Below are 56651 nucleotides of genomic sequence, written 5' to 3'. Positions count from 1 at the left end.
GCCCCTGCAGAGCGTGCAGAGCGTGGACTTGACCGAGAACTTCATCGGCCGGCGCTTCGGCACTGCCGGCATCCGCATCGGGGTCGCCGGCGGCAGCGGCTTTTCCGCCCACGTCATTCCGTCGCTCCCGCGCGAAAAAGCGAGTCAGGTGCGCAACGCTTTGCTATCTCGCTTCGCATGAGCGTGGCGTTAGGGGTGGAGAGTTCGATCAGCGGTCAGCCGTGGCGCTGGCGGCGGTCGCAGGATGGCGAGCTGACGGGCGACGCCCTGCTCGACGAGCTGCTGCTCGCCCGCGGGGTTGAGCGGGACGACCTCGCCCGCCACCGCGCCCCAACCATCCGCGACTTCCTGCCCGACCCGTCGGCATTTCGCGACATGGACAAGGCCGCCGCGCGGGTCGCGGACGCAGTGGAGCGCGGCGAGACGATCGCGATCTTCGGCGACTACGACGTGGACGGCGCGACCAGCTCGGCGCTGCTGGTGCTGCTGCTGCGCCGGCTGGGCGTGCAACCGATCACCTACATCCCTGACCGGCTGATGGAAGGCTACGGCCCGTCGGGCGCGGCGCTGGTTGGGCTGAAGGAACGCGGGGCCGACCTAGTGGTCACGGTGGACTGCGGCGCGCAGGCGTTCGAAGCGCTTGAGGCGGCGCATCGCGTAGGCCTCGACGTAGTCGTCATCGACCATCACCAATGCGCCTCCGCCCTCCCCTTGTGCCACGCGCTGGTCAATCCCAACCGGCTGGACGAGGATGCGCTTGGGGCCGCCCACGGCCATGTCGCGGCGGTCGGCATGGCCTTCCTGCTCGGCGTCGCCCTGTTGCGCGAGCTCCGCCGCCGCGGCCGCTTCGGGGGCGGCACGCCCGAACCCAAGCTCATCGACCTGCTCGACCTAGTGGCGCTCGGCACGGTGGCCGACGTGGCCAAGCTCCACTCGCTCAATCGCGCCTTCGTCACCCAAGGGCTGAAGGTCATGGCCGGCCGCCAGAACCTCGGCCTGGCCGCGCTCGCAGAGGCCGCCCGGCTGGTCAAGGCGCCTAGCTGCCGCGACCTCGGCTTCGCGCTTGGGCCGCGGATCAACGCCGGCGGGCGCGTCGGGCAGGCCGACCTCGGCGTCCGTCTGCTGACCACTGACTGCCCGGAGGAGGCCCGCGCGCTCGCCGCCGAGCTCGACCGGCTCAACGAAGAGCGCCGCGCCATCGAGATGCTGGTGCTGGAGCATGCCGGGGAGCAGGCGGAACAACAGGCAGATGCACCCCTGATCTTGGTCTCCGCCCCCGGCTGGCACCCCGGCGTGATCGGCATCGTCGCCAGCCGCCTCAAGGAGCGGTTCGGTCGCCCGGCCATCGTAGTGGCCGAGGTGGAGGACGGTACCGGCAAGGGCTCGGGTCGCTCGATCTCCGGCGTCGACCTCGGCGCTGCGGTGCTCGCGGCCAAGGACAGCGGCCTGCTCCTCGCCGGCGGCGGCCACGCCATGGCCGCGGGCCTCACGGCGCCCCAGCACGGCGTGGAGCCGCTCCGCGCCTTCCTCCACCAGCGCCTGGCCGCGGACGTGGAGCGCGCCCGCGCCGGCCGCGCCCTGCTGATAGACACGCTGTGCGCGCCGCGCGGAGTGGCCGCGGGCCTGTGCGATGCGCTCGACTCCGCCGGTCCCTACGGCGCCGGCTGGCCCAGTCCGCGCGTGGCGTCCGGCCCTGCGCGGCTCATCAAGACCGGCGTGGTCGGCAACGGCCATGTCCGCGGCCTCGCCTGCGGCGAAGACGGCGCCAGCTTTAAGTGGATCGCCTTTCGCGCCGCCGACACGGCGCTGGGCCAGGCGCTGCTGTCGTCCGCGTCCGACCATCGCTGGTGGCTAGCGGGCACGATCAAGCGCGACGAATGGAACGGCGGCACCGCAGCCGAGATGCACCTCGACGACGCCGCCCTCGCTTGACCCCCGCCCTGCCCTCGCTTAAGCGCACCGGCGCCCACCCAGGGCCCCTTCGTCTAGCGGTTAGGACGCGGCCCTTTCACGGCTGAAACACGGGTTCGATTCCCGTAGGGGTCACCATCAGCGGCAGAGAGCGGCGCCCCGCGGGGTGGAACGGGTCAAGCGTGTCCCGGCGGATCACATCGGGCTGAAGGGGGACGTTCGCGCGGTCCGACAGGCCGACGAACTTGCGTGTTGGCAAGGAACTTCCGCATAGGGCAGTTTTGCTTCAGAAGGTTTACGCGGGCGCCCAAGGCTGCGCCTGCGAGGAGCATGGTTCGGAATGCACGACGTCGAGGGCGCAGGTGGGCCGCTTGGCTCAGCCGGGTTGGCCGTCACTGCCGCGCCCGCGCCGGTTTCTCCCGTCCGCTTGGGAGAAGCGCACTTCCGCGACATCGTTGAGAGTGCGAGTGACCTCGCGATCTTCACCACCGATGTCGCCGGCCAGGTCACCAGCTGGAGCTCGGGCGCAGAGCGATTGCTCGGCTGGAGCGAAACGGAGGCGCTCGGCAGGCACGCCTGCATGATCTTCACGCCGGAGCATTTGGCGCATCATGCGTGCGAAGAGGAGATGAGGACGGCCGCGGCGAGCGGTCGGAGCGAAGACGAGCGCTGGCATCGGCGCAAGGACGGATCGGAGTTCTGGGCCTGCGGACTGATGATGCGCTTTGAGGACGATGCCACCGGCGAGCACATCGGTTTTCTCAAGGTCTTGCGCGACGGAACGGCCCAGCACGAAGCGGAGGAGCGGAAGCACGAAAGCGAGCAATTGGCGCATGCCTTGTTCGAGAGCAGCGCCGATTGCGTCAAGCTCATCGACCTCGAGGGGCGCCTGCACGCGATGAACGGTCCAGGCATGTGCCTGATGGAGATCGATGACTTTACCCCCTTTGCAGGGCAGGAATGGGCGTCGCTTTGGCCCGAGGAGTTGCGGCCGGAGGTGCGACGGGCTGCGGAAGAGGCCAAGGCTGGCGGAACCGGTCGCTTCTGTGGTTATTGCCCGACCGCCAAGGGTACTTCGAAGTGGTGGGACGTTCAAGTTTCACCCGTTGCCGGGGCGGACGGCAGCCCAAGCATGCTGCTGTCGGTTTCGCGCGACGTGACCAAGCGCGAGGAAGGGCAGCAGGCGCTCGGCGAAAGCGAAGCGCGCTTCCGCAACATGGCTGACCATGCGCCGGTGATGATGTGGGTCACCGATCCCTCCGGCGCCTGCACCTACCTGAACAAGCGCTGGTATGAGTTCACCGGCCAAAGCGAGGTCGAGGCCGAGGGGTTCGGCTGGCTCGATGCTACTCACCCGGACGACAGGGCGGAAGCTGAGCGCGCTTTCCTCCAGGCGAATGCGAGCCAAGCCCCTTTTCGGTTCGAGTATCGGTTACGGCACGCCGAAGACGGCTATCGTTGGGCAATCGATGCGGCATCTCCCCGATTTGACGACGATGGTTCGTTCCTTGGTTACATCGGCTCGGTCATCGATATCGACGAGCGTCGGCGGGCGGAACTCGCGGTGCAGGAAAGCAATGCGCTTCTTGCCGCCGTGATGGAGGCGGTTCCGGGTGTGGTCTACGCGAAGGATGACCAGGGGCGAATGCTGGCGGCCAATCGGGGCACGTCCGAACTGGTCGGCAAACCGCCCGGAGAAATCCTCGGCCGCACGGACGCCGAGTTCCTGGACGACCCCGCGCAAGCGGACGCGGTCATGGCGAACGACCAGCGTATCATGGCCGAGAACCGCGCAGAGGTGCTGGAAGAGCAGGTCAGCCTTCCGGACGGCACGCACGCCACCTGGCTGTCCACCAAGGCGCCCTTCCGCGATCCGTCAGGCAAGGTCGTGGGCCTGGTCGGCTCCTCGCTCGACATCACCGAGCGAAAGCAAGCCGAGCAACAGCTGCGCGAAAGCGAAGCGCGCCTCCGCGCCCTTACCGACAACCTGCCATCGGGAATGGTCTACCAGATCCGGACGGGGCCCGATGGGACCGGACGGCGCTTTCTTTACGTTTCGCAAAGCCACGAGAAGCTGACCGGGATAGCCGCGGAGGCGGTGCTCGCCGACCCCACCATTGCTTACACGCTGATCCTGCCGGAGTATCGGCCGGCCATGATCGAAGCGGAGAGGGAGGCGATCCGCGACTGCAAGCCGTTCGACATCCAGGCCCGGTTTCGGCGAGCCGATGGCGAAGTTCGCTGGTGCCGCATCATTTCGGCCCCTCGCACGCAGTCCGACGGATCGCTGATCTGGGACGGCATCCAGATCGACATTACGGATCAGAAGAAGGCGGAGGAACTGCTTCGCGAATTGAACGAGACTCTGGAGGCCGATGTGGCGGAGCGCACTGCCGAGCGCGACCGGGTCTGGGGCACTTCGCGCGACCTGCTCGTCGTTATCGACCGAGCGGGAGCCTTCCATGCCGTCAACCCGGCCTGGACCAAGATCCTCGGGTGGAGCGAGGACGAACTCCTCGGCCGGCCGGTCTTCGACTTCGTTCACCCGGACGATGTCGCACTCACCATTGAGGCCCTCGCCAACGCGAATGCCGGCCAGTCGCCCAGCGTCGAACACCGCTATCGCCGCAAGGACGGGTCTTATCGCTCGATTTCCTGGGTCGCTGCTCCGGAAGGCGAGTATATCTACGCGAACGGCCGTGACGTCACCAGCGAGAGAGAGCGGACGGCCGAACTGGAGCGCACGCAGGAACAGCTGCGGCAGTCGCAGAAGATGGAGGCGGTCGGTCAGCTCACCGGCGGCATCGCGCACGACTTCAACAACCTGCTGACTGGCGTGATCGGCTCGCTCGACATGATGCAGCGGCGGATCGCCAAGGGCGAGACCGACAAGATCGAGCGCTACGCGACCACCGCCATGACCGCGGCCAACCGCGCCGCCGCGCTCACCCATCGCCTGCTGGCCTTTGCCAGGCGGCAGCCGCTCGATCCCAAGCCGGTCAATGCCAACCGGCTGGTGACCGGCATGGAGGAGCTGCTGCGCCGGACGATTGGCGAGACGGTCTCGCTGGAGATCGTCACGGCCGGCGGCCTATGGCAGACGCTGTGCGACCCTAACCAGCTCGAAAGCGCGATCCTCAACCTTGCGATCAACGCCCGCGACGCCCTGCCGGCAGGGGGCAAGCTGACCATCGAAACCTGCAACGCGCGGCTCGACGGTGCTTATGCCGCGCGGCAGCGGGACGTCAGGCCCGGTCAGTATGTCTGCATCTGCGTGACCGACACCGGTACCGGCATGACGCCGGAGGTGATCGCCAAGGCGTTCGACCCGTTCTTCACGACCAAGCCGATCGGGCAAGGCACCGGCCTCGGGCTGTCCATGATCTATGGCTTCACCCGCCAGTCGGAAGGCTACGCCCGCATCTACTCGGAAGTGGGACAGGGCACGACCATCAAGCTCTACCTGCCTCGCTACTACGGCGAGTCCGAAGAACTCGACTCCGATCGCGCCGAGCTGACCGAAGCGCATCGCTCGGACGACGGAGAGGTCGTCCTCGTCGTCGAGGATGAGGTCGCCGTGCGCGACCTGGTGATCGATGTGCTCCAGGACCTTGGCTACAAGGCCATCGAAGCTGCCGACGGACCGGCAGGCCTCAAGATCTTGCAGTCCGATCTCAAGCTCGATCTGCTGATCTCGGACGTTGGCCTGCCCGGTCTCAACGGCCGCCAGCTCGCCGACGCTGCGCGCAAGCACCGGCCGGATCTGAAGGTGCTATTCATGACCGGCTATGCCGAAAACGCCACCATCGCCAGCGGCTTTCTCGATCCTGGCATGCAGATGATCACCAAGCCCTTCGCCATCGAGGCGCTCGCCACCCGCATCCGGGACATGATCGAACAGGCCTAATGCTGCCGCTTCGAAGCGCAGGGCTTTGCTAAGTCGCGCGGCTGCCTCGCTGCACCGGGCGGGCTTTAGCTGATCGCGGCCGTGCGTGTGGGCTCGTGCAGCCATGCGGGATAGGGCGTCAGCTCACCGAGCCGCGGCTGCCCGAACAGAAAGCCCTGGACGTAGCGGACGCCGAACAAGCGCAGCACCGCCAGCTCCTCCGCTGTTTCCACCCCTTCCGCCACGATCTCCGTGCCGAGCCGCCGCATCAGCAGAACCAGCGCTTCCATTACTGCCCGCTTGCGCCCGTCCGCGTCGATGCCGCGGATTAGCTCCATGTCGAGTTTGACCATGTCGGTCTGCAGCGCCGCCAGCAGTCCCAGGCCCGCATAGCCTGCGCCGAAATCGTCCACCGCTGTTTTAAAGCCGAGCTGGCGGTAAGCGGCGACGATCGCCTGCACATGGGCCGTTTGCAGCCGCTCGTTCTCCGTGAACTCGAAGATCAGCCGGTCGGTCGAGAACCCGACTTCTTTTGCCGTGCGCAGGGTCAGCTGGATACACGCCATGGGCGAGTAAACGGCGTTCGGCATGAAGTTGATCGACAGCTGCGCGCCGGTGGCGACAATTCCCGCTGAGACGGCCTCGCGGATCGCAGTCACCCGGCAGGCCTGGTCGAACGCATACAGCTGCTCGGGGCCGACCTTGTCGAGGACAAAGGCGGCGCCCTCGCCCCTTCGCCGCGGATCAGCGCCTCGTATGCAAACACGCGCTCGTCGCGCAGATCCAGGATCGGGTGAAACGCGGCGCGGGTTGCCAGGGGAAAGCCCTGGCCGTCCCGGCAGCCGCCGCAGCCGCCGCGTTGGTTGAAGGGTCGGGCAGTCGTCATCAGTCCAGGTTAACAGCACCCGATTAACGAATATGCAAGGCGACGACCGCGCCGCGCGCTACCATTTACTTTCGCCGCCGGGCGGGGAATGGCGTTCGCCGGAACAGCTAAGGACCAGCAATCCATGATCGAAGCCGAATGGTGGGATTACGACAGCGCAGATGAGTGGGCCGACGCCGTTGTCGGCGACATCGGCTTTATCGTCGAAAGCGCGACGGATGCCCGCAACGCGGCCTTGCTTGCCATGCCCGCCGCTCCGGAGTGTGCGCCGGTCCTCCAGCGACTCGCCAAGGCCAAGCTGCCATGGAAAAAGGTTGCAGTCGTCCCGACCGACGACCGGCTGGTGCCCGTCAGTGATGAGCGCTCGGCGGTTCGGGCGCTGGCCGCAGCGCTGATCCCGGCGGGTGCCCGGGTGCTGCCGGTCGCGACGGAAAATCCGGACGTGGCGCTGGCAGGCAACGCCGCCGACGCACGGCTGCAGGACCTGCCCTGGCCGCCCGACCTCGTCTGGCTGACGGTCGACGCAGAGGGCAACACCGCCGGGCTTACGGCCGGGCCCGACCTCCAGGGCGCGCTGGATGCGCCCAAAGCGCGGCGGGCAGTCGGCCTGCGTGCGGACAGCGGCGACGCGCGCGTCTCGCTGACCAGAGCCGCCATCCTGTCCGCCCGCACCATCCTCATCACCTTGGTCGGCGACGACGCGCGGCAGACGCTCGAGGGGGCGATCGCCGACGGGCATTCGAGCAAGCTGCCGATCGGCAAGGTGCTGGCCGAGGCCGAGCAGCCGATCGACATCCACTGGTACGCCTGAATTAGATCAGGCGCTCCGCGTGCCAGCGGAGGTGGTCGGCCATGAAGGTCGAGATGTAATGGTAGCTGTGGTCGTAGCCGGCCTGCCGCCGCAGCTGCAGCGAAATGCCGGCGCTGGCACAGGCGCGCTCCAGCAGCTCGGGCCGCAGCTCGCGCTCCAGGAACGGATCCGCGTCGCCCACATCGACCAGCAGGTCGGGCACCCGCGCGCCATCCTCGATCAGCGCGACCGCGTCATGCGCCCGCCAGCGGCTGCGGTTCGGCCCGAGGTAGCCGTCGAACGCCTTTTCTCCCCACGGTACCTGCGCCGGAGCGACAATCGGGGCGAAGGCCGACACGCTGTGGAAGCGGTCGGGGTGACGCAGCGCGACGGTCAGTGCACCATGGCCGCCCATCGAGTGTCCCGTTATTCCCTGGCGACCAACGTCGACCGGGAACTCCGCCGCCACCAGCGCCGGCAGCTCATCGGTGACATAGCTCCACATGCGGTAGTTGGCCGCCCAGGGTTCTTCCGTTGCGTCGACATAGAAGCCGGCGCCCTGGCCGAAGTCCCAACCCTCCGCGTCCGGCACCTCCGGCCCTCGCGGGCTGGTGTCGGGCGCGACGAAGATCAGCCCGTGCTCGGCGCAGGCGGCGCGGTACTCGCCCTTGTCTGTCACATTGGCGTGGGTGCAGGTCAGGCCCGACAGGTACCAGACCATCGGCAGCTCCGCTCCGCCTTCAGCCTGCGGCGGCAGGAAGATGGAGAAGACCATGTCGGTGCCAGTCGCGGCCGAAGCGTGCTTGACCACCATCTGCCGGCCGCCGTGGCTCCGAGCTTCGCTGACCACCTCCATCGTCATTGCGTCGGCCGGTGCAGCGCGCATAGCTTGTTGCCGTCCGGATCGCGCAGGTAGGCGAGGTACAGCGCGCCAAACGCGTTCTGCCTAACGCCGGGCGGGTCCTCGATCGCCTGCCCGCCAGCCTCGGTTCCGCGCTTCTGCCAGGCGTCGACCTCCTCCGGCGTATCGTAGGTGAAGCCGATGGTCGAACCGTTCGCGTAAGTCGCCGGCTCCCCGTCGATCGGCATGCTTACCATGAACACCGAGCCCCGGCGCCCGTAGCTGAGGCGCCCCTTGTCGTCCTGCCGACCCGGCTTTTCGAACAAGGCGTCGTAGAAGCGCTTGGAGCGCTCGAGATCGTTCGACCCGACCATCACGTGACTGAACATGCCCGTCCCTCCTAGTAGACCACTACCGACCGGATGCTCTCGCCCGCGTGCATCAGGTCGAAGCCGCGGTTGATCTCGTCGAGCTTCAGTACGTGCGTGATCATCGGGTCGATGGCGATCTTGCCGTCCATGTACCAGTCGACGATCTTGGGCACGTCCGTTCGCCCCCGCGCTCCGCCAAACGCGGTGCCCTTCCATACCCGCCCGGTGACCAGCTGAAACGGCCGGGTGGCGATCTCCTTGCCGGCCTCGGCCACGCCGATGATGATCGACTCGCCCCAGCCGCGGTGGCAGCATTCGAGTGCGGTCCGCATCACTTCGGTGTTGCCGGTGCAATCGAAGCTGTAGTCCGCCCCGCCGTCGGTCAGCTCCACCACCTTGGCCACGATCTCCTCGCGGCTCAGCCCACGGGTGTTGAGGAAGTCGGTCATGCCGAACTGCCGGCCCCACTCCTCCCGGTCGGGGTTGATGTCGATCCCGACGATCTTGGCCGCGCCGGCCAGCCGCGCACCCTGAATCACATTAAGCCCGATTCCGCCGAGCCCGAACACCACCACATTCTCGCCGACCTGGACCTTGGCCGTATTGACCACCGCGCCGACGCCAGTGGTCACGCCGCAACCGATGTAGCAGCTCGACTGGAACGGCGCGTCCTCCCGGATCTTGGCGACCGCGATCTCCGGCAGCACCGTGAAGTTCGAAAAGGTCGAGCAGCCCATGTAGTGAAAGATCGGCTGCCCCTTGTGGCTGAACCGGGTCGTGCCATCGGGCATCAGCCCCTTGCCCTGGGTCGCGCGGATCGCGGTGCACAGATTGGTCTTGCCCGATAGGCACGACTTACACTGGCGGCACTCGGGCGTGTACAACGGGATCACGTGGTCGCCCGGCGTCACCGATGTGACCCCCGCGCCTACCTCCCGCACCACGCCCGCCCCTTCATGGCCGAGGACGGAGGGGAACAGCCCCTCGCTGTCCAGGCCGTCAAGCGTGTAGGCGTCAGTGTGGCAGATGCCGGTCGCCATGATCTCCACCAGCACCTCGCCCGCCCGGGGGCCATCGAGGTCCAGCTCGACGATCTCCAGCGGCCGCTTGGCCTCGAACGCGACGGCGGATCTGGTTTTCATGCGGGCTTCCTTATTCGAATTCGACGATGACCTGATCGACCGCCAGACTCTCGCCCGCGCCGACCGGCGTTGCCTTGACGGTGGCGCTCTTCTCGGCGCGGAGGATGTTCTCCATCTTCATCGCCTCGACCACCGCGACCGGCTGACCGGCCTCGACCTTGTCGCCCGCCTTGACGTCGAGCCGGGTGAGCAGCCCCGGCATCGGCGCAAGGAGGTATCTGGACAGGTCGGGCGGCACCTTGTCGATCATGTGCCGCGCGAGTTCGGCCACCAGCGGGGTCAGCACCGTCACCCGGTGAGTCGCGCCGCGCGCCATCATCTTCCACGAGCGGCCGTCCTTGGCGACCAGCACCGTGCGCTGGCGCGAGCCGATGCGCGCGCGGACGAGGCGCTGGCCGGGCTGATAGTCGGCCTCCAGCACCTGCGGTGCGCCGCCGTCCACCACTACCTTGTCCAGCTCGAAGTGCACGCGATGCTCGGCCCCGCCGTCGAGCCGGACGATGTGGTCCTCGGCGACCGGCACCGGCCCGTTCAGCTGCCCGTCGATCAAGGACGCGCGCCGCTCATGCGTGGCGGCGATCAGCGCGGCGATGGCGCTGAGGTCGGCGGTCAGCTGCTCGTCGGTCGGCGCGCCGGTGAAGCCCTCCGGATACTCCTCCGCGATGAACCCGGTGGTGATCTCCCCCGAGCGGAACCGCGGATGCTGCATCAGCGCGGACAGGAAATCGACATTGTGACCGATGCCTTGGATGTCAAACGCGTCCAGCGCCTCGACTTGCGCCTCGATCGCCGCCTCGCGCGTCGGCCCCCAGGTGATCAGCTTGGCGATCATCGGGTCGTAGAACATCGACACCTCGCCGCCTTCGAACACGCCGTCATCGACGCGGACAACATGGTCGTCGGAGCGGGTGGACGCGCTGGGCTGATAGCGAACGAGCCGCCCCGTGCTCGGCAGGAACCCGCGGTACGGGTCCTCCGCATACACCCGGTTCTCGATCGACCAGCCGTTGAGCTTCACATCCTCCTGCCCGAACGCCAGCCGCTCCCCCGCCGCCACCCGGATCATCTGCTCGACCAGGTCCAGCCCCGTGACCTCCTCGGTCACCGGATGCTCCACCTGCAGCCGGGTGTTCATCTCCAGGAAGTAGAAGCTCTCCCCCGTCGGGTCCGCGCCCGAGACGATCAGCTCCACCGTGCCCGCCGAATAATAGCCCACCGCCCGCGCCAGCGCGACCGCCTGCTCACCCATGGCGCGGCGCATCTCGGGGGTGACGAAGGGCGAGGGCGCTTCCTCCACCACCTTCTGGTGGCGGCGCTGGATCGAGCATTCGCGCTCGTTCAGGTAGACGATGTTGCCGTGTTGGTCGCCGAGCAGCTGGACCTCGATGTGACGCGGCGACTCGATGAATTTCTCGATGAACACGCGGTCGTCGCCGAAGCTGGCGAGGCCTTCGCGCTTGGTCGCCTCGAAGCCTTCCCGCACGTCCTGCTCCGACCAGGCCAGCCGCATGCCCTTGCCCCCGCCGCCGGCCGAGGCCTTCATCATCACCGGAAAGCCGATGTCGGCCGCGATCTGGACCGCCTCGTCGGTGGTGGCGATGTCGCCGAGGTACCCCGGTACGACGTTCACGCCCGCTTGCCTCGCCAGCTTCTTGGATTCGATCTTGTCGCCCATCGCCGCGATGGCGTTCGGCGGCGGGCCGATGAAAGCGACGCCGGCGTCCGCCAGCGCGCGCGCGAAGCTCTCCCGCTCCGACAGGAAGCCATAGCCCGGATGCACCGCCTCCGCCCCGGTCATCTTAACCGCGTCGAGGATCAGCTCGGCGTTGAGATAGGACTGCGCAGCCGGCGCGGGCCCGAGCCGCACGCTCTCGTCAGCCATGCGCACATGCGGCGCGCGGGCGTCGGCGTCGGAATAGACCGCGACCGTCTTGATGCCCATGCGCTTGGCCGTGCGGATCACCCGGCACGCAATTTCCCCGCGGTTGGCGATGAGGATTTTGAGGAACATACCTAGTTTGTATCCGCAGGCCGAAGTTTAAGGACGATCAATTTGCTGAGGCGAGCAGCAGCTTGGAACGCTGTAACTAACAACATTGATGCGGGAACAGCTATTAGAGCAGTGTAGATCAGCTGGTAAAACATCAGATAACCGTCGAACATCCACATCGCTATGCCGGCGCACAGAAGTAGCATGCTCGCAGAAGCGAAAGCTCCCAGGAAGAACTCTCGTTTTTGCAATGCATAATATGCGGTGAGACCTACCGCGGCAGGAGACACGATCCAAACGAACAGGTGATAGAGCGGCTCGATCACTCCGCCGCCTCATCCATCGGCGGCTTGTTGTGCCCGAGCAGGCGCAGCACCTCGTCCGCCGCGTCGGCGAGGTTGGTGCCCGGCCCGAAGATCGCCTGCACCCCCGCGGCCCTGAGCGCGGCATAGTCCTGCGCCGGGATGACGCCGCCGGCGACGACCTTGATGTCGGCGCGATCGAGCTCGCGGAGGTGCTCGATCAGCTCGGGGATCAGCGTCTTGTGCCCGGCCGCGAGGGAGGAGGCGCCGACCACGTCGACTTCGCTGGTCACGGCCAGTTCGGCCACCTCGCGCGGGGTCTGGAACAGGGGGCCGGCGATGATCTCGAAACCGAGGTCGCCGAACGCGCTCGATACCAGGTTGGCGCCGCGGTCGTGGCCGTCCTGGCCCATCTTGGCAACCAGCATGCGGGGCTTGCGGCCGAGGCGGGTGGTGACCGCCTGCGTGCCCTCCACCGCGCCCCGCCAGCGCACGTCGGAGCGCTGGCCGTAGATGCCGCTGACCGGCTCAGGCTTGGTGGCGTAGCGGCCGAAGGCAAGCTCGAGCGCGTCGGAGATCTCGCCCAGGGAGCAGCGCACGCGAGCTGCTTGCACGGCCAACGCCAACAGGTTCTCGCCGCTGCGCGCACCCGACTCAAGCGCGTCGAGGGCGTCCCGCACCGCGCCCGCGTCACGGCTCCCCCGCATCGCCGCCAGCCGCTCGATCTGCCCGGCGCGCACTCGGGCATTGTCCACCTCCAAAATGTCGAGCTCGGCCTCCTCCGGCAACCGGTAGCGGTTCACCCCAACGATCACCGTCTCCCCGGTGTCGACCTTGGCCTGGCGCTCGGCCGCGGCTTCCTCGATGCGCTTCTTGGGCAGGCCCTCCGCGACCGCCTTGGTCATGCCGCCGTGCGCCTCGACCTCCTCGATCAAGGCCCAGGCCCGCTCCTCCAGCTCGCGGGTCAGCGCTTCGACGTACCAGCTGCCACCGAGCGGATCGGCCACCGCGGTCACCCCGCTCTCCTCCGCCAGGATCAGCTGCGTATTGCGGGCGATGCGGGCCGAGAAGTCGGTCGGCAGCGCGATCGCCTCGTCGAAGCTGTTGGTGTGCAGCGACTGGGTCCCTCCCAGCACCGCCGCTAGCGCCTCCACCGTGGTGCGCACGATGTTGTTGTACGGGTCCTGCTCGGTGAGGCTCACGCCGCTGGTCTGGCAGTGGGTACGGAGCAGCTTGGACTTTTCGGACTGGGCGCCGAGGTCGGTCATGATCCGCCCCCATAGCGTCCGCGCCGCGCGCAGCTTCGCCACCTCCATGAACAGGTTCATGCCGATGCCGAAGAAGAAGGACAGGCGCGGCGCAAAGGCGTCGATCGCCAAGCCCTGCGCGGCCGCGGCCCGCACATACTCCATGCCGTCGGCCAGCGTGTAGGCCAGTTCCTGCACCGCCGTCGCGCCGGCCTCGTGCATGTGGTAGCCCGAGATGGAGATGCTGTTGAACTTCGGCATCTCGCGGCTCGTGTAGGCGATGATGTCCGACACGATCCGCATCGAGGGTTCGGGCGGGTAGATGTAGGTGTTGCGGACCGCGAACTCTTTCAGGATATCGTTCTGGATGGTGCCGCTGAGTGCCGTAAGCGGCACCCCCTGCTCCTCGCCCGCGACGATGTAGAAGGCCAGCACCGGTAGCACCGCGCCGTTCATGGTCATGCTGACGCTCATCTCGCCGAGCGGGATGCCGTCGAACAGCAACTTCATGTCCACGACGCTGTCGATCGCCACGCCGGCCTTGCCGACGTCGCCCGCGACCCGCGGATGGTCGCTGTCGTAGCCGCGGTGGGTAGCGAGGTCGAAGGCGACGGAAAGTCCCTTCTGCCCCGCGGCGAGGTTGCGGCGGTAGAAGGCGTTACTCTCCTCCGCGGTGGAGAAGCCGGCGTACTGGCGGATGGTCCACGGCCGGCCGGCGTACATGGTCGCGTAGGGCCCGCGGGTGTAGGGAGGAATGCCGGGAAAGCCGCTATCGATCCCGGCTGAGTCCTCGGGTCCGTAGACGGTTTTGAGGGTGATGCCTTCGGGCATGGTGCGCGACAGGTCGGCACCGCGCGCCTCTTTCGCGGCGAGGGCTTTCCAGGCTTCGTGATCGCTCGACATAGGGGAGGGCACTAGACCCAAGTCGTTGCCGCGAAAACCCTAGCGCGCGCGCAATCCCAATCCGAGGATCAGGTCGGCGGCGATCACGAACATGGCGACGAACGCCAGCACGTTGATCCCCAGCAGCGTCAAAAACCGCGCATCCCCCGCCTCGGCCCGGGTCAGCCGGGAGCGGTACAGCGGCACCTCGCCGGTCCGCAGCGCCCGCCCGATGCGCAGGACCAGGAGCACGGCCAGCACCGCGCAACCCACGCCGATGATCAGCTCCGCACCGCGATCGCTCATCAGTGCGCCTGTTTCGGGCTTTCCATGATCTCCGTCAGCATCCCGCCCGTGTCCTTCGGGTGGAGGAAGAAGATCGGCGTTCCATGCGCCCCGATCCGCGTCGGTCCGAGGACGCGCGTGCCCTGTCCCTCATAGAAGGTCCGAGCCTCTTCGATGTCCGGCACTTCAAAGCACAGATGGTGCTGCCCGCCGTCCGGGTTCTTCTCGAGGAACCTGGCGATCGGCGAGTCCGGCCCAAGCGGTTCGATCAGTTCGATCTGCGAGTTCGGCGCATCGACGAAGCAGACGCGCACGCCCTGTGCTGAGAGGTCAAACGGGGGCGAGGCCGGCTCCGCGCCGAAGAGGGTGCGGTAGAGTTCCAGGCTTCGTTCAATCGAAGGCGTCGCAACGCCGACGTGGTTCAAGCGTCCGAATCTCATCACAAACCGTCATGCTGAACTTGTTTCAGCATCCATCCCTCCGCATGCACTTGGGCCCATGAAGCAGCCGTGCGTCTACGTCCTTGCCAGCCAGCCCTACGGTACCCTTTATATCGGTGTCACGTCCGATCTCATCGCTCGGACCTACCAGCACAGGGCTGGGGAGGTGAAAGGCTTCACCTCTAAGTACGGCGTCGTGCGCTTGACCCGTTTCGAGCTGTTCGACACCATGCACGATGCGATTGCGCGCGAGAAACAGCTGAAGCGCTGGCACCGGCAATGGAAGATCAACCTGATCGAAAGTGAGAACCCGCACTGGGTGGACCTGGCGCCTGGCTTAGGGCTGCCGTCTGCTCCATTGGTCAGCTGAACGCGTTCCAGCGTCCATCCTTTCACAAGGCCACCTGTACGAGCCAAAGGATGGATGCTGAAGCAAGTTCAGCATGACGGATGCGGCCTACAGCGGAATATTGTCGTGCTTCTTCCACGGGTTCTCGAGCTGCTTGCCCCGCAGCTTGCGTAGTCCCAGCGCGACCCTCCGCCGGGTCGAGTGCGGCATGATGACCTCGTCGATGAAGCCCATGCTCGCCGCCACGAAGGGGTTGGCGAAGCGCTCCTCATATTCCCGCGTGCGCTCGGCGATCTCTTCGGGCGTGCGGCCGCGGAAGATGATCTCGACCGCGCCCTTCGCGCCCATCACCGCGATCTCCGCCGTTGGCCAGGCGTAGTTGAGGTCGCCGCGCAGGTGCTTGGACGCCATGACGTCGTAAGCGCCGCCGTAGGCCTTGCGGGTGATCACCGTGATCTTGGGCACCGTCGCCTCGGCATAGGCGAACAGCAGCTTGGCGCCGTGCTTGATGATGCCGTTATGCTCCTGCCCCACGCCCGGCAGGAAGCCCGGCACGTCGACAAAGGTCAGGATCGGGATCTCGAATGCGTCGCAGAAGCGGACAAAGCGCGCCGCCTTCTTGGACGAGTTAATGTCGAGCACCCCGGCGAGCACCATCGGCTGGTTGGCGACCACGCCGACCGTGCGCCCTTCGATGCGGCAGAAGCCGGTGATGATGTTGGCCGCATGGTTCGGCTGAAGCTCGAAGAAATCGCCTTCGTCCGCGACCTTTCGGATCAGCTCATGCATGTCGTAGGGCTGGTTGGCGCTCGGTGGGATCAGCGTGTCGAGGCTCTCGTCCGCGCGCTCGGCCGGATCGGACGATGGCCGCTCCGGTACGCTCTCGCGATTGCTGAGCGGCAGGAAGTCGAAGAACTCGCGCGCCGCCAGCAGCGCGTCGATGTCGTTCTCGAACGCCACGTCCGCCACGCCCGACCGGCTCGTGTGCGTCACCGCGCCGCCCAATTCCTCCTGGGTCACCACTTCGTTGGTGACGGTCTTCACGACCTCCGGCCCGGTCACGAACATGTAGCTGCTGTCCTTCACCATGAAGATGAAGTCGGTCATCGCCGGCGAGTAGACCGCGCCGCCCGCGCACGGGCCCATGATCAGGCTGATCTGCGGAATGACCCCGCTCGCCAGCACGTTGCGCTGGAACACCTCGGCATAGCCCGCAAGCGATGCCACCCCCTCCTGGATTCGCGCGCCGCCGCTATCGTTCAGCCCGATCACCGGCGCCCCGACCTTCATCGCCGCGTCCATCACCTTGCAGATCTTCTGCGCGTGCCGCTCCGATAGGGAGCCGCCGAAGACGGTGAAGTCCTGCGCGAACACGAATACCAACCGGCCGTTGATCGTGCCCGATCCAGTGACCACGCCGTCGCCGGGAAATTTCTGCGCCTCCATCCCGAACTCGGTCGCGTTGTGCTCGACGAAGGTGTCGACTTCCTCGAAGCTGTCCTCGTCCAGCAGCACCGCGAGCCGTTCGCGCGCGGTCAGCCGCCCCTTGGCGTGCTGCGCGTCGATCCGCTTCTGCCCGCCTCCCAGCCGCGCCGCCTCGCGCCGCCGCTCCAGTTCCGCAATGGTGGTCGTCATAGGGCAAGCTGTTGGGCGGTTCGCCCGTTCTCGTCAATTCCGCAGCTCCGCCCTTGCGAAGCCAAGGGTTAGAGTCACCGCCGAAGCGCCGCCGCCGCCGGACCTTATTTCGAGCCGGAACAAACACTTACAATCGACGGAACGAAGCTCTGAACCGCCCAGCCGAAAGCTTCGCTAACCCATGTCAGAAAGCTGAACGCGACATTTATGTAGCTCGCTTGCTGTTCGCTCGATCCTTTTGGTCGATCGGCTAGGGAGAGATGCAGTGGCAACTAGTGCGAAACGAGGTTTCGCGGCGATGGACCCCCATCGGCAGCGTGAGATCGCCAGCAAGGGCGGCAAGGCCAGCGGCGGCAACTTCGCTCACGATCGCGAGCGGGCGGCGGCCGCCGGACGCGAGGGCGGCAAGGCCAGCCGGGTCCGGCTGGACGCGTGAGTCAACGGCAAGGGAGCGCTCGGATGGGCGCTCCCCTGCCGCAGTCTGTCGCACTGCAGCAAGAATGTTGCGGTGCAAACCGCCAGCTGAGGGAACCCGAACCGGTCCATTGTGGTTCAACCATCATAACAGCCACAACTGCGCGAGGTGACTTGAAGATGTTCGAGAGTGTCGGCGTTCGCGGTGAGGGTAGTGTGCCTGTGCCGGCATCCCCGAACAACAAAACGGTTCTTATCTGTTTCTCGCATCTCCGGTGGGAGTTCGTGTTCCAGCGGCCCCAGCACTTGATGAGCCGCTTTGCGAAATCCATGCCGGTAGTGGTGTGGGAAGAGCCGGTGGTCGCCGCCGCGGGCGAAGGTCCTTCGCTGCAGGTGCGGTCTGGCAAGGGCGCGCCCAATCTGACGATCGTGACTCCGCAGCTGCCCGAAGGGTTGGACCCGGCGGCCCAGCAAACGGTGCTCAGGGGCCTGCTCGACGGGTTCGTCGCGACCATCTCAGGCAAGCTCATCCGCTGGTATTACACGCCGATGATGCTGCCGTTCTCGCGGCACCTGGATGCGGTCGCCACCATCTACGACTGCATGGACGAGCTGAGCGCCTTCCGCTTCGCGCCGCAGGAGCTGCTCAATTTGGAGAAGGAGCTGCTGGAGGCGTCCGACCTGGTCTTCACCGGCGGCTACTCGCTGTACGAGGCCAAGAAGCAGCGCCACGGCGACGTGCACCCCTTCCCCTCCTCGGTCGACCGCAAGCACTTCGGCGCGGCCCGCAGCGGCATCGCCGACCCGGCGGACCAAGCCGCCATCGCCCGGCCGCGCTTCGGCTTCTACGGGGTGATCGACGAGCGCATCGACCTCGACCTGGTCGCCGCGGTGGCCGACGCCCGGCCCGACTGGCAGCTGGTGATGGTCGGTCCGGTGGTGAAGATCAGCGAGGACGACCTGCCCCGCCGGGACAACATCCATTATCTTGGAGGCAAGGGCTACGAGGAGCTGCCGACTTACCTGGCCAATTGGGACGTGGCGCTGATGCCGTTCGCCATCAACGAGGCGACCCGCTTCATCTCGCCGACCAAGACCCCTGAGTATCTCGCTGCCGGCAAACCTGTGGTATCCACGCCGATCAAGGACGTGAAACGCCACTACGAGAAGCTCTCGGGCGTGCGCATCGCCGCCACTCCCGACCAGTTCGTCCAGGCGTGCGAGCGCGCCCTCGCGCTTACGAGGGAAGACGATGGCTGGCTGGCGGAGGTCGACCTCCTGCTGGCGGACATGAGCTGGGATACAACGCAGGCACGTATGGCAAAGCTGATCGACAACGTCATGGAATCCGCCCGCAAGATCGAACGCCCGGCGTTCGGCGCCTCCGCGGCCAAGGCCAAGAAGTATGATTACCTGATCGTCGGCTGCGGTTTCGCCGGCTCGGTCCTGGCCGAACGGCTGGCGACCCAGCATGGCGCGCGGATCCTGATGATCGACAAGCGCGAGCACATCGGGGGCAACGCTTACGACGAGCTCAACGCGGACGGCATCCTGTACCACAAATACGGGCCGCACATCTTCCATGCCAACTCGGACGAGATCGTCGGCTATCTGTCGCAGTTCACCAGGTGGCGGCCGTACGAGCACCGCGTGCTCGCCAACGTCCGCGACCAGCTGGTGCCGATCCCGATCAACCGCACCACGCTCAACAAGCTGTTCGACGCGAACCTCAAGACCGACGAGGAGGCCGCGGCGTTCCTCGCCTCGCGCGCCGAACCGGTGGCGGACATCCGGACCTCGGAAGATGTGGTGATCAACGCGGTCGGGCGCGAACTCTACGAGTTGTTCTTCCAGGGCTATACCCGCAAGCAGTGGGGCCTGGACCCGAGCGAGCTCGACAAGCAGGTGACGAGCCGCATCCCGACCCGCACCAACACCGACGACCGCTATTTCACCGACACCCACCAGATCATGCCGCTGGAGGGCTACACCCGGATGTTCGAGCGGATGCTCGATCACCCGCTGATCGACCGGTCGCTCGGCACCGACTTCCGCGACGTGCGGGACGAGGTGGACGCCGCGCACATCATCTACACCGGGCCGATCGACGAATATTTCGACTGGCGCTTCGGCAAGCTGCCCTACCGCTCGCTGCGCTTCGTCCATTCGACGATCGAGAAGGAACGGTTTCAGGACGTCGCGGTGGTCAACTACCCGGACACGGAAACGCCTTATACCCGCATCAGCGAGTACAAGCACATGACCGGGCAGGAGCACCCCCGCACCACCATCACGCTGGAGTATCCCAGTGCGGAGGGCGATCCCTATTATCCGATCCCTCGTCCGGAGAACCAGACGCTGTTCAAACAGTACGAGGCGCTGGCGGATGCAACCGCGGGCGTGACCTTTGTCGGGCGGCTGGCGACCTACCGCTACTACAACATGGACCAGATCGTCGGACAGGCGCTCGCCACCTTCCGCCGCCTGGACCAGGCGCGCACCAAAACCGGCGCGTCCAGCAGGGAGCTGCGCCTGGCGATCTGACGTCCAGCCGCAGTCGGGACAGGGATGACCGAACCGACAGAACATCAAACCCCGCTCCAGCTTTGGGGCGGGGTCGAGTGCACCGTTGTCCGGATTGGCGACGAGTTCCGCGACGAGGTGGTCCTGACCGGCCATGCGCATCGGCTGGCGGACCTCGACGCCATCGCGGAGCTTGGGATCAAGACCGTCCGCTACCCGATCGTATGGGAGCGGGTGGCTCCCGACCACCCTGACGAACTCAACTGGGCGTGGCACGACGAACGGCTCCGGCGTCTGCGCGACCTCGGCATCCGCATCATCGGCGGACTGGTCCACCATGGCTCCGGGCCGCGCTATACGAGTCTGCTCGATCCGGAGTTCCCAGCCAAGCTTGCCCGCTACGCGCGCGCGGCGGCGGAGCGTTATCCGTTCGTGGAGATGTGGACGCCGGTCAACGAGCCGCTGACCACCGCCCGCTTCTCCTGCCTCTACGGCCACTGGTACCCGCACACGCGCGACTGGGGCAAGTTCATCCAGGCGCTGGCCCATGAATGCCGCGGCACCCTGACCGCCATGCGCGCGATCCGCGAGGTCAATCCGGCTGCCCTGCTGGTCGCAACGGAGGACCTCGGTCGGACCTTCTCCACCCGCAAGCTCGCGCATCAGGCCGCGCACGAGAACGAACGGCGGTGGCTCAGCCTCGATCTGCTCGCCGGCCGGGTCGGTGCGGGGCACCCGTTCCGCGCCACCTTGGAACGGCACTCGACCGCCGACTTGCTGGACGACCTCGCCTCCGGCGACGCCACGCCCGACATCATCGGCATCAACCATTACCTGACCAGCGAACGCTATCTGGACGAGCGGGTCGAACGTTATCCGCAGGTCGATCCGGGCTCCAATGGGCGGGAAACTTATGCCGACGTGGAAGCGATCCGCATCCCGCACCTCGCCGCCAAGGTCGGCCCGGCCGAGCGCCTGCGCGAAGCCTGGGAGCGCTACAACATACCTTTGGCGGTCACGGAGGTACACCACGGCTGCACCCGCGAGGAGCAGGTCCGCTGGTTCAAGCAGGTATGGAACGCCGCCCGGCAGGTCCGCGAGGAAGGTGTCGACATCCGCGCCGTGACCCTGTGGTCGCTGTTCGGCGCGGTGGACTGGCGCTCGCTGCTGACCCGCGAGGAGAACCACTACGACGTCGGCGCTTTCGATACCCGCGGCGGCAAGCCCCGGCCCACGCTGATCGCCAAAACCGCGGCCGCGCTCGGCGCGGGCGAGGAGTGCGCGCACCCGATCGATCTCGGGCGGGGCTGGTGGCGTCGCCCGGAGCGTTTCTATATCGGTGCTCGCATGTCCACCGACCGGATGCTTGGCGGCAGGCCGCTGCTGGTTACCGGCGCCACCGGAACGCTGGGCCAGGCATTCGGCCGGCTCTGCCACCATCGCGGCCTGGCCCGCGTCCTGACCGATCGGCGCGCGATGGACATCACCGACGCCGCTTCCATCGACCGGGCGCTGGACGAATATCAGCCCTGGGCGGTGGTCAACACGGCCGGCTTCGTCCGTGTGCCGGAGGCCGAGCACCAGCCGGACGATTGCTTCAGGATCAACACCACCGGCCCTGAACTGCTCGCCGCCGCCTGCGCCAGGCGTGGCATCCCGTTGGTGACCTTCAGCTCCGACCTGGTGTTCGACGGGCAGCTTGGCCGAGCTTATATCGAGGCGGACCCGACCTCCCCCGCCTGCGTCTACGGCCAGAGCAAGGCCGACGCCGAGGATCGCGTCCTGGCCATCAACCCCACTGCCTTGATCGTCCGGACCAGCTCTTTCTTCGGGCCCTGGGACCGCTACAACTTTCTGTGGGGTACGCTCGACCGGTTGGTGAAGGGGGAAGAGGTGCACGCCAGCGACAATGCGGTGGTCAGCCCCACCTATGTCCCCGACCTCGTTCATGCGACGCTCGACCTGCTGCTCGATGGCGAGAGCGGCCTATGGCACCTCGCCAACCAAGGCAGCATCAGCTGGCACGGTCTGGCCCGGCAAATCGCTGACCGCGGTGGTCAGAACCTTACCCTGGTGCGCGACATCGGCGGCGACAAGGCGGACACCACCCTGGCCAGCAGCCGCGGTCACCTTCTACGACCGCTCGACCATGCGCTCGATGATTTCATGCTGCACGCGGAGGACTTGCCAGGACGGTAGCGCCCGCCACCGTTCGCCAGCGGGAAGCCGGCTCTGCCCAATCTCGCCCGACTTGCTCGATCGTCCGAGCGGCCGCCCACCGCTGGACCCTTTCCCGTCCCTCATGCTTTGTGTTGAGCCGAGCGGAGGAAGCATGACCCCAAGCCATTGGCCCAAGCGGCTTTACCTCGTCCGGCATGGCCAGTCGCAGGGCAATGTCGCGCGCGATCATGCGGACGCGCACGGGCTGGCGACCATCGGCATAGATATCCGCGACGTCGACGTGCCCTTGTCCGAGTTCGGCCACCAGCAGGCGGAAGCGGCGGGGCGCTGGTTTGCGGCGCTGCCCGACGGGCAGAAGCCCGAAGTGATCCTGTCCTCGCCCTACCTCCGCGCGCGCCAGACTGCCCGGCACATCTGCGAAGCGGGCGGGCTGGCCGGCGGCAAGGCCCGCACCATCATCGACGAGCGGCTGCGCGAGCGCGAGTTCGGCATCTTCGACGGCCTGACCACGCTCGGCATCCGCGAACGCTACCCGGAGGAAGCCGGGCACCGCACGCGGCTCGGCAAGTTCTACCACCGCCCGCCCGGCGGCGAGAGCTGGGCCGACGTGATCCTGCGGCTGCGCTCGGCGATGAATTCGATCAACCTCCATTATGCCGACCGCCGCGTGCTGATCGTCTGCCACCAGGTCGTGGTGCTATGCATGCGCTACATTCTGGAGGAGCTCGACGAGGCGCAGATCCTCGGCATCGACAAGCAGTCCGAGGTCCTCAACTGCGGCATCTGCGCGTTTGACTTCCAGCCGCTGGAGCTCGAATGCGCTCCCCGACTGACGCTGTGGAACCACGCCGCTCCGCTCCACGAGGACCAGGCGCCGGTTACGTCCGAACCCGACGCGGTCGTGGGCACCCGATGAGCGCGCCCGCCGAGCTCACGCCGGCATTGTTGAAGAAGTATCCGCTTCCACCGATCGGCGCGGGCGACAAGAACGCGCGCGGCTCCATCCTGATCATCGCGGGCAGTCGCGACGTTGGCGGCGCGGCCTTGCTGACCGCGATGGCGGCCATGCGCGCCGGCGCCGGCCGGCTGCAGATCGCGACGGTGGACAGCGTCGCCCCGCACCTGGCCATGGCCATGCCCGAAGCGATGGTGGTCGGCCTCGCCCAAGGCCGCGACGGCGGTTTCGCCCCATCCACCGTCAAGCCGCTGGCTGAACGCGCCGCCATGGCTGACGCGGTAGTCGCGGGCCCAGGGATGCAGGGCAACGGGCACACGGCCAAGCTCGCCGCCGCGCTGGTCGGCAACGGGAACCCCCTGGCGCTCGACGCCGCCCTGCTCCGCGCCCTGCCGCAGCGACGGGAGGAAGTGCAGCGCTCCGCCTGCCCCGCCATCCTCCTGCCCCACGCCGGCGAACTCGCTTCCCTGCTGGAGTGCGACGAGGAAGAGGTGGAGGCCGACCCGCTCGCCGCCGGCTGCACTTGCGCCGAGCGCTATGATGCGGTCACCCTGGTCAAGGGCGTCAACAGCCACATCGTTGCGCCGGACGGGACCGCGTTCCTGTACAAGGGCGGCGGTCCCGGACTCGGCGTCTCCGGCAGCGGCGACACGCTGGCCGGGATCGTTGGCGGCCTCCTCTCCCGCCGCGCCGACCCGCTCACCGCGCTGCTGTGGGGCGTGTGGTGCCATGGCGAGGCCGGGCGGCGCCTGGGCGAGAAGGTCGGGACCCTGGGCTATCTGGCCCGAGAGATTCCGGGCGAGGTGCCGGGATTGCTGGAGAGCGTCACCCCGGCGTAGGCCGGGGTCCCGGGCGGCTCGCGCGACCCCTAGGATCCCACCTCCGCCAGGATGACGGCTCAAGCCCCCGCGTAGTCCTCCAGCTCGTCGCCGACCAGCCGTGCGACATGGATCACGTTGGTCGATCCGCTGGTCCCGAACGGGATTCCGGCCAGGATGATCAGCCGCTGGTCCGCCCCGGCGAGCTTGTGCCGCAGCGCCATCCGCTTGGCCTTGCCGACCATCTCCTCGAAGCTCGACACGTCGCGCGTGTTGACCGCGTGCACGCCCCATACCAGTCCCATCCGCCGGGCGACCTTCTGGCTGGCGGTCATCACCAGCAGCGGTACCGGCCCCCGTTCGCGGGCGATACGCCGCGCCGTGCCGCCGGTGGAAGTGTAGCAGACCATGGCCGCGACCTGCACCGTCGTGGCGATGTTGCCCGCGCTTTCCGCCAGCGCATCGGCGGTGGTCGGCTCGGCCGGGGTCGCGGTGAAATGTACCCGGGCGGCGTAGTTGGGGTCGGCCTCTACCGTGCGGCCGATCCGGTCCATCATCTGCACCGCTTCGCACGGATAGTCGCCCGCCGCGCTTTCGGCCGACAGCATCACCGCGTCCGCGCCGTCATAGATGGCGTTGGCGACGTCGCTTACCTCGGCCCGGGTCGGGGTGGGCGAGCTGATCATCGATTCCAGCATCTGCGTTGCCACCACCACCGGCTGGCCGAGCTCGCGGCAGCGGGCAACGATGCGCTTCTGCAGGGGCGGCACGGCTTCGGCCGGCAGCTCCACGCCCAGGTCGCCGCGCGCCACCATCACCGCATCCGAATGCTGCATGATCGCTTCCAACCGCTCGATCGCCGCCGGCTTTTCGATCTTGACCATCAGCGCTGCACGGCCGTCCACCAGCCGCCGCGCCTCTTCGACGTCCTCCGCGCGCTGCACAAAGGACAGCGCGATATAATCCGCCTCCTGCTCCAGCGCGAACTGCAGGTCGGAACGGTCCTTCTCCGTCATCGCCGGGATCGGTACCAGCACGTCGGGCACGTTGACGCCCTTGTTGTCGCTGATCTTGCCGCCGACCTCCACGATGGTGTCGATCCGCTCCGGTGCCACCGCTGCGACCCGCAGCCGCACCTTGCCGTCGTCGATCAGCAACCGGTCGCCCTCACCCACCGCTCCGAACAGCTCGGGATGGGGCAGCTCGACCCGGCTGGCGTCCCCCGGCTCGCTCGACCGGTCGAGCACCAGCCGGCTGCCCGTGTCCACGCTCGCCGAGCCGCCCTGGAGCTTGCCGATGCGCAGCTTCGGCCCCTGCAGGTCGAACAGGATGGTGGTCGGCCGCTTGTGCTCGACGCCGAGCGCCCGGATGATCCGCACGAGCTCGGCTTTGGCGGCCTGGTCGCCATGGCTCATGTTGATCCGGAACGCATCGGCGCCCGACTTCATCAGCTTCAGGATCATCTCGGGCGAGGAGCTCGCCGGCCCAAGCGTCGCCAGGATCCTGACCTTACGCCCGCGTGGGCCAACCGAAACCGCCACTCACATCTCCCTTGTTGCGCCCACGCCATAGCCGCTGGTTTCGGCTGTTCAACCGCTTGAGCGGCCGGCAAGGCTCGCCTAACGGGCTCCCGGCAAAAGAATCTGGTGAGCGGGGACCATAATGGCAGAGGGCAACGTCGCGGCGGATCAGCTGCGGCTGTTCATCGAGCGGATCGAGCGGCTCGAGGAAGAGAAGAAGGGCATCGCGGACGACGTCAAGGACGTCTATGCCGAAGCCAAAGCAAACGGCTACGACACCAAGACGATGCGGGCGGTCGTGCGGCTGCGAAAAATGGAGAAGCACGCCCGCGACGAAGCCGACGCGCTGCTCGAAACTTACCGCAACGCGCTCGGGCTGCACTAAGGAGAAGCACGGCAATGGCCGGCCATTCCAAATTCAAGAACATCATGCATCGCAAGGGCGCGCAGGACAAAAAGCGCTCGGCGATGTTCTCCAAGCTGTCGCGCGAGATCACTGTTGCGGCCAAGATGGGCCTGCCCGACCCCGACATGAACGCGCGCCTGCGGGCCGCGGTGCTGGCGGCCAAGGCGCAGTCCATGCCCAAGGACAACATCCAGCGCTCGATCGACAAGGCCTCGTCGGGCGACGCGGAGAACTATGAGGAGATCCGCTACGAGGGCTTCGGCCCAGGCGGAGTATCGCTGATCGTCGAAGCGCTGTCCGACAACCGCAATCGCACCGCGACCAACGTCCGCACCGCCTTTAGCAAGAACGGCGGCAACCTCGGCGCTTCCGGCTCGGTCAGCCACGGCTTCGAGCGCCTGGGCCTGATCGAGTTCCCGGCAACCGCGGGCGACGCCGACAAGGTCTTCGAAGCGGCGATCGAGGCGGGGGCCGACGACGTCGAGAGCGACCAGGACGGCCACCGCATCTGGACCGGAATCGACAGCTTGCACGAAGTCACCAAGGCACTGGAGGCGTCGCTGGGAGAACCCGAAGCCGTCAAGCTCGCCTGGCGCCCGCAGACCCCCGTCGCGGTCGACGAGGAGCAGGCCGGCCAGCTGGTTAAGCTGATCGACACGCTGGAAGAGGATGACGACGTCCAAACCGTGTGGGGCAATTACGAGATTAGCGACGAGGTGATGGAGCGCTTGGGCTGATCATCCTCGGCCTCGATCCGTCGCTCACCTCGACCGGCTGGGGCATGATCCGGGCCGAGGGCAACCGCCTGGCGCATCTCGCCAACGGTCAGATCAGGACCGCTTCGGCCGACCCGCTGGCGCAACGCCTCGCCGGACTGGCGGACGCGCTCGATGCCTTGCTCGCCGAGCACCGTCCCGCGGCCGCGGCGGCGGAAGAGGTGTTCGTCAACCAGAATCCCGCCTCCACCCTGAAGCTTGCGCACGCCCGCGGCGTCGCCCTGCTCTGCGCCGCGCGCGCCGGCCTTGCGGTCGGCGAGTACGCTCCGACCCTGGTCAAGAAAGCGGTGGTCGGCACCGGGCGCGCATCCAAGGAGCAGGTCCACGCGATGATCTCCCGCCTGCTCCCCGGTGCGAAAATCGCCGGTCCCGATGCGGCCGACGCGCTGGCGGTCGCCATCACCCACGCCCACCATCTGGCGAGTGCCCGGCGCATCCCCTGACACCGTCATGCTGAACTCGTTTCAGCATCCATCCTCCTGCAGAGAGCTGCCGCTCGGGTGGATGCAGGCATCCTGAAACAAGTTGGGGATGACGACGCTTGAAAGTCTTGCTCTAACCGGCCGCGATGATCGCCCGTCTCGCCGGAACCCTCGCCGAAACCGCCGCCGACACCGCCGTGGTCGACGTGAACGGCGTCGGCTACCTCGTGCTGGCGTCCGCCAAGACCCTCGACTCGCTCGGCCCGGTCGGTGGTTCGGTCACCCTGCTGACCGAGCTCCAGGTCCGCGAGGACAGCATGACCCTGTTCGCCTTCGGCTCGGCCGGCGAGCGCGAGGCCTTTCGCCAGCTCACCAACGTCCAGGGCGTCGGCGGCCGGCTGGCGCTCGCCATCCTCTCCATCCTCTCGCCCGAAGAGCTCGCCCGCGCCGTGTCGGCCGGCGACAAGGCGATGGTCGGCCGCGCGAACGGCGTCGGCCCCAAGCTCGCGGCACGCATCACCATGGAGCTGCAGGGCAAGCTCGGCGCCCCCGCCCTCGCCGCCGCAGCCGGCACCGCAGCCCCGCGGGGAGGCGCCGCCCAGGACGCCCTTTCCGCCCTCGCCAACCTCGGCTTCAAGCCCGCCGAAGCCACCGCCGCCGTCGCCGCGGCCAACGACGAACTCGGCCCCGGCGCCACCCTCGACGCGCTGGTGCGGCTTGCGCTGAGGAAGGCGGCGAAGTGAGCCCGTCCCGCTTTTTCCGCCTTCTGCTGGCCGTTGGAGCGCTCACCGGCTGTGCAACCACCAGCGAGTATGCCCGGATTGACCGCTGCCTCGCAGGCGGCCGAGCGTGGGATTATGCGGGTGCACGCTGCACAGCGTCCCCGCCCCCGCAAGTGGACGCGTTGCGGATGGACAAGTCGGAGCGGCGCTTGTCCGCCTACCGGGGCGGCAAGTTGGTCCGCGCCTTCCGCGTCGCGCTTGGCCGCGGCGGGCTCCTGCCCAAGGAGCGGCAGGGCGATGGGCGAGTGCCGGAGGGCCGCTACCTGATCACCACCCGCAACCCGAACAGCGCCTATCACCTGTCGCTTCGCATCGGCTATCCGACGCCCGAGCAGGCCGAGGCCGCCGTGCGCCTCGGCATCGCTCCCGGCGGTGAGATCATGATCCATGGCCTGCCCAACGGGCGCGGCGCGCTCGGCAGCCGCCATACGCTCGCCGACTGGACGGAAGGCTGCATCGCCGTCACCGATTCCGAGATCGAGTGGCTCTACCGCGCTGTCCCGGATGGAACGCCCATTGAGATCACGGCATGACTGCCGAGCGCACCGCCTCCTGCCGCTGCGGCCAGCTTCGCGCCACGGTCACCGGCGATCCGGTGCGCGTGTCGGTCTGCCACTGCCTCGACTGCCAGAAGCGGAGCAGTTCCGTATTCGCGGCTCAGGTGCGCTTTCCTGCCGAAGCGGTAACGACCGATGGCAAGGCAAGCGCCTATGCGCACAGCGGCGGCGGCGGGAATGTCGCCCGCTTCCATTTCTGCCCCTCGTGCGGCGACACCCTGTTCTTCACGAACGACAATGCGCCCGAGACGATTGCCATCCCGATGGGCGCGTTCGACGACCCCTACTTCGTCAGGCCAAACTACTCAGTTTGGGAGCAGCGCAAGCATCCGTGGGTCGAGATCAGCGACGCCATCGAGCACTTCGACTAGGTCGCGGCAAACCTCTGTCCTACACGGCTTTACCTGTGCAACATGCGCGTGTGATCCAGTCCGCGCCTCGTTATCGACTGTCCATGACCTTGCCTCCGACGTCGCTCACCAAGATCACGAAGGTCACATTCACTGTCACTGCCGCAGAGGGAAAAACATCGCGTCCACGGTCAACCGGGGTCAAGCTGGAGCGCGCGCGATGAACGCCGACCCCGCCCGCATCACTGCGCCCGAGCGCCAGCTGGACGACGCCGACGCGGCGCTCCGCCCGAAGAGCCTCGACGAGTTCGTTGGGCAGAAAGGCGCGCGCGAGAACCTGCGGGTGTTCATCTCCGCCGCCAAGGCGCGCGGTGAGGCGCTCGACCATGTGCTGTTTTTCGGCCCGCCCGGCCTCGGCAAGACCACGCTGGCGCAGATCGTCGCGCGCGAGATGGGGGTCGGCTTCCGCGCCACGTCCGGACCGGTGATCGCCAAGTCGGGCGACCTCGCCGCACTGCTCACCAACCTGGAGGATGGCGACGTCCTGTTCATTGACGAGATCCACCGCCTCAACCCCGCGGTCGAGGAAGTGCTCTACCCGGCCATGGAGGACCGCGCGCTCGACCTGATGATCGGCGAAGGCCCGTCCGCCCGCTCGGTCCGGATCGATCTGCCGCGCTTCACTCTGGTGGGCGCGACCACCCGGCAGGGCCTGCTCACGACGCCGCTGCGCGACCGCTTCGGCATTCCCGTCCGGCTAAACTTCTACACGGTGGACGAGCTGGAGCAGGTGGTACGCCGCGCGGCCCGCCTCCTCGGTGCGGACCTGGCCCAAGGCGGCGCGCACGAGATCGCCCGCCGCAGCCGCGGCACGCCCCGCATCGCCGGCCGCCTGCTCCGCCGGGTGCGCGACTTCGCCCATGCCGCCGGCGCCGACCTGATCGACGCCGCCACCGCCGACCGCGCGCTCACCCGGCTGGAGATCGACGGCCTGGGGCTCGACGCGATGGACCGGCGCTACCTCCTGATGATCGCCGACCTCTATGGCGGCGGCCCGGTCGGGGTGGAAACGCTCGCCGCGGGCCTGAGCGAACCGCGCGACACCATTGAGGACGTGATCGAGCCCTACCTCATTCAATTGGGCCTGATCGCCCGCACCGCGCGGGGCCGCTGCCTCAACGGTCGGGGCTGGACCCACCTAGGATTGAACCCGCCCGCTGGTTCGCAGACCGGCCTGTTCGACGGCAATGGAGTGAAATGATGAGCCTGCCCTTGAGCCTGTTGCTTGCCGCTCAAGCCGCCCCGGCCGCCGCAGCCGCACCTGATTACCGAACGGCCGCCAGCTGGCTTTGCCTACCCGGCCGCCAGGACGTCTGCTCTACCCCGCTCGCGACCACGGCGCTGAACGCCAACGGCTACGGCTCGACCGGCCGCAGCACCGTCGCCGCCAATCCGCCGCTCGACTGCTTCTACGTTTACCCAACCGTATCGCGCGACCGCGGGCTCAACAGCGACCTTCAGGTGAATGAGGAGCGCGGTACCGCGCAGTCCCAATTCGCCCGCTTCGCCGCCGCCTGTCGACCGTTCGCCCCGGTCTACCGCCAGATGACCACGACCGCGATCGCTGCAGTCGCGGCGGGTACGGACATCCGCCCGGCCTTCGGCACTGCCTACGGCGACGTGCGCGCCGCCTTCCGCAACTATCTGGCGACCCGCAATGCCGGCCGACCCTTCGTGTTGGTCGGCCACAGCCAGGGCAGCTGGATGCTGCAGGAACTCATCAAGCAGGAGATCGAGGGCAAGCCAATCGCCCGCCAGATGCGGCTGGCGATCATCCCCGGCTTCAACGTGCTGGTGCCGCAGGGCCGGCTGGTCGGCGGCACCTTCAAGTCGACGCCCCTGTGCAGCCGCCCCGGTGAGACCGGCTGCATCGTCAGCTACGTCAGCTACCGCACCCGCAACGTCCCGCCCGAGGGCGCCACTTTCGGCTTCGCCCCGGTGCCCGGCATGACGGTCGGCTGCGTCAACCCGGCACGGCCCGGCAGCCGCAACTGGGAAAGCCTCGACAGCTATTGGAACACCCGCTCAAGCGTGCCGGTGCCGGGCGGTCCCATCCAGTGGTCCAACCAAGGTCCGCCGCCCTCGCCTTATCTCCGCACCGAAGGCCTGGTCTCCGCGCGCTGCGTCAACGAAGGCCAGCGCGGCTATCTTGAGGTCCGGGTCAACGCCGACCCGCGCGACCGGCGCACCGACCGGATCGGGGGTGAAGTCGGCATCGCCAGCCCGCTGGGGGCGCTGTTCCTGCCCGGGTGGGGCATGCACCTCGCCGACATGAACGCGCCGCAGGGCGACCTCGTCCGGCTGGTGGAAGAGGCCGCCCGCCCCTGATGAGCCTCGACCAGCCCTACCGCGGCGGCTTCGTCGGGCCGGAGCATCGCTTTGCGCTCACCGTGTACTTCGAGGATACGGACACCGCGGGGATCGTCTACTACGCCAACTACCTGAAGTTCATGGAGCGGGCCCGCTCCGACATGCTTCGCGCGGCCGGCGTGGATCAGCGGGCCGCGATGGAACGGGGTGATGGCATGTACGCGGTGGCCGAGGCGAACATCCGCTATCTGCGCCCGGCCAAGCTCGGCGACGACCTGCTGATCCGCTCGGCGGTGGAGCAGGTCCGCGCCGCCTCCGTGCTTATCCACCAGCGGGTGTTCCGCGGCGCGGAACAGCTGACTGACGCGCGGGTCACTGCCGCCTTTCTGACCTTGGACGGCCGCCCCACCCGCCAGCCGCGCGAGTGGGTCGAAGCGTTCGAACGAATTCGTCAGGCGACGGCGTAGCGCTGGCTTGTGCCGTGCGTCACTGCCAGCCACGCCCGCGCCTGGCGCTGCGCTTCCGCGATCTCCCGCGCGGTCATCTCTCCACTGATCTCTGCCCGGCATTCCTGTCCGCGGGCGCTGCCGCCCAGCGCCGCGAGGTTGAACCATTTGTGCGCTTCGATCAGGTCAACCGCTACGCCGGTCTCGCCAGTCGAGTAGGTGACGCCCAGGTCGAACAGCGCGTCCACGTCCCCCCGCTCCGCATCCGCAAGTCGGCTGCGGACCAGAAACTCCGCGGCATGTTGGCTGATCGCCATGAACTTTCCCCCTGTTGTTGGGGTGCAAATTCGGCCCGATTCTCTTCAAATTGGTTAATGGCGAAAAGAGCATGGCGTGAGCGCTGCTCAGACCGGGAAATTGTCGATCAGCCGGGTCGGGCCGATCACCGCCGCGACGATCAGCCGCATCTCGGCCCGCACTTCGGTCAGCGGCTCTAAGCTCGCGGCGTCGACCAGCGCGAAATAGTCGATCCCGGAAAAGCCAGCTTCCAGCAGCCTGCCCCGGCCCTCCGCCAACGCCCCCTCAACTGCGCGGCCACCGCGGATCGCCTCCGCCGCCTCGGCTAGCGCTCGCGGCAGCGCCACAGACCGAGCTCGCTCTTCGTCGCTCAGGTAAGCATTGCGCGACGACAGGGCGAGCCCATCCTCGTCCCGCACCGTCGGTACCCCGACGATCTCTACCGGCAGGGAAAGGTCGCGGACCATCCGCCGGATCACCGCCAACTGCTGGAAGTCCTTCTCCCCGAAGAGCGCCACGTCCGGCGCGACCGCGATCAGCAGCTTGGCCACCACCGTCGCCACGCCCGCGAAGTGACCGGGCCGAGCTTCGCCTTCCCAACGTTCGCTGATCCCGGTCACGCTCACGCTGGTGGCGAACCCATCCGGGTAGAGGTCCCCCGCCCCTGGCAGCCACAATAGGTCGCAGCCGGCCTCTTCCAGCAGCCGGAGGTCGCGCGCTTCCTGCCGCGGGTAGCGGCCGAGGTCCTCGTCCGGTCCAAACTGCAGCGGGTTGACGAAGATCGTGGCTGCGACCCGCTCCGCTTGCCGCTTGGCCTCCTGTACCAGCCGGAGGTGCCCCGCGTGCAGCGCACCCATGGTCGGCACCAGTGCGAGCGTGCCGCGTAACGCCCGCCGGACAGCCGTGACATCTTCACCCGCACGGATGATTTGCACCGCCGACTCCCCCGCATTAAACCCTTGTCGAGCAGGGCGCTTCGTTCGCGCCGGGGGAAAGATCAAGGCCCATGACCAACCCGCACTTCATCGTCTTCGCCAATGAAAAGGGCGGCACCGGCAAGTCCACCACCGCGGTCCATACCGCCGTCGCGCTGGCCGCCTCCGGTCACCGGGTCGGCGTGCTCGATCTCGACAACCGGCAACGCACCACCACCCGCTATCTCGAGAACCGCGCCGCGACCATTCGCCGGCTCGAAACCGAGTTGCCGCAGCCGGCGTTCGGGGTGCTTGAAACGCTCAGCGAAGAAGCGCTCGCCGCCGCGATCGACTGCCTCGCGACCCAATGCGACGTGCTGGTCATCGACACGCCCGGCCGCGACGATCCGGTCGCCCGCGCCGCCATCCTCCGCGCCGACACGCTGGTCACCCCGATGAACGACAGCTTCGTCGACCTCGACCTTATCGGCCAGGTCCACCCCGAGAACTTCAAGATCACCAAGCCCAGCTTCTACGCCGAGCTGATCTGGAACAGCCGCACCAAGCGCGCCAAGGCCGCCGGCAAGAGCGTCGACTGGGTGGTCCTGCGCAATCGCCTCCAGCACATCCAGTCCCACAACCAGCAGCGCGTCGGGGCGGCGATGGACGAACTCGCCCGCCGCGTGGGCTTCCGCGTCATCCCGGGCCTGGGTGAGCGGGTTATCTACCGCGAGCTGTTCCCCAAGGGCCTGACGCTGCTCGACCTCAAACAGCTCGGCGAGGTCGGCATGGGCCATATCGCCGCGCGGCAGGAACTCCGCGAGATGATCGCCGGCCTTGGCGTTCCCGGAGCGGAGCAGGCGCAGGCGGCCTGAAGCGGCACATGCGGTAAGCGCATGTTGAACAAACCGCGCCCTTCCGCGTAGGGGCACCCGCATGACCCACACATTCGATCCCACCATCCTCCGCGAATACGACATCCGCGGAGTCGTCGGCCACACGCTCCACGAACAGGACGCCTACGCGCTTGGCCGCACCTTCTCCGCCCATGCCGCCGAGGAGGGCGTCAAGCGCCTGGCCGTCGGCCGTGACGGGCGCGAGCACTCGCCGCGGCTGGAAGAAGCGCTGATCCGCGGCCTGACCGAAGGCGGCATCGACGTGGTCCGCGTCGGTCAGGGCCCCTCGCCCATGCTCTATTATGCAGTGGCGGAGCTGGACGTGGACGGCGGCATCCAGATCACCGGCAGCCACAACCCGGCCGACTACAACGGTTTCAAGATGCTGCTGCCGAACCGCTCTGTGTTCGGCGAGGAGATCAAGAAGCTGGGGACTCGCGCCGCGGCCGGGCAGTGGTGCGAGGGCCAGGGCCAAGTCACCGATGTCGACATCATGGACCGCTATATCGACCGGCTGGTCCAGGACTTCGCCGGCGGCGCCTTCCGCATCGGGTGGGACGCCGGCAACGGCGCCGCGGGCCCCGCGCTCGAGAAGCTGGTCAAGCGCCTGCCGGGCGAGCACCACACCCTCTACACCGACGTGGACGGGCGCTTCCCCAATCACCATCCGGATCCGACGGTCGAGAAGAACCTTGAGGACCTTAAGCGGCTCGTGGCGGAGAAGAACCTCGATTTCGGCATCGCCTTCGACGGCGACGGCGACCGCATCGGCGCGGTCGACAGCCGCGGCCGGGTGATCTGGGGCGACCAGATCGTTTCCATCCTCGCAGTCCCGGTGCTGCAGGCCGAGCCTGGCGCGACCATCATCGCCGACGTCAAGGCCAGCCAGAAGCTGTTCGACCGCATCGCCGAGCTCGGCGGCAAGCCGCTGATGTGGAAGACCGGGCACAGCCTGATCAAGTCCAAGATGAAGGAAACCCACGCCCCGCTCGCCGGCGAGATGAGCGGCCACATCTTCTTCAAGCACCGCTGGTACGGCTTCGACGACGCACTCTATGCATCCGTTCGGCTGATCGAAGCGGTCAGCGCCTCGGGCAAGAGCCTGACCGAGCTCAAGGACGCGATGCCGCAGAGCATCGTCACGCCCGAGCTGCGCTTCCCCGTCGATGAGAGCCGCAAGTTCGCGGTGATCGACGAGGTGCTGGGCCGCTTGTCGCAGAACGGCGCCAAGGTCGATTCAACCGACGGCGCCCGCGTGATGGACCAGGACGGCTGGTGGCTGCTCCGCGCCTCCAACACTCAGGACGTGCTGGTCGCCCGCGCCGAGGCGCAGGACGAGGCAGGGCTGCAGCGGCTGATGCAGCAGATCGACGGCCAACTCGCGGCCTCCGGCGTGGAGCGGACGGAAGGCGGGCACTAGGCTCGGAGTCTGCCGGGACAGGGAAAGCTACCGCTCCGCGCCGAATGCGAGTAGGCGCGGCGCATGCAAAATCCTGAAATCAATCCGGCGCTCGCGGGAGCGCTGGCTGAACGCGGCTATGACACGCTGACGTCCGTTCAATCCGGCGTAATCGCCGAGGAGGCCGACGGCCGCGATCTGATCGTTTCAGCGAAGACCGGTTCGGGCAAGACCGTCGCCTTTGGCCTGGCCATGGCGGCTCAGCTGCTGGACGGGGAGCGCGCGCCCTGGACCCGCGAGCCGCTCGCCCTGGTGATCGCGCCGACCCGCGAGTTGGCGATTCAGGTCAGCAAGGAACTGCAATGGCTGTACGCGCCTGCCCAGGGACAGGTCGTCACCTGTGTCGGCGGCATGGATCCGATAAAGGAACGGCGTGCGCTGGCGGGCGGCGCCCACATCGTTGTCGGGACGCCCGGCCGCCTCCGCGACCATCTGGAGCGAGGTGCGCTTGATCTGTCCGCACTGCGCGTAGTGGTGCTCGACGAGGCCGACGAGATGCTCGACATGGGCTTTCGCGAGGAGCTGGAAGAGATCCTCGACGCCACGCCGGATGGCCGACGCACCCTGCTGTTCTCTGCCACCATGCCGCGGCCCATCGTGGCGCTTGCCCGGCGCTACCAGCGGAACGCGCTGCGCATCGAGACGATCGGCGAACGCGAGGCCCATGCCGACATCGCCTACCAGGCCGTGGCCGTCTCCCCGACCGATATCGAGCATGTGGTCGTCAACCTGCTCCGCCTGCACGAGGCCGAGACCGCCATTCTGTTCTGCGCCACCCGGGAAGCCGTGCGGCGGCTGCACGCCAGCCTGACCGAGCGCGGCTTCCATGCCGTAGCCCTCTCGGGCGAGCACAGCCAGAACGAGCGCAACAACGCGCTGCAGAGCTTGCGCGACCGGCGAGCCCGGGTGTGCGTGGCCACGGACGTGGCCGCGCGCGGCATCGACCTGCCCTCCGTGTCGCTGGTGATCCACGTCGAGCTGCCGCGCGACGCGGAGGCGCTGCAGCACCGGTCCGGCCGGACCGGCCGTGCCGGGCGCAAGGGGGTGGCGGTGCTCATCGTGCCGTTCCGTCGCCGCCGCAACGTGGAGGCGATGCTGCGCAGTGCCCGGATCACGGCCGAGTGGATCGCTCCGCCCACCCCCGAGCAGATCCGCGAGAAGGACCTGAGTCGGCTGCTTCAGACGCTTTCGGCGCCAATCGAAGCGGACGAGGAAGACCGCCAATTCGCCGAGCAGCTGATGGCGCAGCTATCGCCCGAAGCTATCGCGGCTGCGCTTGTGCGATCGCTCCGCACCGACCTTCCCGCGCCCGAGGACATCCTGCTGCCGGGAGATCGGGACGAGCGCGGCGATGCCGGACCGCGGGCAGGGTTTGAAGGCTCCACCTGGTTCAGGATCAATGCCGGCCGAAGGCACAATGCCGATCCTCGCTGGCTGCTGCCGCTGATCTGCCGCTACGGACACGTCGGCCGCAACGACATCGGCGCAATCCGGGTGGCCGCAAACGAGAGCTACTTCGAGGTCACCCCGCGGGCGACGCCAGGCTTCCTCAAGGCGCTCCGCCGCGCGACGATTGCACCCGAGGACGACGGCTTGGTGATCGAGCCGGCACCGCCCCGTGCAGTCGAGCAAGCTGCCGGTCCCGCTCGCCAGCGCGGGGCCAAGCCCAAGTCCAAGAGAGTCTCCGCGTAGGTGGCCCGGAACCCGGACGGTCCTCGACCGCGCCTGGTGTCTGCTACCAGCGCCACTGGCTCACGGCCTCACCGCTCCAGCATTGCATGCAGCCGGAGTGCGTCGGAGATGGCAGCTGACGATGCCGTGTTGTCGAAAATGCACCACCGCTCGACGGCCCTTCCTTCAGCGCGCCTCAGCTCCTCGGCGTAGGCTTGAAGGCGGTCGCTATAACTTGACCGGTACTTGATCGGTGATCCGTGAAGCCGCCAATACTCCAGCCCTCGCCAGCCGGCCGGAACGGCGGCCTCGGGGCGAATTGCCGGATCGGCAGCGACCCTCGCAACTCCCAGGTCGTTCAGCAGCCCGTCGGGCTCCTTCTCGAACCAACTGGCGTGACGCGGCTCGGCCGCTACGGTCACCGTCGTCCTACGTCGAAGGTTCCGGAGGAAATTGCCGGCGACGTCCCGGTCGAAGGCGAGCTTGGGCGGCAGCTGGAGCAGCAGAATCGCGAGCTTGTCGCCAAGCGTTTCGACCTGCGCAAGGAAGTCGCTGACGAGCTCAGTGCAATCCACCAGCTTCCGCTCGTGCGAGATGGTCTTGGGCATCTTGACCGAAAACCGGAAACCCTGAGGCACGCTGTCCCGCCAACGCGCCCAGCTGGCGGGGCGATGCGATCGGTGGAAGGAGCTGTTGATCTCCGCCGCGGGCAAGACTCCGGCATAGCGTTCGAGGTTGCTGCCGCTGCCCGGAAAGGACGGGCTCGCTTCAGCCCCAATCGACCAGCCGGCGGTGCCGATCCGCACCTGGACGGGCACCTCGTCAATCGTCGTCGTCATCCTCGTATCCGACCAGGTTCAGTTCGCGCGCCTTGATCTGGTGGAGCTGGCACCAGTGCATCAGCGCGTCCTCGCGACCGTGGGTGATCCAGACCTCTTTGGGCGCGACTTCGCGGATTGTGGCGGTGAGTTCGTCCCAGTCAGCGTGGTCGGAGATGATCAGCGGGAGTTCGACATTCTTCTGCCGAGCGCGCTGGCGGATGCGCATCCAGCCCGAGGCCATGGCGGTGATCGGCTCGGGCAGCCGCCGCGACCAGCGGTCGTTGAGCGCGCTCGGCGGACACATCACGATCTTGCCGGCCAGCTCCGCCTTGCTCGCGCCGGTCGCGGGCCTGAGCTCGCCCAGCCGGATGCCGAGCTCCTCGTACAGCCGGCACAACCGCTCGAGCGCGCCATGATAGTAGATCGGCTCCTCATGTCCGTGACGCCGGGTTTCCGCGATCACCCGCTGCGCCTTGCCCAGCGCATAGGCCCCGACCAGCACGCAGCGCTCCGGATTGTCGGCCAGCCGGCCCAGCAGCCGGTCGACCTCGCCGCCGACCTCCGGATGACGGAACACCGGCAGGCCGAAGGTCGCCTCGGTGATGAAGATGTCGCACGGCACCGGCAGGAACGGCTCGCAGGTCGGGTCCTCGCGGCGCTTGTAGTCGCCCGAGACCACCACCCGCTCGCCGCCCCAATCGAGAATGATCTGCGCCGACCCAAGCACATGGCCCGCCGGCACGAAGCTGACCTCCACCTCGCCGACCGTGACGCTCTGGCCGTATTCGACCGGGCAGCCGTTCTGTGTCCCGTAGCGCGTGCCCATGATCGCAAGCGTGTCGGGCGTGGCCCATACCGTGCCATGCCCTCCGCGGGCATGATCGGCATGGCCGTGGGTGACCAGCGCGCGTTGGGTGGGCTGCGACGGGTCGACCCAGGCGTCGGCGGGGCGCACGTAGATGCCTTGGGGAAAAGGCTCGATCCAGGAACCCAGACGGGGCATCGCGCACTTAAGGAGTGAACGGCGGCTTGGTTCCGCCGCCGCAACGGAGAAGCGACATGGCCGAAGGCAGCGACGTCAATTACTGGAACCTGGTGACCCTCCTTGGGCCGATCGTTCTTCTCGCCGTGATCATCTGGGCGGTGATCCGCAACAAGAAGTCCCGGGTCGACCAGCGCACCACCGAGGAAGGCACTCGCCGTGTGTACGAAGAGGAGCAGCGGATCCACGAGCGGGATCCCGGCAGCGGCCTCTGAGCGGAGCTGACCTCCCGCGGGTCGTAGCCGATTGGTTCGTCGGCCGCGGCTGGCAGGCGCGCCGTCACCAGCTCGAGATGCTCGATCGTGCCCGCGCCGGGCGGCACGCGTTACTCGTGGCCGCGACGGGTGCGGGCAAGACGCTGGCGGGCTTCCTGCCGACCATCTGCGATCTGGCAGAGACGCCGGCCGAGGGGCTGCACACCCTCTACATCTCGCCCCTAAAGGCGCTGGCGGTCGACGTTCAGCGCAATCTGCTCACCCCCATTGAGGAGATGGGGCTCCCGATCCGCGTCGAGGTGCGCAGCGGCGACACTCCGTCCGACCGCAAGGCGCGACAGCGCGCGCGCCCGCCGCAGGTGCTGCTGACCACGCCGGAGTCGCTCAGCCTGCTGCTGAGCTATCCCGACAGCTTCACGATGTTCGCGGGCGTTCGGAACATCGTCATCGACGAGATCCACGCCTTTGCCCGGGACAAGCGCGGCGACCTGCTCGGCCTGTCGCTGGCGCGCTTGCAGGCGATCGCGCCCGCCATGCGCCGCGTCGGCTTGTCCGCCACCGTCAGCGACCCCGACGCCTACCGCCACTGGCTCGCCCCCGATGCCGACGAGACGCTGGTCGATCTGGTGCAAGGCGACCCCGGCGCCGAGCCGCACCTGTCGATCCTCCTGCCCGAGGACCGCATCCCCTGGTCCGGCCACTCGGGCCGCTACGCCGCCAAGCAGGTCATGAAGCTGATCGAGCAGCACAAGACCAGCCTGGTTTTCTGCAATACCCGCGGCTTAGCCGAGCTGATCTTCCAGGACCTGTGGCGGGTCAACGAGCAATCGCTGCCGATCGGTGTCCACCACGGCAGCCTGGCACTGGAAGCGCGGCGCAAGGTGGAGGCGGCAATGGCCGACGGGCGACTGCGCGCGCTGGTCTGCACCTCCAGCCTCGACCTCGGCATCGACTGGGGCAATGTCGAGCTGGTGCTGCAGATGGGGGCACCCAAGGGCAGCTCGCGCCTGCTCCAGCGGATCGGCCGCGCCAACCACCGGCTGGACGAGCCGAGTGAAGGCACCATCGTGCCGGGCAACCGCTTCGAGTATCTGGAGGCGCGCGCGGCGCTCGACGCGGTGGACGCGGGTGAGCTCGATCCCGAGATCTTCCGCCCGGGCACGCTCGATACGCTCGCCCAGCACATCCTCGCCTGCGCCTGCGCCGCGCCGTTCGAGCAGGGCGAGCTGCTCCGCGAGATCCGCTCCGCCGCGCCCTACGCTGGCCTCTCCGACGAAGTATACGAACGCGTTCTCCAATATATCGCTACCGGCGGCTACGCCCTGCGTGCCTACGACAAGTTCCGCAGGCTGGTGGAGGATAGCCCGGGCCACTGGCGCATCACCAAGCCCGCCGTGGCGCTCCAGCACCGGATGAACGCCGGCATCATCGTGGACAACCCGATGATGGACGTGCGCTTCAAGAACGGGCGCATGCTCGGGCGCGTCGAGGAGGGCTTCGCTTCCACGCTGTCGGTCGGCGACCACATCTTCTTCGCGGGGCTCAGCCTGGAGATCGAGCGGTTCAAGGACAGCGACATCGTTGTCCGCGCCTCCAAGCACGAAGCCCGGCTGGTCACCTACGGCGGCCAGCGGATGAGCATGACCACCCACCTCGCCGACCGGGTGCGCGCGTTCCTCGCCAGCTCGGCCGAATGGCACCGCTTCCCCGACGACGTGCGCGAATGGCTGGAAGTGCAGGAGCGCCGCTCCCGTCTGCCGCAGCCGGACGAGCTGCTGGTGGAGACCTTCCCGTTTGAAGGCCGCCACTACATGGTGATGTACAGTTTCGAAGGCTGGAACGCGCACCAGTCGCTCGGCATGCTGATCACCAAGCGGATGGAAAAGGCCGGCCTCAAGCCGCTCGGCTATGTCGCCAACGATTACGCCATCGCCATCTACGGTCTGGAGCCGATCGACGACCCGGCGCCGCTGCTCTCCCCCGACATCCTTGAAGGCGAGTTCGTCGAGTGGGTCGAGCAGTCCATGCTGCTGAAACGCGCGTTCCGCGAGGTGGCGGTAATCGGCGGCCTGGTCGAGCGCCAGCACCCCGGCAAGCGCAAGACCGGCAAGCAGGTGAGCTTCTCCACCGACCTCATCTACGACGTGCTCCGCAAGTACGAGCCCGAGCATCTATTGATGAAGGCCGCGTGGGAGGACGCTCGCGCCCGGATGACGGAGCTCGGCCGCCTCGCCCGGCTGGTGGAGCGCGCGGCGGACCAGATGGTCCACGTGCCCGCCGATCGGGTCACGCCGATGGCCGTGCCGCTGATGGTGGTGATCGGCCGCGAAGCGCTGCCTGGCGGGGGGGACGCGGAGGACTCGCTGCTGATCGAGGCGGAAGCGCTCGCGCAGGAGGCGATGCGGCTGGACTAGCGAAACGGGGGAGGTACAAGACGCCATGCGCTTGCTCCTGCCCGTCCTTCTCGCCCCCGCCCTGTCCGGCTGCGTCGTCGGCACCATCGCCAGCACCGCGGTGGATGTCGCCACCCTGCCGGTGAGGGCAGTCTCGGCCGGCGTGGATGCGGTCACCACCAGCCAGTCCGAGGCCGACCAGAAGCGCGGGCGCGAACTGCGGAAGGAAGAAGAGCGTCGTGGCCGCGAAGCGCGGCGGATGGCCGAGCGATGCCGCAAGGGCCGCCCGCTGCCGACAGACGTATGCGGGACGGTTTTGCCGCGCTAAGCGCGGGCATGCGCTACTTCCTGGATTGCGAATACAACGGCTTCGGCGGCGAGCTCCTGAGCCTCGGCCTGGTGCCCGAAGAGCGCGGCGGGGAGGAGTTCTACGTGATCCTCGCCGTGACGACACCGCTTAACAACTGGGTGCAGCGCAATGTCGTGCCCTACCTGGATCATGTGCCGGAGGGCCACAAAGGTCTGCCGCTCGAGCGTGAGCAGGCAGCCATCCTGCTCGCCGCTTGGCTGACCGGCTTCGCGGAGGTGGAGATCGTTGCCGACTGGCCCGAGGACATCGCCCTGTTCTGCCGGCTCATCACGATCGGGCCAGGGCGAATCGCGCCGATGCCGCGGCTCAGCTTCACCCTGATGCGCCTGCCCGGCTTCTCGACCGCGGCCAACAGCGCCGTTCCCCACAATGCGCTTCACGATGCCCGGTCATTGCGCGACCATGTTCTTAGCCACTTGGAATAAGATCCGTTCTGCGCCAGAAGCCCTGCAATGGTTCCCCTTTCGTTCGCCGGTCACAACTTCCTCGCCGATCCGCAGGGCGCCATGTTCTGGCCGGCGGAGAAGGCGCTGTTGGTCGCCGACCTGCACCTTGAAAAGGCGAGCTGGTTCGCCCGGGTCGGCCAATTCCTGCCGCCCTACGATAGCCAGCAGACGCTGGCCGCGCTGACCGAGCTGGTCGATCGCACCGCGCCTGAGCGCCTCTACTGCCTGGGCGACAGCTTTCACGACCGGTTCGGCTGCGACCGCCTGCCCGACGCTGCACGCGCCATGCTGCTGGCGCTCACCGGGCGGCTCGACTGGGTGTGGATCCTCGGCAACCATGACCCTGGCTTTGCCGACCATTGTGGTGGCCGGCTGGTCGAGGAAGCTCATGTCCGCGGCCTGACCCTGCGTCACGAAGCCGACCCGCGCGATCCCACGCCCGAGATCAGCGGCCATTATCATCCCAAGCTGCGGCTGCAGCTGCGCGGCAAGCATGTCTCGCGCCGTTGCTACGTTGCGTCGGAGGCCAAGCTGATCCTGCCGGCATTCGGCTCGCTAACGGGCGGGCTCGACGCCCACCATCCGGAGATCCGCAGCAAGGTGGGTGGACAGGCCGCGGCGCTGGTGCCGGTAGCCGATCGCCTGCTGCGCTTCCCCATTGCCGCCTAGCCGCTTGCCGCCAACATGAAGGGCAGTCAGATCAAGCGTGCCGGGATCAGCCCGCGCACCATGTTCCCGATGTAGAATCCGCCTGCCAGATCCGCCGGCGTGAGTTCCGCCTCCTCCGCCCGGCCCTCGTCGAGGAGCTTGGCGCGCAATATCCCGGGAACAAGCCCCCGCGAGCAGGGCGGCGTCAGCAGCTTCTCCCCGCGCTCGACGAAGATTGACGTGAAGGTGCCTTCCGTCAGCTGCCCTGCCCTGTCCACGAACAACGTCTCGTAACCACCGCCGGCGCGGCGGGCATCGTCGTAGAACGCGCGGTCGGTGGTCTTGTAGCGAAGGCGGTAGTCGTCCGAATCGACCGGCAGCGCGCACACTGCGACCGGCACGGGCAGCTCGTCCGGCTCCGGTATGCCCCGGAGTTCCACCGCCATGGTTCCGGTGGGCGAAAGCAGCATCCGCGCCATTCCCGCCCCTTTGCGCCCGAAGGTCGCCGCTTGAAGCTCGTTACGAGCGGCGTGGCGGTCGTACGCAAACCCGAGTGCCTGCGCCGCTTCGCCCAGGCGACGAAGGTGACGGTCCAGCTCGATGATGCCCTCCTGCGGGTCGAAGCGCATGGTCTCGATCAGATCGATGGGCGGACAGGAACGTGTCACGAAAGCCCCTTTGGCAATGCACTCCCGCCACTCATCGTATGGCTCGCTGTCCACCACAAGCCCCGATCCGAGCCCAAGCCGCGCGCGTCGGGCATTCGACCCGATCCCCAGCGTGCGGATCAACACATTGAACGCGGCGTTCCCTCCCGGCTCGATCCAGCCCATCGCACCGCAGTAAGCGCCGCGAGCCTCCGGCTCGAGCCGCCGCAAAGCTCTCATCGCCGCGATCTTGGGTGCTCCGGTTACCGAGCCGCACGGGAAGATGGTGCGCAATACATCCACTCCGTCCAGCCCAGGACGAAGGCGGGCCGTCACGCGGCTGATCATCTGCCGCAGCGTGGGGTAGGTCTCGACCGCAAACAGCTCGGGCACGTCAACGCTGCCCGGGACGGCCACCCGTGCCAGGTCGTTGCGCAGCAGGTCGACGATCATCAGGTTCTCGGCCCGCTGCTTGGGATCGTCGCGGAGGGTATCGGCAGGCACGCTGAGCGGTGCGGTGCCCTTCATCGGCTTCGCCTCGATGACCCCGTCGCGAACCGTGAAAAACTGTTCCGGGCTGAGCGACAGCAGCCAGCCTTCCGGATGGCGCAGCATCCCGCCCCAACCCGCGGCCGAGCTCCCGCGCAAGCGCGCATAGAGCGCCAGCGGATCGCCGGCGACCGCCAGCTCGCAGGCGAAGGTCAGATTGGCCTGGTAGAAGTCCCCGGCGAACAAATGCTCCCGGACCCGCGCCGCGGCGAGGAGGTAATCTCCTTGGGCGGTGCGGGGCTTGGGCGGGGACGCGTACGCGCCGGCGGGATCGGGCAGCCAAGCCGGGGCATCGACCTCGTGATACCCGTCGAACAATCCGAACCATAGCAGCGGCCCATCGCCCTGCCGCGCCGATGCCGCCAGCGCGGGGTCAAGCGCGTAGCCCGCTTCGTAGGCAAGGTACCCCGCCGCATGCGCACCAGCGCGCGCCGCCTGCTGCAGACGGTCGAGCGCCGGCCGCACGTCTGCCATGCTCCGTGCGACGATCTGCTCGCTCGACCCCGTGTAGAGCCGTGCCCGCCCGCCGGACCGGGCATCATCGAACAGCACAAAGGGTTCGCTCATCACCCGGGCGTTTGCCCCGCGGCGGCCTGCTTCGTAAAGCGGCGTGGCACTATCCTAGGACCTTCCATATGCGCTCTGCCGCCCTTTACCTTGCCGCGCTCCTTCTTGCCGCTCCTGCCGCGGCTCAGTCGATCGACGGAGCGACACAGAAGCGCATCGATCGCGTCCTCAAGCGCACGCCGCTGATCGACGGACACAACGACCTGCCATGGGAACTGCGCGAGAACCACGAAAGCAGCGTTGCAAACCTGGCCGTGGATCGGGGTAGCGGCGACAAGCCGCTGATGACCGACATTCCCCGGCTCCGCCAAGGCCGCGTCGGCGGGCAGTTCTGGTCGGTCTACATCCCAGGCACGATCACCGGCGACGCGGCGCTACGGGCCACGCTGGAGCAGATCGACACGGCGCGCCGGCTGATTGCGGCCTACCCAAATGACCTCGAGCTCGCGGCATCGGCCGACGACCTCCTCCGCATCCATCGCGCGGGCCGCGTCGGCTCCGTGCTCGGCATGGAGGGCGGCCGGCACATCGCGGGCTCGCTGCCGGCGCTTCGCCGCTTCCACGACCTCGGTGTCCGCTACATGACGCTGACCCACAACCAGACCACCGAATGGGCCGACAGCGCCACCGACGAGCCGCGCCATGGCGGCATCAGCCCGTTCGGCGAGCAGGTAGTGGCCGAGATGAACCGTCTCGGCATGCTGGTGGACCTCAGCCACGTCTCACCCGCGGCGATGATCGACTCGCTGCGGGTAAGCCGGGCCCCCGTCATCTTTTCGCATTCGAATGCCGCTGCCCTGAACCCGCATCCGCGCAACGTTCCGGACGAGGTGCTCCGTCTGCTGCCCGCCAACGGCAGTGTGGTGATGGTCAACTTCTACCCCGTCTTCCTCTCGCCGGAGGTCTGGCAATGGAACACGCGCCGCGTGGCGGAGGAGGCCCGGCTCAAGGCCACTACGCCGTTCAGCCAGGCGGCGGTGGACGCCGGCCTCAAATCCTGGGAAGCCGCTAACCCGCGGCCGCCGGTGCCGCTCGCCAAGGTCGCCGATCACCTCGAGCATATCGCCAGGGTCGCGGGCCATGACCATGTCGGCCTCGGCGGCGACTTCGATGGCGTGCCGTTCACCGCCGTGGGCCTCGAGGACGTGGGCGACTACCCGGCCCTGTTCGCCGAGCTGATCCGCCGCGGCTGGTCGGACGCGAACCTCGCCAAGCTTGCCGGCGGCAACATTCTGGGCGCGCTGCGCCGGGCCGAAGCGGTCGCGCGTGAGATGCGCGACGTGCCGCCCTCGCTCGCCACGCTTGAGCAGTCCGCCCCAGCCCAATAAGGTTTCTCCATGATCAACAAGTCTCGCTTCGTCCTCGCCGCCGCCACCGTCCTGCTGGCCGCTCCGCTCGCCGCCGCCGACGCGCCCAAGCCGGCCGCCGTCACTGTGGACGCGGTTCCCCCGGTGCCGCAGGAGCTCGCCGTCGCTACCCGGCCCTACATGGAGTTCCGCACCGCAGGCTTCGCCGGCTGGAACCCGCGCGACCGTTCGATGCTGGTATCCACCCGCTTCGCCAACACGGCGCAGCTGCACACGGTCGCCGGACCCATGATGATGCGGCGGCAGATCAGCTTCGAGGCCGAGCCGGTCGGCGGCCGCTGGTCGCCCGCGGGCGACGTGCTCGCGGTGTCCAAGGACAATGGCGGGGACGAGTTCTACCAGATCTACACGCTGGCGAACGGCCGCCTGAACCTGCTCACCGACGGCAAGAGCCGCAACGAGATGGGTCCGTGGAGCAAGGACGGGCGGTTGCTCGCCTATTCATCCACCCGCCGCAACGGCGCGGACAGCGACCTTTACGTCATCGATCCCCGCAATCCGGCATCGAACCGCATGGTTGCGCAGGTCAAGGGCGGCGGCTGGGGCATCGCCGACTTCGCGCCCGGTGCGGCGCGCGCGATCGTGCTCAACTACCAGTCCATCACCAACGTCGATCCGTACCTGCTCGACGTCGCGCGAGGCACCATGACGCCGGTCGGCAACCATGCCGCGGACGTGGCGATCGGCGGCTCCGAGTTCGCGCCGGACGGGACACTGTGGGTGACCTCCGACGAGGGCGCGGACGTGCAGCGGCTGGGCACCCTCGACCCGGCCAGCGGCCGCTTCACGCCGGTCGCCAACGCCGGTCGCTGGGACATCGACAGCTTCGACATCTCGGACGACGGCCGCACGGTCGCCTACGTCACCAACGAAGCCGGGATCAGCCGGCTGTACTTGATGGACGTGGCGTCACGCCGCCCCCGCCAGGTGTCCGGCCTTCCGGTCGGCGTGATCGGGGCGCTGGAGTTCGCGCCCTGGGGCACGGTTGGCCTCACCCTGTCCTCCGCGCGCAGTCCGGCGGACGCCTACGCGGTCGACCCGCGGACGCTTCGGGCCACCCGCTGGACCGAAAGCGAGACCGGCGGCCTCGATCCGAGCGTCAATGTCGAGGCCGAGCTGGTGGAGGTGAAGAGCTTCGATGGCGAGCCCGTCAGCGGCTTCCTCTACCGCCCCGATCCGCGCCGCTTCCCGGGCAAGCGGCCGGTCCTGGTCAACATCCATGGTGGACCTGAAGGCCAGACCCGGCCGGGCTTCCAGGGCCGCAGCAACTACCTGCTGAACGAGCTGGGGATCTCGGTCTTCTACCCCAACGTCCGCGGCTCCACGGGCTACGGCAAGCGTTTCGTCAGCCTCGACAACGGCCCATTCAAGCGCGAGGACTCGGTCAAGGACGTGGGCGCCTTCCTCGACCGCCTCCGCGCTGACCCGCGGATCGACAGCGCGCGCATGGGCGTCACCGGCGGCAGCTACGGCGGCTACATGTGCTACGCGTCCGCCATCCGCTACGCCGATGCGTTCAAAGGCGCGCTGTGCGTGGTCGCCATCTCCAACTTCAACACCTTTCTGGAGAACACGCAGAGCTACCGCCGCGACCTGCGCCGGGTCGAATATGGCGACGAGCGCGTGCCCGCCCAGCGCGCCAAGCTGGAGGAGATCTCGCCGCTCCGCCGCATCCGCGAGATCAAGGCGCCGATGTTCATCGTCCAGGGCGCCAACGACCCGCGGGTGCCCAAGTCGGAGGCCGACCAGATTGTCAAGGCGCTTCGGGCCCGCGGCACGCCGACCTGGTATCTCGTTGGCGAGAACGAAGGTCACGGCTTCAACAAGAAGGAGAACCAGGATTATCAGTTCTGGGCCTCGCTCCTGTTCTGGCAGGAGCATCTGCTGGGCGGCTCGCAGGCCGCGCGGCCCAAGGTAGCGGGGCGCTGAACGTGGGTGAGCCCGCGCTCAAGGCGGCGATGATCCCGGTCACGTCGCTGCAGCAGAACTGCAGCCTCATCTGGTGCACCGCGACCATGAAGGCCGCGTTCGTCGATCCCGGCGGCGACCTGCCCAAGCTCCGCGCGGCAGTCGCGCAAACGGGCGTGACGGTCGAGAAGATCCTGCTGACCCACGGCCACATCGACCATTGCGGCCAGGCCGGGATCTTCGCGGAGGAACTCGGCGTGCCGATCGAGGGACCGCACGAGGAGGACCGCTGGCTGATCGCCACGCTGGCCGAGGACGGCGCTCGCTATGGCATCGAGGGCCGTTCGTTCGAACCCTCGCGCTGGCTCGACGGCGGCGATACGTTGACTGTCGGGGAGCTGAGCTTCGCGGTTCACCACTGCCCCGGCCACACGCCTGGCCACGTCGTCTTCCACCACGCGGCTTCCAAGCTGGCGATCGTCGGCGACGTGCTGTTCGCGGGCTCGATCGGCCGGACCGACTTCCCGCGAAGCGACCACCAGGCGCTACTCGACAGCGTGGTTCGCGAGCTCTGGCCGATGGGCAACGACACCGCCTTCATCCCCGGCCACGGCCCCGCCTCGACCTTCGCGCGGGAGCGTGCCTCCAACCCCTTCGTCAGCGACCGCGTGCTGGCCGCGGCCTAACGGCTTGCGCGTCCGGAGCTTTCCGCTATAGGCCCCATCGTTCGCGACGATCCTTCGCCGCCGCGGGGCAACCCGTTCGAGCCGAGGCGAGGTTCGTCGCATTTTGTTTGAGCCAACACGAGAACAGGTGCCGCAATGGCCGTCCCCAAGAGAAAAACGTCGCCGTCCAAGCGCAATATGCGCCGCAGCCACCACGCGCTGAGCCCGGCGAGCTTCCAGGAGTGCCCGAACTGCGGCGAGCTCAAGAAGCCGCACAATCTGTGCACCGCCTGCGGCCATTATAACGGCCGCGAGATCGTCTCGACCGAGGCCTGAGCGGCCACCCCCCAGTGAATCGCAGTCCGGACAGCAGCGGTCTAAACGGCACGCCGCGGATTGCGATCGATGCAATGGGGGGCGACAACGGCCCGGCAGCGATGCTGGGTGGGGTCGTCCGTGCGCTCCGTTCGGATCCTTCGCTTCGCTTCCTGCTGATCGGGGATGAGGCGCAGGTACGGCCAGAGCTGGAGAGGTTAAGCTTTCCCGCGGGCTCGGTCGAAGTGGTTCACGCGCCCGACGCGATCGGCAGCGCGGAAAAGCCCAGCCAGGCGCTCCGCCGCGCCAAGACCACGTCGATGGGAATGGCCATTCGTGCGGTGAAGAAGGGCCAGGCCGATGCGGCCCTGTCGGCTGGCAATACCGGCGCCATGATGGCCATCGCCAAGCTGGCACTTCGCACCATGCCGGGCATCGACCGCCCGGCGCTCGCGGCGTTGCTGCCGACGCTTGGCGAGCACGACGTCATCATGCTCGATCTCGGCGCGAACACCGAATGCGACGTGCAGAATCTGGTTCAGTTCGCCGTCATGGGCGCCGCCTATGCTCGAACGGTGAACGGACTGAAGAAGCCGCGCGTGAAGCTGCTCAACATCGGCACCGAGGAGCTCAAGGGTACCGACGAGCTCAAGGAAGCCGCCGCCCTGCTGCGCGAAGCGAGCTACCTGCCGATGCAGTTCGACGGCTTCACCGAAGGCGATCAGCTGTCCCGTGGCAAGATGGACGTGGTGGTGACCGACGGCTTTTCGGGCAACATCGCCCTCAAGACCGCGGAGGGCACCGCCCGGTTCGTGACCGACCTCCTGCGCCGTGCCTTCACTTCCTCGCTCCGCTCCAAAGCCGGATTCGCGCTTAGCCGTCCGGCGCTGCACATGCTCAAGGTCCACCTCGACCCCAACAACCATAACGGCGCGGTCTTCCTCGGCCTCAATGGCCTGGTCGTGAAGAGCCATGGCGGCGCAAACGCCAAGGGTGTGTGCAACGCGATCGGGGTTGCTGCCCGCATGGTCCGCAACGACATCACGCGGCGGATCGGCGAGGACCTCGATAATTTCCGTGCCCACGCTTTCGCCGAAGCCGCGCAATGACGATTGAGGTCGCGCGGCGGGCGGTGATCGGCGGCGTCGGCTCCGCCTTGCCAAAGCGGCGCGTCGACAATGCGGAACTCGCGGCGCAGGTCGATACCACCGATGAGTGGATCGTCGAACGGACCGGCATCCGGACGCGTTACATTGCGGGGGATGGCGAGACCACCGCGACCCTGGCCACCGAGGCCAGCCGCAAAGCGTTGGAGCAAGCTGGGCTGGAGCCGGGCGAGATCGACCTCATCGTGCTTGCAACCGCCACCCCCGATCAGACCTTTCCCTCCTCCGCGACGCGGGTCCAGGCCATGCTCGGGGTTGGCGACTGCATCGCGTTTGACGTGCATGCGGTCTGCACCGGCTTTCTTTACGCGCTGTCAGTTGCGGACGCGATGCTGCGCGCGGGCAACGCCGACACCGCCCTGGTAATCGGCGCGGAGACGTTCAGCCGCATCCTCGATTGGGAGGACCGCACCACCTGCGTGCTGTTCGGCGACGGCGCGGGCGCGGTCGTCCTCAAGGCGGAGGAAGGCACCCGCGGGATCCTGGCGACCCGCCTCCACGCCGATGGCCGGCACAGCGACATGCTGTACGTCGATGGCGGTCCGTCGACCACGGGCACTGTCGGCAAGCTGCGCATGAAGGGCCGCGAGGTGTTCCGCCACGCGGTGGTCAACCTTGCCGACGTCCTGACCGAGGTGCTTGGCGTGGCCGGGCTGACCGCCGACGAGGTCGATTGGGTTGTCCCCCACCAGGCGAACGCCCGCATCATCGACGCGACCGCCCGCAAACTGGGCTTATCGTCCGACCGGGTGGTGCTGACGGTGGACCAGCACGCCAACACATCGGCCGCCTCAGTTCCGCTGGCCCTCGACGTGGCAGTCAAGGATGGCCGGATCAAACAGGGCGACCTGGTGGTCCTGGAAGCCATGGGTGGTGGCTTCACCTGGGGGGCGGCTGCCGTGCGCTTTTGATATTTCGTCGAAAATGTGCTCTTGGTCAGGTTGCTGACAAAGCCTGTTCTAGGTTAGTTTAGCAATTGGGCGCTGGGGGAGCGCCGACAGGGTGGGCGGAGAACAACAATGGCCGATGCCGGTGTTGCCCGGAATGGGCAGTTCAAGGAAGCGCTAAGCGGCACACTGACCCGGGCTGACCTCAGCGACGTGGTCCACCGTCGGCTTGGTTTGTCGCGAGCCGAGTCGGCGGGCATGGTGGAGCGGTTGCTGCACCATATGTGCGCTTCGCTGTCGGAAGGCGAGAACGTCAAGATCTCGGGCTTCGGCAGCTTTGTCCTGCGCGACAAGGGCGAGCGGGTCGGCCGCAATCCGAAGACCGGCGTCGAAGTGCCGATCGCGCCGCGCCGGGTCATGACCTTTCGGGCCAGCCAGACGATGCGCGACAAGGTCGCGCGCGGCTAAAGGCACGGGCGCGCGGTGGCCGGCAGCAAGGCGCCCGACGCCTTCCGGACCATCGGCGAACTCTCCGAAGAGCTGGGCGTCCCGCAGCATATCCTGCGCTATTGGGAGTCCAAGTTCCCGCTGAAGCCGCTGCAGCGCGCGGGCAACCGCCGCTACTACCGGCCGGCCGACGTGGAGCTTGCCCGGCGCATCCACCAGCTGCTTACCCATGAAGGTTACACGGTGCGCGGGGTGCAGAAGCTGCTTCGCGACGGGCAGGTGGATGTGTCCGACGGGCCGGCGATACCGTTGAACGGCAACGGGTCAGGAGTCTCCGCCGACGACCTCCGCCGGCTGCGGCAGCAGCTGGCCAGCCTGCTCGAGGACTGACCCAGCCCCCACCCGCGCGATGGCTTCGGCAAGCGTCACCCGGCGCACGGGCACTCCCACCGGAAAGGCAGTGAGCAGGCGCGAGGGACAGGCGGCGGACAGGATCACGAACTTGCCCCGGTCGCCCTGCCGTCGGATCAGTCGGCCGAACGCCTGCGCCAGCCGTGCCTTGACTACCCGGTCGTCGTAGGCCGACCCGCCCCCGGCCATCCGCCGCGCGCCGTGGAGCACGGTCGGCCTTGGCCAGGGCACCCGCTCCATCACTACCAGCCGGAGCGACTCGCCCGGCACGTCGACCCCGTCGCGCAGCGCGTCGGTGCCAAGCAGGCTGGAGCGCGGATCGTCGCGGAAGATGTCGACCAGCGTGCCCGTATCGATCGGATCGACATGCTGGGCGAGCAGCGGCAAGCCTTCGCGCGCCAGCCGGTCCGCAATCCGCGCATGCACCGCCTTCAGCCGCTGCACCGCGGTGAACAGCCCCAGCGTGCCGCCGCCCGCCGCCTCGATCAGTCGGGCATAGGCGCCGGCCAGCGCGGGCAGGTCGTTGCGGCCGATGTCGGTGACGATGAGCACCTCGGCCGAATTGGGATAGTCGAACGGGCTCGCCGCTTCGAACCGCTCCGCAGGCCGTGGCAGGTGCAGCGCGCCGGTCCGTGCCTCCGCCGCCGCCCAGTCCTCGCCGCCGCCGCGCAGCGTCGCCGAGGTCACCAGCACTCCGTGCGCCGGAGCCAGCACGGTCGCCGCGAGCGGCCGCGTGGGGTCGAGCCAGCGGCGCTGAATGCCGATGTCGAACTCACGGCCCTCGACCCGGTCCACGCTCAGCCAGTCGACGAACTCGGGATCGGCCGCACCGCCGATCCGGGCCAGCAGCTGGCACCAGGCTGCAAGCGCTCCGCCGCGCCAGGTCAGGCCGGCGATCGCACCTTCCACCCGCGCCCGGGCCGCGGCGTCGAGCCAGTCTGGCGCGTCTTCCAGCACCGCTTCCAGCCGCCGCCCGAGCGCCGCCAACGGCTTTTGCAGGGACTCCAGTGCCTCCAGCGCACCGGCCGCGGCCGCGACAAGCTCGCCATCTGGCTCCGCCAGTTCGGTCTCGAGACCATACCCCGCGTCCTGCGCCCGCGCCCTGGCGTAAACGGTCCCGCGCACCTGCGAGAGCAGCCGCTCCACCGATCCGAACGGCGCGCCTTCGGCGATGCGCCCGAGCCATCCATCGGACGGTAGCGCCCGTGCCGCCTCGACCGCCGACTCGAGCGCTTCGCCGCCCCCGTCGTCGTAGCTGGCCACGTCCATCAATCGCGCCGACAGGCCCCGGCGCCGCCCGCGCGAGCTCTTCTCCGGGCCCATGATCCAGCGCCGCAGCTCGATCGTCTCCTGCCCGGTCAGCGCCACCGCGAAGGTCGAGTCGGCGGCATCGAACAGATGATGCCCTTCGTCGAAGACGATGCGTTCGGGTGGCCGGCTCATCCGCGCCCGGGCGGCGTTGACCATCACCAGCGCGTGGTTGGCGATCACCAGGTCAGCCTCCCGGCTGGACCGCTCGGCCCGCTCGATGAAGCAGCGCCGGTAATGCGGGCAGCCGGCGTAGACGCATTCGCCGCGGCGGTCGGTCAGCGCGGTCGCCCCCGCGCGCCGGAACAGGCTCGGCAGCCAGCCCGGCAGGTCGCCACCGACCATGTCACCGTCCTTGGTGTAGGCCGCCCAGCGCCCAACCAGCTGGGCCAGCACCGCCGCCCGGCCCGAGAACGCGCCCTGTAGCGCATCTTCCAGGTTGAGCAGGCACAGGTAGTTCTCGCGGCCCTTGCGGACTACGATCCGCCGCTTGCGCTCATCGGGGTCGGCGTGGAGCCGCGCGCCCTCGGCATCGAGTTGCCGTTGCAGCGCCTTGGTGTAGGTCGACACCCACACCGGCCCGCCCGCCTTTTCCGCCCACAGCGACGCGGGGGCGAGATAGCCCAACGTCTTGCCGATTCCCGTCCCAGCTTCGGCCAGCAGCAGGTTGGGCGCATCCCGCGCGGCGCGGGGTGCGAACACGCCCGCCACTGCGCCGGCGAGCGCCCTTTGCCCTTCGCGCGTCTCCGCCCCCTGCCCCGTGAGCTTGGTCAGCCGCGTCTCTGCCTCGTCTGCCCCGATCCGCACCGTTCGCGGCGGCGGCCGCTCGGCGCCCTCTTCCCAGGTCGCCAGCCGCGAGAACAGCATCCGCTCGGCCTTGTCGGGCCGCCGCAGCCGCTGCCCGACCAGCCCCGCCCAGCCCCAGCCGAGCCGGTGCAGGGTGGCGTTGCTGGTCCATGCGCCCTCACGTTCGGGCCACTCACCGTCCGGCACGGCCAGCAAGCGCCCGGCGATCGCCTGCAGCGCCGCGGCGAACTCCGATTCCCCGGTCGGCACCGCCACGCCGACCGCCCGCGCCATCCCCGCCACCGTCGGCACCGCGAACCGCGCGGGGTGGATGAAGGCGAACAGCTCCAGCAGGTCCAGCCCGCTCACCTCACCATAGCCCAGCCGCTGCCCGACCAGCGGAGCGTTCAGGAGGATGTGCGGCGTTTCCGCGAGCTGCCCGATCGCCTGCCCGCGCCCGACCTCGCGCACACCGCCGTTCGCGCCGGCGATCCAGATGCCGGCGTGGCTTGCGTGCAGCGCGGGAAGGGGCAAAGGAGCGGCCACTTGCCTGATGTGGCGCGGTGAGAACGAAAGGGCAACAGTGAACGACCTGCGCGACGCGGCGATGACCTCCAAGGCCTGGCCGTTCGAGGAAGCGCGCAAGCTGCTGAAGCGCTGGCCCGAGGGGAAGCCCGATGGCGCGCCCACGGTGTTCGAGACCGGCTACGGTCCCTCCGGCCTGCCGCACATCGGCACCTTCACCGAGGTCCTGCGCACCACCTGGGTGATGCACGCCTACCGGACGCTCACCGGCGGAGCGCCGACCACGCTGATCGCTTTCAGCGACGACCTGGACGGGCTGCGCAAGGTGCCGGACAATGTTCCCAATGCCGAGCTGCTGCGGGAGCATCTCGGCCGGCCGCTGACGCAAGTTCCCGACCCATTCGGCGAACACGAAAGCTTCGCGCACCACAATAACGCCATGCTGCGCCGCTTCCTCGACCGGTTCGGCTTCGACTACGAGTTCCTGAGCTCGACCGAATGCTACAGGAGCGGCCGCTTCGACGAGACGCTGCGCGAGGTGCTGCGCCGCTACGACGACATCCTCGGCGTCATGCTCCCGACCTTACGTGAAGAGCGCCGCCAAACCTATTCGCCCGTGCTTCCGATCTCGCCGACCACCGGCCGGGTCCTGCAGGTGCCCGTGCGCGTGGTCGACGCCGAAGCGGGCACGGTCGCCTTCACCGACGAGGATGGGCAAGAGGTCACGCAGTCGGCCCTCGGCGGCCTGGCCAAGCTTCAATGGAAGGTGGACTGGGCGATGCGTTGGGTGGCGCTCGGCGTCGACTACGAGATGGCCGGCAAGGACCTGATCGACAGCACGATCCAGTCGGGCAAGATCGCCCGCGTCCTCGGCGGCCGCCCGCCCGAGGGCTTCAACTACGAAATGTTTCTCGACGAGCGCGGCGAGAAGATCAGCAAGTCCAAGGGCAACGGCCTCAGCCTGGAGCAATGGCTTACCTACGGCAGCGAGAAGAGCCTGGAGTTCTACCTCTACCGCGAGCCGAAGAAGGCCAAGAGCCTCCACCTCGGGCTGATCCCGCGCGCGATCGACGAATATTGGCAGTTCCGGGGCAAGTGGCCTGAGCAGCCGGTCGAGCAGCGCCTCGGCAACCCCGTGCACCACATCCACGACGGCGCGGTGCCCGAGCCCTACAGCTTGCCAGTCAGCTTCGGCCTGCTGCTCAACCTAACCAGCCTGCCGGGCGTGCAGGACAAGGACACCGCCTGGCGCTTCGTCCGCCGCTACAATCCCGCCTGCTCACCGGAAGCGAACCCGGAGCTGGACGAGCTCATCGGCCTGGCCGTGAACTATGCGCGTGACTTCGTCGTGCCCACCCTACAGCGGCGCGCGCCAGTCGGGCACGAGATCGACGCACTGCGCGAAGTCGACCGCTACCTGGCGCAGCTGCCGCCCGACACCCGTTCCGACGTGATCCAGACCGAAGTCTTCGAGATCGGCAAGCGCCATCCGTTCGACAGCCTGCGCCACTGGTTCCAAGCGTTGTACGAGATCCTGCTCGGAAGCAGCGATGGACCTCGCATGGGCAGCTTTATCGCGCTCTACGGCGTCGAGAACACGCGGCGGCTGATAGCCGCAGCCTTGGCCTGATCAGCGGGACCCACCGGCCGCTACCAGATAGCTCAGAAGACCAAACCCATCGCTGCTGGTGGGGCGTCCGTGACCCCGATAAAGTCGGTAACGGTCACCGCCGTATTGACGATCGTCTGGATGTGCGGCGTGGTCGTGTTGGCGTAGTATGCGCTGAAGGTGTAGGTCCCGTCGCCGTTCGCAATGACCACAATCTGCCCCCGACCGTCGCTCTGCAGGTCGGAGCGGTAGCTGTCCCCAGCGAACCACCAGCCCGTTTGTCCGTCCTTACCAGACAGGTTGGAATCGCTGCCAGAGATGTCGATCTTGTCACCCTCGGCCCGGTTGAAGTCGAGAATGACGTCGTTCCCGTCGATCGCTGACGTGTAGCTGAAGATGTCGGCGCCCGCGCCGCCTGTCAGAGTATCGGTGCCATAACTTCCGTGGAGCAGGTCGTTGCCGGCACCTCCGAACAAATGATCGTCGCCTTCCCGGCCATTCAGCTGGTCGTCGCCGGCGCCGCCGTCGAGGTGGTCGTTGCCGGCGTCGCCGGTCTCGACGTCGTTGCCGTCACTGCCGAAGAGGTGGTCGTCGTCGGCGCGGGAAGTCCGACCCGGCAGCAGTGCCGCTGGCGCCCCAAGCAGCAGCCACCTAGGCGTCGGCGGGCGGCATCCCGTCGCGCCGCTCCGCGGCGAGACGGAGCGTCAGGTGGGGCCGCTGGAGTGCACTTCAGCACGCAAAGCGGACTCCGGCACGCACGGCGGCGGCGGCGCCGGAAAAATCTTGAAGAAGATCCAGGCCTGGCTGTCGATCCGGCGGCAGGGTGTTCGTCGTAGCTGATGACG

At 67.8% G+C, this 56651-nt stretch carries 54 protein-coding genes and 1 tRNA gene (1 of these 55 running past the window's edge); 37 read left to right on the top strand and 18 right to left on the bottom strand.

Annotated elements, in window-relative coordinates; translation table 11 throughout:
* From QZX62_RS10250 to QZX62_RS10235, 4 genes are all read left to right on the top strand, one after another.
* Positions 1–181 carry the end of a PH domain-containing protein gene (locus QZX62_RS10250; RefSeq protein WP_294174196.1) on the top strand. It extends 1295 nt beyond the left edge of the window, so the window shows 181 of its 1476 coding nt (coding positions 1296–1476); its start codon lies beyond the left edge, outside the window; it ends in the stop codon at positions 179–181.
* Positions 178–1932, top strand: a complete 1755-nt coding sequence (recJ, locus tag QZX62_RS10245) for a single-stranded-DNA-specific exonuclease RecJ (protein WP_294174194.1) — start codon at positions 178–180, stop codon at positions 1930–1932. Before QZX62_RS10250 ends, recJ begins: the two co-directional genes overlap by 4 nt.
* Before the next feature lie 42 nt (positions 1933–1974).
* Positions 1975–2049: transfer RNA gene (locus QZX62_RS10240), tRNA-Glu, on the top strand.
* Between the two features lie 202 nt (positions 2050–2251).
* Positions 2252–5818 carry a PAS domain-containing sensor histidine kinase gene (locus QZX62_RS10235; RefSeq protein WP_294174193.1) on the top strand — a complete coding sequence of 1189 codons (3567 nt, stop codon included), beginning with the start codon at positions 2252–2254 and terminating at the stop codon, positions 5816–5818.
* A gap of 65 nt (positions 5819–5883) precedes the next feature.
* Here the strand turns inward: QZX62_RS10235 and QZX62_RS10230 are convergent, their stop codons facing one another.
* On the bottom strand, positions 5884–6456 hold the full coding sequence (locus QZX62_RS10230) for an EAL domain-containing protein (protein WP_366926200.1): 573 nt from the start codon (positions 6454–6456) through the stop codon (positions 5884–5886).
* A gap of 351 nt (positions 6457–6807) precedes the next feature.
* Here QZX62_RS10230 and QZX62_RS10225 point away from each other — a divergent pair, with 351 nt between their 5' ends.
* Positions 6808–7494 carry a 6-phosphogluconolactonase gene (locus tag QZX62_RS10225; protein WP_294174192.1) on the top strand — a complete coding sequence of 229 codons (687 nt, stop codon included), beginning with the start codon at positions 6808–6810 and terminating at the stop codon, positions 7492–7494.
* A 1-nt stretch (position 7495) separates the two neighbouring features.
* Here QZX62_RS10225 and fghA read toward each other — a convergent pair whose 3' ends face one another.
* From fghA to mce, 8 genes are read right to left on the bottom strand one after another with little or no spacing between them, the layout of a single operon-like run.
* Positions 7496–8329, bottom strand: a complete 834-nt coding sequence (fghA, locus tag QZX62_RS10220) for an S-formylglutathione hydrolase (protein ID WP_294174236.1) — start codon at positions 8327–8329, stop codon at positions 7496–7498.
* A gap of 2 nt (positions 8330–8331) precedes the next feature.
* Positions 8332–8703 carry a VOC family protein gene (locus QZX62_RS10215; RefSeq protein ID WP_294174190.1) on the bottom strand — a complete coding sequence of 124 codons (372 nt, stop codon included), beginning with the start codon at positions 8701–8703 and terminating at the stop codon, positions 8332–8334.
* A gap of 11 nt (positions 8704–8714) precedes the next feature.
* Positions 8715–9827 carry an S-(hydroxymethyl)glutathione dehydrogenase/class III alcohol dehydrogenase gene (locus QZX62_RS10210; protein ID WP_294174188.1) on the bottom strand — a complete coding sequence of 371 codons (1113 nt, stop codon included), beginning with the start codon at positions 9825–9827 and terminating at the stop codon, positions 8715–8717.
* A 10-nt stretch (positions 9828–9837) separates the two neighbouring features.
* Entirely contained in the window at positions 9838–11838 is a 2001-nt protein-coding gene (locus QZX62_RS10205) for an acetyl/propionyl/methylcrotonyl-CoA carboxylase subunit alpha (protein ID WP_294174186.1), read from the bottom strand.
* 2 nt (positions 11839–11840) lie between these two features.
* Positions 11841–12143, bottom strand: coding sequence for a hypothetical protein (locus QZX62_RS10200; protein ID WP_294174184.1), 303 nt, complete (start codon positions 12141–12143; stop codon positions 11841–11843).
* The gene (scpA, locus tag QZX62_RS10195) at positions 12140–14269 is read right to left on the bottom strand and encodes a methylmalonyl-CoA mutase (RefSeq protein ID WP_294174182.1); all 2130 of its coding nucleotides are present in this window, start codon (positions 14267–14269) and stop codon (positions 12140–12142) included. The genes QZX62_RS10200 and scpA overlap by 4 nt, the downstream gene beginning before the upstream one ends.
* Positions 14270–14308: 39 nt before the next feature.
* Complete coding sequence (locus QZX62_RS10190; protein WP_294174179.1) at positions 14309–14554, bottom strand: hypothetical protein; 246 nt, start codon at positions 14552–14554, stop codon at positions 14309–14311.
* Positions 14554–14973, bottom strand: a complete 420-nt coding sequence (mce, locus tag QZX62_RS10185) for a methylmalonyl-CoA epimerase (protein ID WP_294174178.1) — start codon at positions 14971–14973, stop codon at positions 14554–14556. The genes QZX62_RS10190 and mce overlap by 1 nt, the downstream gene beginning before the upstream one ends.
* A gap of 58 nt (positions 14974–15031) precedes the next feature.
* Between mce and QZX62_RS10180 the strand changes: the two genes are divergently transcribed.
* Positions 15032–15343: a GIY-YIG nuclease family protein gene (locus tag QZX62_RS10180; RefSeq protein ID WP_294174177.1), complete on the top strand. Its 312-nt coding sequence runs from the start codon at positions 15032–15034 to the stop codon at positions 15341–15343.
* Positions 15344–15430: 87 nt separating this feature from the next.
* Here QZX62_RS10180 and QZX62_RS10175 read toward each other — a convergent pair whose 3' ends face one another.
* Entirely contained in the window at positions 15431–16957 is a 1527-nt protein-coding gene (locus tag QZX62_RS10175; protein WP_294174176.1) for an acyl-CoA carboxylase subunit beta, read from the bottom strand.
* A gap of 265 nt (positions 16958–17222) precedes the next feature.
* Here QZX62_RS10175 and QZX62_RS10170 point away from each other — a divergent pair, with 265 nt between their 5' ends.
* From QZX62_RS10170 to QZX62_RS10150, 5 genes are all read left to right on the top strand, one after another.
* The gene (locus tag QZX62_RS10170) at positions 17223–17393 is read left to right on the top strand and encodes a general stress protein (RefSeq protein WP_294174175.1); all 171 of its coding nucleotides are present in this window, start codon (positions 17223–17225) and stop codon (positions 17391–17393) included.
* A gap of 287 nt (positions 17394–17680) precedes the next feature.
* Positions 17681–19915, top strand: a complete 2235-nt coding sequence (gene glf, locus QZX62_RS10165) for a UDP-galactopyranose mutase (RefSeq protein WP_294174174.1) — start codon at positions 17681–17683, stop codon at positions 19913–19915.
* Between the two features lie 24 nt (positions 19916–19939).
* Entirely contained in the window at positions 19940–22093 is a 2154-nt protein-coding gene (locus tag QZX62_RS10160) for a family 1 glycosylhydrolase (protein ID WP_294174173.1), read from the top strand.
* A 133-nt stretch (positions 22094–22226) separates the two neighbouring features.
* Positions 22227–22991: a histidine phosphatase family protein gene (locus QZX62_RS10155; protein ID WP_294174171.1), complete on the top strand. Its 765-nt coding sequence runs from the start codon at positions 22227–22229 to the stop codon at positions 22989–22991.
* Complete coding sequence (locus QZX62_RS10150) at positions 22988–23869, top strand: NAD(P)H-hydrate dehydratase (RefSeq protein ID WP_294174170.1); 882 nt, start codon at positions 22988–22990, stop codon at positions 23867–23869. The genes QZX62_RS10155 and QZX62_RS10150 overlap by 4 nt, the downstream gene beginning before the upstream one ends.
* A gap of 59 nt (positions 23870–23928) precedes the next feature.
* Here the strand turns inward: QZX62_RS10150 and pyk are convergent, their stop codons facing one another.
* Entirely contained in the window at positions 23929–25389 is a 1461-nt protein-coding gene (gene pyk / locus QZX62_RS10145; protein WP_294174169.1) for a pyruvate kinase, read from the bottom strand.
* Between the two features lie 121 nt (positions 25390–25510).
* On the opposite strand from pyk, the gene QZX62_RS10140 reads away from it, so the two are divergent.
* The 9 genes from QZX62_RS10140 (at position 25511) to QZX62_RS10100 (ending at position 31498) form a co-directional block, all read left to right on the top strand.
* Positions 25511–25753 (top strand): DUF2312 domain-containing protein, encoded by a 243-nt coding sequence (locus tag QZX62_RS10140; RefSeq protein ID WP_294174168.1) that lies wholly within the window; start codon positions 25511–25513, stop codon positions 25751–25753.
* 14 nt (positions 25754–25767) lie between these two features.
* Positions 25768–26511, top strand: a complete 744-nt coding sequence (locus QZX62_RS10135) for a YebC/PmpR family DNA-binding transcriptional regulator (protein ID WP_294174166.1) — start codon at positions 25768–25770, stop codon at positions 26509–26511.
* Positions 26508–26993, top strand: a complete 486-nt coding sequence (gene ruvC / locus QZX62_RS10130) for a crossover junction endodeoxyribonuclease RuvC (protein ID WP_294174234.1) — start codon at positions 26508–26510, stop codon at positions 26991–26993. The genes QZX62_RS10135 and ruvC overlap by 4 nt, the downstream gene beginning before the upstream one ends.
* Before the next feature lie 125 nt (positions 26994–27118).
* Complete coding sequence (gene ruvA / locus QZX62_RS10125) at positions 27119–27715, top strand: Holliday junction branch migration protein RuvA (RefSeq protein ID WP_294174165.1); 597 nt, start codon at positions 27119–27121, stop codon at positions 27713–27715.
* On the top strand, positions 27712–28287 hold the full coding sequence (locus QZX62_RS10120) for a L,D-transpeptidase family protein (RefSeq protein ID WP_294174164.1): 576 nt from the start codon (positions 27712–27714) through the stop codon (positions 28285–28287). Before ruvA ends, QZX62_RS10120 begins: the two co-directional genes overlap by 4 nt.
* Positions 28284–28682, top strand: coding sequence for a GFA family protein (locus QZX62_RS10115; RefSeq protein WP_294174163.1), 399 nt, complete (start codon positions 28284–28286; stop codon positions 28680–28682). The genes QZX62_RS10120 and QZX62_RS10115 overlap by 4 nt, the downstream gene beginning before the upstream one ends.
* 199 nt (positions 28683–28881) lie before the next feature.
* Positions 28882–29922, top strand: a complete 1041-nt coding sequence (gene ruvB, locus QZX62_RS10110) for a Holliday junction branch migration DNA helicase RuvB (RefSeq protein ID WP_294174162.1) — start codon at positions 28882–28884, stop codon at positions 29920–29922.
* Positions 29922–31049: a DUF3089 domain-containing protein gene (locus QZX62_RS10105; protein ID WP_294174159.1), complete on the top strand. Its 1128-nt coding sequence runs from the start codon at positions 29922–29924 to the stop codon at positions 31047–31049. The genes ruvB and QZX62_RS10105 overlap by 1 nt, the downstream gene beginning before the upstream one ends.
* Positions 31049–31498 carry a YbgC/FadM family acyl-CoA thioesterase gene (locus tag QZX62_RS10100; protein WP_294174158.1) on the top strand — a complete coding sequence of 150 codons (450 nt, stop codon included), beginning with the start codon at positions 31049–31051 and terminating at the stop codon, positions 31496–31498. Before QZX62_RS10105 ends, QZX62_RS10100 begins: the two co-directional genes overlap by 1 nt.
* On the opposite strand, the gene QZX62_RS10095 is transcribed toward QZX62_RS10100, so the two are convergent.
* Together QZX62_RS10095 and panC are read right to left on the bottom strand one after the other, a co-directional pair.
* Positions 31483–31794 carry a hypothetical protein gene (locus QZX62_RS10095; RefSeq protein WP_294174157.1) on the bottom strand — a complete coding sequence of 104 codons (312 nt, stop codon included), beginning with the start codon at positions 31792–31794 and terminating at the stop codon, positions 31483–31485. The two genes, QZX62_RS10100 and QZX62_RS10095, sit on opposite strands and share 16 nt — an antisense overlap.
* An 87-nt stretch (positions 31795–31881) precedes the next feature.
* Complete coding sequence (panC, locus tag QZX62_RS10090) at positions 31882–32709, bottom strand: pantoate--beta-alanine ligase (RefSeq protein WP_294174155.1); 828 nt, start codon at positions 32707–32709, stop codon at positions 31882–31884.
* 71 nt (positions 32710–32780) lie between these two features.
* Here panC and QZX62_RS10085 point away from each other — a divergent pair, with 71 nt between their 5' ends.
* The 3 genes from QZX62_RS10085 to QZX62_RS10075 all read left to right on the top strand — a co-directional run bounded on the left by QZX62_RS10085 (position 32781) and on the right by QZX62_RS10075 (position 36735).
* Positions 32781–33563 carry a division plane positioning ATPase MipZ gene (locus tag QZX62_RS10085; RefSeq protein WP_294174153.1) on the top strand — a complete coding sequence of 261 codons (783 nt, stop codon included), beginning with the start codon at positions 32781–32783 and terminating at the stop codon, positions 33561–33563.
* A 61-nt stretch (positions 33564–33624) separates the two neighbouring features.
* Positions 33625–35004, top strand: coding sequence for a phosphoglucomutase/phosphomannomutase PgmG (gene pgmG / locus QZX62_RS10080; protein ID WP_294174152.1), 1380 nt, complete (start codon positions 33625–33627; stop codon positions 35002–35004).
* Between the two features lie 63 nt (positions 35005–35067).
* Positions 35068–36735, top strand: coding sequence for a DEAD/DEAH box helicase (locus QZX62_RS10075; protein ID WP_294174151.1), 1668 nt, complete (start codon positions 35068–35070; stop codon positions 36733–36735).
* A gap of 68 nt (positions 36736–36803) precedes the next feature.
* Here the strand turns inward: QZX62_RS10075 and QZX62_RS10070 are convergent, their stop codons facing one another.
* Together QZX62_RS10070 and QZX62_RS10065 are read right to left on the bottom strand one after the other, a co-directional pair.
* Entirely contained in the window at positions 36804–37553 is a 750-nt protein-coding gene (locus QZX62_RS10070) for a DUF72 domain-containing protein (RefSeq protein WP_294174149.1), read from the bottom strand.
* A complete protein-coding gene (locus tag QZX62_RS10065) occupies positions 37537–38538 on the bottom strand; it encodes a ligase-associated DNA damage response exonuclease (RefSeq protein WP_294174148.1) in 1002 nt (333 codons plus the stop codon). The genes QZX62_RS10070 and QZX62_RS10065 overlap by 17 nt, the downstream gene beginning before the upstream one ends.
* 56 nt (positions 38539–38594) lie before the next feature.
* Here QZX62_RS10065 and QZX62_RS10060 point away from each other — a divergent pair, with 56 nt between their 5' ends.
* Genes QZX62_RS10060 through pdeM form a run of 5 tightly spaced genes read left to right on the top strand, consistent with a single transcriptional unit; the run spans position 38595 to position 42670 of the window.
* Positions 38595–38792 (top strand): hypothetical protein, encoded by a 198-nt coding sequence (locus tag QZX62_RS10060; protein WP_294174239.1) that lies wholly within the window; start codon positions 38595–38597, stop codon positions 38790–38792.
* On the top strand, positions 38789–41206 hold the full coding sequence (locus QZX62_RS10055) for a ligase-associated DNA damage response DEXH box helicase (RefSeq protein WP_294174233.1): 2418 nt from the start codon (positions 38789–38791) through the stop codon (positions 41204–41206). Before QZX62_RS10060 ends, QZX62_RS10055 begins: the two co-directional genes overlap by 4 nt.
* 25 nt (positions 41207–41231) lie before the next feature.
* The gene (locus QZX62_RS10050) at positions 41232–41513 is read left to right on the top strand and encodes a hypothetical protein (RefSeq protein WP_294174147.1); all 282 of its coding nucleotides are present in this window, start codon (positions 41232–41234) and stop codon (positions 41511–41513) included.
* 8 nt (positions 41514–41521) lie between these two features.
* Positions 41522–41980, top strand: a complete 459-nt coding sequence (locus tag QZX62_RS10045) for a hypothetical protein (RefSeq protein WP_294174146.1) — start codon at positions 41522–41524, stop codon at positions 41978–41980.
* Positions 41981–42007: 27 nt separating this feature from the next.
* Positions 42008–42670 (top strand): ligase-associated DNA damage response endonuclease PdeM, encoded by a 663-nt coding sequence (pdeM, locus tag QZX62_RS10040; RefSeq protein WP_294174145.1) that lies wholly within the window; start codon positions 42008–42010, stop codon positions 42668–42670.
* Between the two features lie 26 nt (positions 42671–42696).
* Here the strand turns inward: pdeM and QZX62_RS10035 are convergent, their stop codons facing one another.
* Positions 42697–44412, bottom strand: coding sequence for a chorismate-binding protein (locus QZX62_RS10035; protein WP_294174144.1), 1716 nt, complete (start codon positions 44410–44412; stop codon positions 42697–42699).
* A 68-nt stretch (positions 44413–44480) separates the two neighbouring features.
* Between QZX62_RS10035 and QZX62_RS10030 the strand changes: the two genes are divergently transcribed.
* From QZX62_RS10030 to QZX62_RS09995, 8 genes are all read left to right on the top strand, one after another.
* The gene (locus QZX62_RS10030) at positions 44481–45740 is read left to right on the top strand and encodes a dipeptidase (protein WP_294174142.1); all 1260 of its coding nucleotides are present in this window, start codon (positions 44481–44483) and stop codon (positions 45738–45740) included.
* 9 nt (positions 45741–45749) lie between these two features.
* Positions 45750–47708: a prolyl oligopeptidase family serine peptidase gene (locus QZX62_RS10025; protein ID WP_294174139.1), complete on the top strand. Its 1959-nt coding sequence runs from the start codon at positions 45750–45752 to the stop codon at positions 47706–47708.
* A gap of 2 nt (positions 47709–47710) precedes the next feature.
* Positions 47711–48373: an MBL fold metallo-hydrolase gene (locus tag QZX62_RS10020; RefSeq protein ID WP_294174137.1), complete on the top strand. Its 663-nt coding sequence runs from the start codon at positions 47711–47713 to the stop codon at positions 48371–48373.
* Positions 48374–48508: 135 nt separating this feature from the next.
* Entirely contained in the window at positions 48509–48688 is a 180-nt protein-coding gene (gene rpmF, locus QZX62_RS10015; RefSeq protein WP_294174135.1) for a 50S ribosomal protein L32, read from the top strand.
* 14 nt (positions 48689–48702) lie between these two features.
* Positions 48703–49776 (top strand): phosphate acyltransferase PlsX, encoded by a 1074-nt coding sequence (plsX, locus tag QZX62_RS10010; RefSeq protein ID WP_294174133.1) that lies wholly within the window; start codon positions 48703–48705, stop codon positions 49774–49776.
* Positions 49773–50744 (top strand): beta-ketoacyl-ACP synthase III, encoded by a 972-nt coding sequence (locus QZX62_RS10005; protein ID WP_294174132.1) that lies wholly within the window; start codon positions 49773–49775, stop codon positions 50742–50744. Before plsX ends, QZX62_RS10005 begins: the two co-directional genes overlap by 4 nt.
* A 108-nt stretch (positions 50745–50852) precedes the next feature.
* Positions 50853–51188 (top strand): integration host factor subunit alpha, encoded by a 336-nt coding sequence (locus QZX62_RS10000; RefSeq protein ID WP_294174131.1) that lies wholly within the window; start codon positions 50853–50855, stop codon positions 51186–51188.
* Positions 51189–51203: 15 nt separating this feature from the next.
* Complete coding sequence (locus QZX62_RS09995) at positions 51204–51557, top strand: MerR family transcriptional regulator (RefSeq protein WP_294174130.1); 354 nt, start codon at positions 51204–51206, stop codon at positions 51555–51557.
* Here QZX62_RS09995 and QZX62_RS09990 read toward each other — a convergent pair.
* Positions 51492–54218, bottom strand: a complete 2727-nt coding sequence (locus tag QZX62_RS09990; RefSeq protein ID WP_294174129.1) for an ATP-dependent DNA helicase — start codon at positions 54216–54218, stop codon at positions 51492–51494. The two genes, QZX62_RS09995 and QZX62_RS09990, sit on opposite strands and share 66 nt — an antisense overlap.
* 7 nt (positions 54219–54225) lie before the next feature.
* Between QZX62_RS09990 and QZX62_RS09985 the strand changes: the two genes are divergently transcribed.
* The gene (locus QZX62_RS09985; protein ID WP_294174127.1) at positions 54226–55827 is read left to right on the top strand and encodes a lysine--tRNA ligase; all 1602 of its coding nucleotides are present in this window, start codon (positions 54226–54228) and stop codon (positions 55825–55827) included.
* Positions 55828–55859: 32 nt separating this feature from the next.
* Here the strand turns inward: QZX62_RS09985 and QZX62_RS09980 are convergent, their stop codons facing one another.
* Complete coding sequence (locus QZX62_RS09980; protein ID WP_294174232.1) at positions 55860–56426, bottom strand: hypothetical protein; 567 nt, start codon at positions 56424–56426, stop codon at positions 55860–55862.
* Between the last annotated feature and the right edge of the window lie 225 nt (positions 56427–56651).

Origin of the sequence: uncultured Sphingomonas sp. (genome assembly GCF_902806265.1) — a bacterium.
In the GTDB taxonomy this organism is placed as follows: Bacteria; Pseudomonadota; Alphaproteobacteria; order Sphingomonadales; family Sphingomonadaceae; genus Sphingomicrobium.
Note: the sequence above shows the minus strand (reverse complement) of the source record. Positions and strands in the feature narration are given on the sequence as shown.

Coding starts and splice junctions, on each gene's coding strand:
- QZX62_RS10005 (WP_294174132.1), top strand. CDS start 49,773: ATGACGATTGAGGTCGCGCGGCGGGCGGTGATCGGCGGCGTCGGCTCC.
- QZX62_RS10095 (WP_294174157.1), bottom strand. CDS start 31,794: ATGGCGATCAGCCAACATGCCGCGGAGTTTCTGGTCCGCAGCCGACTT.
- rpmF (WP_294174135.1), top strand. CDS start 48,509: ATGGCCGTCCCCAAGAGAAAAACGTCGCCGTCCAAGCGCAATATGCGC.
- QZX62_RS10060 (WP_294174239.1), top strand. CDS start 38,595: ATGGCCGAAGGCAGCGACGTCAATTACTGGAACCTGGTGACCCTCCTT.
- QZX62_RS10140 (WP_294174168.1), top strand. CDS start 25,511: ATGGCAGAGGGCAACGTCGCGGCGGATCAGCTGCGGCTGTTCATCGAG.
- QZX62_RS10180 (WP_294174177.1), top strand. CDS start 15,032: ATGAAGCAGCCGTGCGTCTACGTCCTTGCCAGCCAGCCCTACGGTACC.
- fghA (WP_294174236.1), bottom strand. CDS start 8,329: ATGGAGGTGGTCAGCGAAGCTCGGAGCCACGGCGGCCGGCAGATGGTG.
- QZX62_RS10025 (WP_294174139.1), top strand. CDS start 45,750: ATGATCAACAAGTCTCGCTTCGTCCTCGCCGCCGCCACCGTCCTGCTG.
- QZX62_RS10135 (WP_294174166.1), top strand. CDS start 25,768: ATGGCCGGCCATTCCAAATTCAAGAACATCATGCATCGCAAGGGCGCG.
- pdeM (WP_294174145.1), top strand. CDS start 42,008: ATGGTTCCCCTTTCGTTCGCCGGTCACAACTTCCTCGCCGATCCGCAG.
- mce (WP_294174178.1), bottom strand. CDS start 14,973: ATGAGATTCGGACGCTTGAACCACGTCGGCGTTGCGACGCCTTCGATT.
- QZX62_RS10075 (WP_294174151.1), top strand. CDS start 35,068: ATGCAAAATCCTGAAATCAATCCGGCGCTCGCGGGAGCGCTGGCTGAA.
- QZX62_RS10190 (WP_294174179.1), bottom strand. CDS start 14,554: ATGAGCGATCGCGGTGCGGAGCTGATCATCGGCGTGGGTTGCGCGGTG.
- QZX62_RS10085 (WP_294174153.1), top strand. CDS start 32,781: ATGACCAACCCGCACTTCATCGTCTTCGCCAATGAAAAGGGCGGCACC.
- ruvA (WP_294174165.1), top strand. CDS start 27,119: ATGATCGCCCGTCTCGCCGGAACCCTCGCCGAAACCGCCGCCGACACC.
- QZX62_RS10000 (WP_294174131.1), top strand. CDS start 50,853: ATGGCCGATGCCGGTGTTGCCCGGAATGGGCAGTTCAAGGAAGCGCTA.
- QZX62_RS10050 (WP_294174147.1), top strand. CDS start 41,232: ATGCGCTTGCTCCTGCCCGTCCTTCTCGCCCCCGCCCTGTCCGGCTGC.
- recJ (WP_294174194.1), top strand. CDS start 178: ATGAGCGTGGCGTTAGGGGTGGAGAGTTCGATCAGCGGTCAGCCGTGG.
- scpA (WP_294174182.1), bottom strand. CDS start 14,269: ATGTCGAGCGATCACGAAGCCTGGAAAGCCCTCGCCGCGAAAGAGGCG.
- QZX62_RS10225 (WP_294174192.1), top strand. CDS start 6,808: ATGATCGAAGCCGAATGGTGGGATTACGACAGCGCAGATGAGTGGGCC.
- QZX62_RS10065 (WP_294174148.1), bottom strand. CDS start 38,538: ATGCCCCGTCTGGGTTCCTGGATCGAGCCTTTTCCCCAAGGCATCTAC.
- QZX62_RS10235 (WP_294174193.1), top strand. CDS start 2,252: ATGCACGACGTCGAGGGCGCAGGTGGGCCGCTTGGCTCAGCCGGGTTG.
- QZX62_RS10175 (WP_294174176.1), bottom strand. CDS start 16,957: ATGACGACCACCATTGCGGAACTGGAGCGGCGGCGCGAGGCGGCGCGG.
- QZX62_RS10035 (WP_294174144.1), bottom strand. CDS start 44,412: ATGAGCGAACCCTTTGTGCTGTTCGATGATGCCCGGTCCGGCGGGCGG.
- QZX62_RS10215 (WP_294174190.1), bottom strand. CDS start 8,703: ATGTTCAGTCACGTGATGGTCGGGTCGAACGATCTCGAGCGCTCCAAG.
- QZX62_RS10115 (WP_294174163.1), top strand. CDS start 28,284: ATGACTGCCGAGCGCACCGCCTCCTGCCGCTGCGGCCAGCTTCGCGCC.
- QZX62_RS10150 (WP_294174170.1), top strand. CDS start 22,988: ATGAGCGCGCCCGCCGAGCTCACGCCGGCATTGTTGAAGAAGTATCCG.
- glf (WP_294174174.1), top strand. CDS start 17,681: ATGAGCCGCTTTGCGAAATCCATGCCGGTAGTGGTGTGGGAAGAGCCG.
- QZX62_RS10210 (WP_294174188.1), bottom strand. CDS start 9,827: ATGAAAACCAGATCCGCCGTCGCGTTCGAGGCCAAGCGGCCGCTGGAG.
- QZX62_RS10160 (WP_294174173.1), top strand. CDS start 19,940: ATGACCGAACCGACAGAACATCAAACCCCGCTCCAGCTTTGGGGCGGG.
- QZX62_RS10100 (WP_294174158.1), top strand. CDS start 31,049: ATGAGCCTCGACCAGCCCTACCGCGGCGGCTTCGTCGGGCCGGAGCAT.
- pgmG (WP_294174152.1), top strand. CDS start 33,625: ATGACCCACACATTCGATCCCACCATCCTCCGCGAATACGACATCCGC.
- QZX62_RS10030 (WP_294174142.1), top strand. CDS start 44,481: ATGCGCTCTGCCGCCCTTTACCTTGCCGCGCTCCTTCTTGCCGCTCCT.
- QZX62_RS09985 (WP_294174127.1), top strand. CDS start 54,226: ATGTGGCGCGGTGAGAACGAAAGGGCAACAGTGAACGACCTGCGCGAC.
- QZX62_RS10105 (WP_294174159.1), top strand. CDS start 29,922: ATGAGCCTGCCCTTGAGCCTGTTGCTTGCCGCTCAAGCCGCCCCGGCC.
- QZX62_RS10155 (WP_294174171.1), top strand. CDS start 22,227: ATGACCCCAAGCCATTGGCCCAAGCGGCTTTACCTCGTCCGGCATGGC.
- ruvB (WP_294174162.1), top strand. CDS start 28,882: ATGAACGCCGACCCCGCCCGCATCACTGCGCCCGAGCGCCAGCTGGAC.
- QZX62_RS10045 (WP_294174146.1), top strand. CDS start 41,522: ATGCGCTACTTCCTGGATTGCGAATACAACGGCTTCGGCGGCGAGCTC.
- QZX62_RS10205 (WP_294174186.1), bottom strand. CDS start 11,838: ATGTTCCTCAAAATCCTCATCGCCAACCGCGGGGAAATTGCGTGCCGG.
- QZX62_RS10070 (WP_294174149.1), bottom strand. CDS start 37,553: ATGACGACGACGATTGACGAGGTGCCCGTCCAGGTGCGGATCGGCACC.